Source organism: Streptomyces sp. NPDC005648 (assembly GCF_040605395.1).
In the GTDB taxonomy this organism is placed as follows: Bacteria; Actinomycetota; Actinomycetes; order Streptomycetales; family Streptomycetaceae; genus Streptomyces.
Genome location: NZ_JBEXCS010000046.1, coordinates 1 through 55,733, shown reverse-complemented (window position 1 = coordinate 55,733; position 55,733 = coordinate 1). Strand labels below are relative to the sequence as shown.

The window sequence follows — 55,733 nt, the reverse complement described above, 5'->3', positions numbered from 1 at the left end:
GAGCAGCCCTGCGGGTCTGCGTCTCCTGGCGAGCAGCGGCCTTCCTGTCCTGGCGCTCGGCCTTCACAGCGGCACGGGTCTCGGCACGCTGGATTCCGGCGACGATCAGGTGGCCGAAGGTGTAGCGGGCGGCGTGGGTCGCAGCGTCTGCGACCGAGACCACAGCCCCATCGTCACGACGCACCTCATGGCCAGCCGCACCCGCCTTGATCAGGAACGACTTCAGCTTGGCGTCGTGCCCCTGGGCGAACAGCTTCCTGGCCGTAGCGCCGCAACCCGTGGTGAGTTCCTCGTCGTACTCCAGGTCACCGGCACCGTCCTCGCGGAGATTTACCAGCACGCTGTATCGGCTGCACTCGCAGTGGTTTGCCTCAGCGGTGTTGTTCTCGCCCATTTCCGACCTCCGGATTTTCCCTTTTTGCGTTCTAGGAAAATTAAATCATCCGGATTGCATTCGACACAATTATTCGAATGGGGTCGAGTTTGAGCTGACTTCACCTTTACCGCACACGCTCCAGCCACTGCCGGGCGGCTTTGACCAAATACCCTTGATTATTACAACGATCTATTTAGCCTTGTGTACCCTACACCCGGTGCAGAATACAAGGGGCCGACAAATACAAGAAAGCAAACCGGAAGTGGCGCCGGTTCAGTCCCGGGTGAGAAGTTCCGTCGGCCCGGAAATGACTTGCGTTTCCGGAAAAAGAGATCGCGCGCACGTGAGAGATGCTTGCGTTCTAGGAAAGTCGTTGGTGCGGGCACACCGAACGCCCAGGACCGAACCGCACGTAGGCGCAGTTGAAGCACAGCACCCGGTAGCAGGCGGGCCAGCCCTCCTGTCTGAGCCACCGGTGCAGGTTGGCGCCGGACCTGGCCAGGTGACCGTGGGCGCACGCGCGGCTGAAGCACAGGAACGTCGGCTCGGTCTCGCCGCAGCAACCGCACTCGCCGCCGTACCCGGCCAGCGCTTCCGCCTTGAGCTTGCACGTGTTCCGCTGCTTCGCACCGGTCGGCTCCTTGACCGGTCCTCGGTGGGGACACGAGCCCTCGTGCAGGCGTCGGCTCTCGTTGCAGGACGTGCACAACGTCTCGAAGCCTGGCGGGTATCCCTGCTCCCGCAGCCACCGGAACAGGGGCTGGCCGCCGCTGGGCCCTTGTGGTTCTCGCCCGAGGCGAGAGACCACGCGACCAACCGTCAGGAACTCGGCGGTGGTCTCACCGCAGCACGCACACGCCCCGCACGTGTACGCCTGAACAGCCCCCGCCCTCAGGTCGGTCCGGTACTGCCTGCCATACGCCTCGACCCAGTTCGCATTGACCGCGCGCCACCAGGCGTTGTTCGCAGCTGCCCTCTCGGGGTTGGCCGCCAGGTGGGCCCTGGACCGTGCGATGACCTTTTCGCGGTTCTCGGCGTACGACCTGGCGCTTCGCTCCCTCGCGCACTCCTTGCAGTCGCCCCTGGTGGTGACGTTCTCGGGCGTCTTGAGGTGGCCGCGCTTGCACGACTTCACGACGGGGCTTCCTCCACGAGGACGGCCCCAGCCGACGACCCCGGCTTGAGGTCATCGGCTGGGGCGAGGGGGTCAGGTTGTCGAGCCGGCCAGCAGCCGACGTTCACGACGGACCGCCGCCTTGACTGAGCCCGGCTTGGCTGCCGGAAGTTGCTCGATGATCCGAGCGACTGCCTCTCGGTTACTGGCGCCGGACGCCATGAGCCCCCTGGCCAGTCCCGCGAGAGTGGGCGCGCTCTCGTCCCTCTGAGGACCCCTCTCGCCTCGGGCTGGCGGTGCGTCGGTGCTCTCACTCTCGGATGAGACGCTCTCGCTCTCCTGCAACAACGAGAGGGCGAGAGCCCCCGCCTGACGCGGGGTGAGAGCCAGTCGTGCCGCGATGACGAGAGCCACCGCGCCGATGCGCAGCGCGTGAGCGTCCGGGGAATCCAGGCTCTCGGTCCGCCTGCACTCCGGGCAGTTGGCGAGATAGAACGCCTCTCTGGGAGCGGGCACCACGGCGCCGCTGTCCAGCCTGCCGAGACGGTTGTTACACCCGCCGCACACCAGTCCCCGAGACAGGCCGTGCGTGTGGCAGTGGTCGACGACCAGGGCGGTGCTCCGGCAGGAGCACAGGGCGCACGTGTCATCTCGCCCTGTGGCCGCACCCCTGACGTAGCGGTAGGGGATGCTCACGATGCCTTCTCCTTCTGTCGGCGTAGCGCGGAGCGAGTGCTGCGGATGCTGCCGGGGGTGGCTGTCACGCCGACCTGGGAGAGAGCCGCAGCGAGAGTGCTGGCGGTCTGGCCGGGGATGATCACGTCGGCTCTCGCCACGGCCTCTCGCAGGGAGAGACTCGCCCACTCGGGTGGCTCGCTCGCCAGCAGGACAGACACGGTGGTCTCCGTGCTGGCGGTTGGGACGAGAGGCGTTACAGGCGCCACCTTCGCGGGCTTCCTGGGTCTCTCGGCCGGAGGCGCGGGCTCTTCGCTCTGAGGGGCGAGAGCGGATGGCGCCTCCTCGTCCGCCTGTCCGGACAGGTAGCTGTGTACCTGACGAGCGAGCGCACCGAAGGCGAGCAACGCGGCGACCGGCGGCACAGCGGCGACCACGTAATCCAGCGCCTGAGCGTCAGCCCCGACCCCGGCGACGTTGAGGGCGATCGAGCCGCCCGAGCCAACGCCCACGAGCCCCACCGCCCACCAGTCGACCTGGTGGACGAGCGACGCCCGCAGCATGAGCAGCTCGCCAGCGATCACGAACGCGTCCAGGCAGCCTGGCCACATCCACTGGCGGACCGGCGAGCCCCCCAGGCCGTGCTCGCCTGCGACCCAGGCCAGGTGCTCGTACGACAGCGTGAACGCACCCACCGTGATGGCGAGCGTCACCACCCCGGCGGCACCCAGGATGAGCTGTTCTGCTCTGTTCATGCGGCCAGGGCCTCCAGCCGCTTGCGCTGGTTCTCTCGGCTGCGGGCCGCCCGGTTCGTGTAGCAACCGTTCGCCACGCACCTGCGGACGTTCTCCGCCGGGGTCTCCCACTTGAGGTTCACCGGGCGGTTGTCGTCCGGGTCGCAGTTCAGGTGCGAAGCCACGAGGCCGTCGGGCCGTGGCCCGCGGAAGGCCCGCAGTACAGCCTCGTGCACCTTCATGAGCCGCGCATGGCCCTCGTCGGTCGTCACCCGTACGGTGGCGTAGCGCGCGCCGAACGGGCGCAGGACGCTCGGCCCCAGCCGGACGCGGCCAAGGCTGCTGGCTTCCTCCAGGAACCCCGGAATCTGCTTCCATTCCTCAGTCGCGCTCATTCTCCGGGGCCTCCTCTCGCGCCAGTTTGGCTTCAATGTCGTTCAGCCGGTCCCGCACCTCGACAAGGTCGGAAAGCGGCAGGGCAGGGGTTTCTTCGGTGGTGGTGGTCATGGTGGCGGTCCTTTTCGGCTCGTCAGTCGGCGTCGTGAAGGAGGTCGTCCACAAGCAGCCCGAGGGCTCCAGCCAGAGCCGCCGCCTTGGTGAGTGACGGGCTGACGTGTCCGTTTTCGAACTGACTGATCTTGGCTTGCGGGACTCCCGACCTGGTGGCGAGCGCGAACTGAGTGAGACCAGCCTCCGCGCGGGCCTTCTTCAGATTTTCCGGGCTGAATATCTTCACCGGCACACTTCCTGTCTAATTCCGTCTTCGGAATTCTCAGAAAAACATGCCGATAAAATTGTGCGCAATTAGCGCCTCAATGCGGGGAGCCAGACTCAAATACAGACCAGCCGCAACCCCGGAATTAAGGCTGCGGCTGGTCTTTGGTCAGTTGAGCTGGGTGATGCCGACCGGAGCCCCCGGCGCGAAGCCGTAGTCAACCCGCGCGACGCTCGCGAGCGTGCCGCCGTCCATGTCGGTCAGGGTGATGTTCGAGAGGTAGAGCAGGGCCGTCGCCCCGGGCGTACTGCCCTCAGTCGGGGCTAGGGCGGCGTAGGCAGCTCCCGAGGGCGCCTGAAAGTTGTTGATCTGCTGCGTCCACGTGGCCGCTGTGAGCGACACGGTGTTGCCGGAGGTCGAGATGAGAGTCTGGTTGGCGTCGAACCAGCTGACGCTGAGGGAGACGTCCGACCAGCCTGTTGCCGAGTAGAGCCAGCCCTGCGCCTGGTACCAGCTGCCGGGGGTGACGCGGATCAGCTCGGACTGGGCGTAGACGATGGCCGACGTGCCATTCGGGGTGATCAGACCGGACTCCGTGAAGCCGCCGTGGGTCTGCGCGCTGGACTGCGTCAGGGTGCAGTTCGTAGCGGTCCACGGTGAAGTGCCGCTGACGAACGTGGAGTTGGAGTTCTGCGCTTCGTTGGGGAAGGCGATGCCCTGCACATAGCCGAGAAGCTCGCCCCGGTAGTCCCACAGGAAGGTGGAGACCGCTGCCGCAAGGTTGTCGCTGCCAGGGTCTTCCCAGGTGTGCAGCGGCTGCTGGCCTCCGACGGTCTGGTCGTGGACCGACATCAGGAGCGACCTGGAGGAGTCGGCGGACCAAGCGCCGGACGAGCCCACGGCACGAGACTGGAAGTTGGTGGCGAGGCCGCCGACGCCAGCGCCGAACTCAAGGAAATCGACAGTCGGCACCTGGGTCGGGTGCTGATGCAGCACCACGTGGTAGATCGCCCCGTTGGTGAGACCGGTAGCCGGGACCGGCACCGAGACCAGTGAGACCGGCACCATGGCGTAGACGTAGCAGCGGCTGTTCAGGATGTCGGTTACGGCGATGGCCCCGTTGCCCAGCTCGTCGAAGCTGAAGCCAGCGGCGAAGTAGGTGTTGGCGATGTTGGGATCGTTCGTGACCCGCCAGGCGCTCGCAGGCCCGAACTCAGCGGAGACCGGAAGAACCTGGATGGTGGACGTCTGGTCGGAGCTGGCGTCGGTGCCGCTGACCACAACCACGAAGTCGCCGACCACGAGGGCCTGAGAGTTGCTGGCGTAGACCGGCACAGGCAGGGTCGGACCCACGTACCAGGGACCGAGCGAACCGTCACCGGCGATCTTGGCGAAGTAGGTCGTACCGCTGACTGTGACGGAGGCATTGATGCCACCGGTCACGATGAGCCAGCCGTTGACCGCTGCGGCGAACATGTTGCCGCGTGCGACCGGTAGCGGTGTTGCCGAGGACCAAGTGTTGACGGAGCCGTTCGAGACCTTCGTGAAGTAGACGCTGCTGAGGGCCGTGGCCGACGAGGAGTCGGTGAACCCGCCGATGACGTACATCGTGCCGTCGTAGGAAGCGGTCGCAGGCTGGACCACGGTGCCCGGCAACGACGTCTGGTTGCTCCAGGTGCCGACGGTACCGGTGTTCGGGTCCCAGCTCGCGCAGTAGACGGCGTTCAGCGCCGTGCCGCTGCTGAGCTTCGTGGACCCTCCGGCCGAGACGATGGTGTCGGAGGTGGCCAGCGCTCCCCCGGTGACGACACCCTGCGGAAGCGGTGGGCCAGCCTTCGGGAGGCCAAGGGCCGAGCCGTCGAACTGGCAGATGGCCACGTTACTGACGGCCGTGTCCACGCTGTTGGCATCACCACCGAGCAGGACGGTGAAGCTGCCCGAGGTCACCGTCGAGGGGGCGGTCGCATTGGCTGTCGGCGAGCCTGCCGGGACCAGCCACCCTGAAGCGGTGGAGCCGGTGAACTGCAGACTGGCGAACTGGGGTGAGGCCAGTTGGCCACCGACTCCGAGGTTCTGGAGCCACGCAGCGGGTACGACAGTTCTTGCCAGCGGGCTGGACAGGTCTGGGGCACCCGCAGCGTCGGGACACAGGCTGACCGTAAGGTCTGAGCCGGCACCCTGAACCTGGACCGGAACGGTGACCCTGCCAACCGTCGTACCGGACAGAACGAAAGGCTGGTCGTAGTCGCTGAGGCTGGCGCTGTCGGTCCAGCTGAACGTTGTGCCGTTCGGGGTCAGCACCTGTGCACCCGGATAGACGCAGATCATCTCCGGCGTGCCCAGGAACTGGTTCATCTGGGCGGCGTGGTTGGTGGTGTCGAGATCGCCGGGGAAGCCGTTGCGCGCGGCCTGCCGCGAGGGGTTGAAGGTCACTGGGGCCCCAGTTCCAGGAGCGCCTCAAGTTCGTCCACAGCTGTGGGCAACTCGTCTGCCTGCATGGCGAGTTGGATGCGCTGGCGCAGGGCCTGGGCCTGGATGAGGTCGGTCCGGCGGTTGGCCAGCTTCGCCTTGAGCGTGTCGATGACCTGCCGACCAGCCTGGAGGGTTGCCTTGACCGCTCGGGCCTCGGTGGCTGCCTGGTAGGCGGCAACCTGGCGGTCGAGGTCACCGCGGAAGGTGACGGAGTCAGGTCCGCTGCCGATGATGGCGCGTATGTTCGCGGTCGCTGCGTTGTACTGGCCAGCGGTCGTGGCCAGGTGGCGTTCAGCCTCGGTCAGCTGCTTCTCGAACTCCCGGACGTCGTGCTCGGCGCCCAGGACCCAGCTGTCGGCCTGGGCCAGGTGGTCAGCAAGGGTGGTGGTCATCAGGGTCTCCTGAAGTTTGGCCGGCACTGACTGATACGCGTCAGGCGATGCGTTCCACATGGCCGCCGAGCAGGCTGATCGTGTTCGAGCTGCTGGCCGTGCCCCAGGTGACGCCGACCGTGAGGGCCTTGGTGGCGTTCGACGCGACGGTCGTGGAGGCGCTGGGTGTGTTGACGTAGGTCGAGGTGGCGTCCGTCGTGGTGGACGTGGCCAGTTCGAGCCGCAGAGCCCCGAAAGCGCTGGTCGTCGAACGGAACGTGACCTCGGCGTCGTACCAGAACGGCGCGCTGGTCAGCGTGGCCGTGGTGATGGCGGGGATCGTGGCCAGGGCCACTCCAGCAGTGCCGCCCCAGTACAGGACGAACTGAAGCGTGGGAGTGCCGGTTGTGGAGTAGACGCCGTATCCGGTCAGTCGGTAGACCGTACCCGCGGCAACATCGTTCGCCGGGAAAGTGAAGCTGGTAAGCGCAGTCGGGCTCGTGGTGTTGGCCACCGTGATCGTGGACGTCTGAGCCTGGACCACGCCGCCCAGCACCTGAGCGAGACCCTGGCTGTTGGCCTGCGCCAGCTGGCCGCCGGTGCTGTAGAACGCGAGGCCCCCGCTGATCGTGGTGCTCGGCGCGGTGCTGGCGTTCACCAGGCCGACGACCCCGACTCCACCACCGAATGCCTTCGTGTTACCGATCTGGACATTGGCGGCAGCGGCATGCTGCTCCAAGATCAGCGCGTTGATCCCGTTCAGCACATCCTTGATGTGCAAGTCATTCGTGGAGTCGTTCACCATCTGAACGCCCCACTCGTCCACGGCATTCGTGCTGAGAATGACGCTTCCGAAGTTGCTCGTCGTGCCCCGGCTGACGCGGATCGAGGTAGTTCCGGGACCAAAAGTCTGAACGCCGTTGGTAGCGAAGAGGCTCGTCGTTCCAGTCGCATAGTTGGTAGCTGTAACCGTGGACGGGTTCATCACGGTTACGGTGCACCCACTGTCTACCTGCACGGACGCCGTGGCACCGCCCACGGGGCTGGACTCCCGGCACGTCTGCACGAGACCGAGCGTCGTGCCCGAGGTGAACCAGTAGGCGATAGACGGGTTCGCCCGGGAGTAGCAGTCGTAGAGAGCTATCTGTGTGCCACCGTGAGCAACGTAACTGTACCCGTTGTACGTTGCGTTGTTGGTGAGCGAGCTTTCACAACCACAACCGACGAGAGCGACATTTCCGCCTCCCTGGACCCAGTAGCCAGTTCCGTTGGAGTCGGCGGCGCACCCGGTCAGCGCGCAGTACGTCATGGTGTCGAAGTAGTAGCCCGCATCTGTAACACCAGCCGCGTAGCAGGCGTTCATGTCGACCGAAGTTCCACCGAGGAAGTGGAAGCCATGCTGGCCGTGATTCTGCGAGCGGACGTTACTGAACACCGTGGCAATAGGTGTATTGACATAAATGCCGTCCACACCGAACTGTTGCACCATGACATTGTTGAACTGGCACTGCGCCACGGCAGAACCAGTCGTGTCCAGGTAAATGCCGGTGCCTGTCCCCACCCCCGAGCCAGGCCCGGTGAGTTGAAGATCAGCGAAACTCATCCGACGGGCGGTCAGGGCATACACACCGTGGGCGGTGGTTGACGTCTGATGCAGGATCGAGGACTGGGCTCCCTGCCCACGGAGGGAAATGTCTGACGTGATGGTCAGTGCAGACGTCAGGTTGTACGTACCTGAGGGGAAGAAGATGGTGCCGCCGCCGGAGGGCAATGAATTGATCGCTGCCTGGATGGCAGTGGTGTCATCGTTGACGCCATCGCCGACCGCGCCGTAGTCCTGCGGCGTTTTGAATCCGACGAGAAATGGCATGGCTGATCTGGTCCCTGTGGCTGGTGGTGGAGGTGACTGCTCAGCGGCCCGGGGCGGGAAGCACGGGCACGAAGGTGGCGCCAGGGTTGGCCGGACGCAGCGGGTGACCGGGCTTGGGCAGGAACATCGAGCTGGCCTTCGCCTCGACTTCACGGTCACGCTGAGCGAGAGCCGCACGGGCGAACTCACGGTCGAGGCCCAGGTTCAGAGCCGCGTTCCGGACGAAGAGGGCCACGAGGTCACGGTCAGAGTCGGTCAGCTGGTCGCCCATCAGCAGGCGGCGGACGCCGTCGAGGGCGAGCGTCCAGGCTGAAGCGGGTGCGGCAGGCGGGTTGTCGACCAGCTGGCCAGCGAGCCGGAGGCGTTCTTCGGCCTTCTCGGCGGCCTGCCTCGCGGCCGACAGCTGCTGTTCGACGGAGCGGAGATGGGCGGTGGCACCCTCAGCGGCAGCCTGGGCGCGGGCTGCCACGTCGGAGGCGGCACGGGCCCGGACGAGAAGGTCGGTCTGGGTGGCCGGGTCGGCGTGGTCGCGGGCTGCTCGGCGTTCGGCGTCAGCGGCCAGGCGGGAGTTGTCAGCGGCTGCCCGGGAACGGTCGTCGGCTGAACGCTCGGCCTGGACCGCCGCAGCTACGGCCGCGACAAGGCGGGTGATCTCGGCGTTGGCGTCAGCGAGGGGTGGCTCAAGCTCAGCGGCACCTGCCCTGAGCGTGGCGGCGAACTCAAGACGGTCGGCCTGGTCGAGGAGCTTGGACGCCTCACCCTGGAGGCGGATGGCCTCGGCACGGAACTTGAGGGCTTCCATGTCGTCCGACTGCAAGAGTGCGACGAGCTGGGCGCGGAGGGCCTCGGGAAGGTGGTCGAGAGGGGCGACGGCGGTCATGGGCGGGCTCCGGTCGGGGCGGTGTGGAACGTTGGCCGGCTGGGGTCGACGCTGAAGTGGCCGGGTCCCGCGCCGTGGCGCAGGTCGAGGTGCTGGACGTCGGCGGAACCCGGGTTGGCGCGCACCGAGCTGGCCAGGCCACCGGCCTGAGGGTCCGGCTGGGCGGTGTGCAGGGCGGTCAGGGCCACCGGCCGCTGAGCCACGGGGGCGCCGTGTGTGGTGAGCGAGTGGGTGATGGGACCTTCTCCGACCACCGGTCGGGGGCCGCTCGACTTGTGGGCTTCGCGGGCCTGCTGGGTGACGAGTCCGAACACGGTCAGCCCCGCGCCTTCTTGAGGAAGGGGCCGTAGGTCGCCTTGAAGGCCAGCTCACGTTCGACAGGGTCAGCCGCGTACTGGTCGAAGACCGTGAAGGGCTCGGGGGCACGGGACTTCATGGTCGCGGCGGGGAGCGCGGCACCACAGTCGGTGCAGTAGTTGTGTCCGGGCTTTCCACGACCACAACCCAGAGGGCAGGTCAGGAGGGCTCGGCGGGCTGCCTTCTGGATGGCGGCAGCCCGGTTCTTGAAAGACTTCGACTTGGTCACACAACCTCGAATCGAGTGGGTATGTCTGTTGCATGCTCATTGCTCAAATGTCGGCGGTGTCACCGAACAGAGCGGCGATCGGGACATCGAATGCCCCGGCGAGGCGCTGAAGGTTGGCGATTCTGGGTTGCCGAAGACCTCGCTCCCACCGGTAGACGGCCAATTCGGCGACGTCGATGGCTCGGGCTAGCTGGCGCTGCGTCATTCGGCGTTCTGTCCGCAGCCGCTTTATTTCTTGACCGATCACATCGGAATCCTCCTAGGAGGTATCCAAACAGGCAGACGGGACTTGCCATAATTCCCCACGGACTGGCGCTCGTCAGGGCGCAGCTCAACGCAAATAGGCCCGCCCCTCGAAAGGGACGGGCCTTGGTTTGGTGAGGAGTGGCTCAGACCTGCGGCGGCGCCTGGTAACGGCTGGCGATGGCTGCGAGGAGGACGTCACGCAGCCGTTCGACGTCGACCTGCTGCTTGGGCGTGAAAACGCAGTAGTTGGGCGACTTGACGGCGTCCCTGTTGCCCCGGACCGGGTGGTTGTTGGTGTCGCCGACGATGACCACCCCCAGCCACCCGTTGGTCAGGTAGGGGCGCGGTGCCTTGAAATGGACCTCGCTGATCTGCGCGACGTTGATGCGGCGCTGGCCGGGAAATCCGGTGAATGCTGAGTGTTCGATCGTCAGCCACTGGCCGTCGAATGTGAACGTAGACTTTGCCGGTCCTCGCCCAGCTCTTACTTGAATTGGTTGCGGCGGTGTGCTCATGTCCTTCCCTCCCGAACGGACGCAATCTCCATTGCGCCGGAGGCAAGAAAAGCATGTCTGCATAAGCCGCTGCAATCGTTGGCCCCACGCTCACCAACCGGCCACAGCGCCACACTAGAACCACGCGCCACACTGGACACCCAGTAGGGCGGTGGGTTCGAAGGTGGGTCAGCCTTCCGATCTTGACCTCAACTGTCCCGACTCTCATCCGCGCGCAACATCTTGGTCAAGCAGATGTGATCAAGTGACAACGCCGCTAAGGTCACGCCATGGAATCTTTGCATGAACTGGTTAGCCGCCTCTCACAGTCGGCCTACCGAATCCATGAAGTCCTGTCAAGTAAACAGGTCAAACTTTCCCCAGCGGTCGCGGAGGACCTTCGAGCGTCACTCGGCGAGATTGAGCTTCGCCTTAACAAGTATCGTGCGCAACTGGAAGAGCGATATTTCCACGTGGATTTTTCCCCCTACCAGGTCGAAAGGGCAGTAGACCCGTATCACGCCGAACGCGTAGTACCACTGAGGGGCGGCGGATTCCTTGCATTCGCCGAGACGGTGAGTGGACTGCAACTACCCCAGTCCGGTGGCGACGAAACTGGTACCGCCAGCGAGGTAATTCCGGTTTCGGTGTACATCGGATCCGATGACGAGACCGAGATCTCGGCGGTCCTGGAAGGCGTCCAGGAACTGGTTCAAGCCATGGGCTATAAAGAGGTCGGAAAGCCCGAAGTTCGACGAGGTTCCATCTTCAGAAGGTCCCGTGCGGTCGCCCAGACGGGGATAGATGAAGTGAAGAGCCGACTCATAAAAATAGAGCGGGGGCTTGAACTGGCCCAGCTCGAACTTCGTCAAGCCGAGGTGAACAACAAAGAGAGCCAAGCCGTCTCAAACTTGCTCACTGCGCTCGAAGGGACTGAGCGGGTCTGCATCCAGGTGGGGTCCGTTTTCCTGGTCAAGTACGTGGTCGATGGGCGCCAGATCGTGCTGGTCCGCAACCTGACGCAGCTCGAAATGCACGCCTTGACCAGGTACCCCGAGATTCAGACCCGTCCCGAGGAAGCATTGCAGGCGCTCGCTACTGCCATTGCCTCGATGCCGTCGCCAGACGGAGACGACGACTCGGCGCTACCGCAAGGCACTGACTGAGCACCTGACACTGACGGCCGGTGGCTCACGCCTCCTCGGGCTCTTCCGGGACCTGCGGGTACGTGGTGGGCCACCGGGGGCCGTACGCCTTCCTGCGGGGCTTCCGTGGGGTCTTCGTGGGCTTCTCCGGGGGCCTGGGCAGGGGCTGGGGCTCGGGGGCCGCCTGCTTCCGCCGGATGGACGGGTGGGTCTTCCCTGCGGCCAGCCGCCGGGCCTCCCACACCCTCGCACGCTTGGACTCCTTGAACACCTCGGCCATGCGGGTGCTGGTGGGTTCGATCCAGTAGCCCCTGTCGTGCCAGTTGGGGCGCGCGTAGCAGTGCGCCTCGTAGTAGCTCAGGACGTTCGGAGGCCCGACCAGCCTGTGGTGGTGCCAGGCGAGGCAGTGCTTGCACCACACGGCCACCTCCATCGCGTTCAGCGTGGTGAAGCCGTACAGCAGGGGCACGCCCCCGATCGACCTCTCGTCGTTCACTGCGCTCACGTCTCCTCAAGGTGAGTTGGGTCAGGTGCCGGCGCACGGTCACCGGGTCGGGGTGGGCGCCTGGTCGCGCAGTGTCGTGACGCCCTCCTTGGTCGGGGGACGTCGGGCGTCTCGTGAATCAGCCGGGCGTAAGGCACGTCCAGGGCTCTGGCCAGCTTCCCGATTGCTTCGAGGGGCGGTTTCCGCTGGCCGGTCTCCCACAACCAGATGGTGTTGCTGGACTTGTCCACACGGCGGGCAAGCTGTGTGGGCGTGAGGGCGCTGGCCAGCCTCAGCCGTTGGGCCGTCTCGTGGTCGAATTGCAAGGTCACTGGCGTCCCGTTCGTTTCTTCTGCCGGAAGTGCGCCCCCAGAAGAACACTCGGCTTGGGCTTGCCGTAATTGGTGTTTTCGAGCAGAGGCTTAGGGAGCTGTCACACCTGTCATACCTGGCTGTCACACCTATGTCATACCTGGTCTTACTTGCGCTCCGCGATAGCCTGGCCGGTCAGGAAAACGTGCGTCATACCTGTCATACCTGTCATACTTCTTGTAGGCGTCTTGCACACGGGAGAGCCCGGAAGTCCTCATGCAGTAATTCGTGCAGTGTTAGTACGCGCAGCGGAAAGCACAATGTGCAAGAAGTATGACAGGTATGACAGGTGTGACGACGCGGTTTACTCTCTATGGCTCTGACAGGCCACGCTTTTCCGACTCGCAAGCTGTCACACCTATGACAGCCAGGTATGACTGGGCCCCCTCCAGGTCATTGGAGGGGGCCCAGGTTGTTCATCTCTGCGGAATTACTCCGACTTAGCGCCCTTGAACCCGAGACCGTCGTAGCAGTTGATACGTCGCCCCTTTATGGTGAGACGCCTTTTCTTGATCTTGCCTCGGTTGGTCGCCATGATCTGGCTGCCCATGGTGTCGATGCTGCCAGCCCTGTAGCCCCGGTTGGTGCACCACGCCTTGTACTCGGCGAACAGGTCCTCAATGACCACGTGCTTGCCGGGCCCGAGTTCGCACCGGTCACGGATGAACGACTTGATCTGGGCGGTCACCGTGTCCAGCTCGTCCCGGGTGTCCTCAGACGACCCAGGCTCGACGAATCGGCCTCGAACATTGAGGCGCTCCAGTCCGTCGAGCGACCAGCGCAGGATGGCCGGGATCTCCTTGAGGAGACGGCCGGAGAGACCAAGGTCCTCGCGGTTCAGAAACGACTCGGTGAACGACAGGACGATGAACCGGCTGGCCAGGGCCCCCGACGGGTCCGAGAGCTGGGGGACCTCGTTGGACAGCAGCATCAGCCGGGTGGCCAGGCGCCCGTTGTAGGGGCTGCGGTACTTACGATTGATCGTCATGGCGTCTTCGCCGACGATGTTCAAGATCTTCTCCACGACCATCTCCCGGTCACGGGAGGGGGCTCGGCCGTCACCGATTATGGTCAGCGACTTGCCGACGATCTCCTGAAGCCCGAACTCACTGGTGAAGGACGACATCCCAACGCCCAGGACGTTGCGCTGGCCCAGGAGAGCCGACAGAACGGTGGCGATGGTTCCCTTGCCGGACCGGGGCGGTCCGATCAGCATCAGGGCCTTCTGGAGGTCGGTCTGACCTGACAGGACGTACCCGAACCACTCTTGCAGAGCTTCCACAGCCTGCTGGTCCTGAGGCCACACGCTGGCCAGGAACCTCAGCCACTCGACCGGCGGGGTGTCCGTCTCGGCGTAGTCGTACGGCAGCGAGGTGGTGTTGAAGTAGGAGGCGCTCGCCGGGTACAGCTTGCGGGTCTCGATGTCCAGAAGACCGTTCTGGAACGCGACCATACGGCAGGCCTCCCTGCCGTCGAGCCACGAGTTGGTCTCGGTGTCGGCGCTGAGAAGGGTGATGTTCTTCAGGGCACTGACAACGTCGTTGATTTTTGCTGAATTAGGATCCCAGTCGAGGACCTGGTCATCATCATCCCTTTCCCCCCGCTTCACGAACTTGGCGTCTTCGAGGCGGTCCTGAAGCTTCTTCTTGACGGTCTGGGTCTCGACCTCACGCCAGTCGGATCCTCCCCATTCCATCCACTGGCCACGCCACGCGCGGAGGGTGGTGTCAGAGCCGACAGACCACAAGTCCCCGGCGCACACCCTGGCCACTTTGACGGGCTTTCCGGGTTCGGGTACGAACCCTTCAGTGGGGATCGCGGGCTGGCGGGAGGTCTGAACCTGCTGCACTGATACCGCCTTCTTCTTGTTCGCGTTGGCCGCCAGCACGTTCTGGTAGCCCTCCCACTCCGGAATCCGCGCCTCGTAAGCCGAATTCACGGTCTTCATGAACTGTTCCGGGTCATGCTTGAAATAGGGGTTCTCGCTCTTGGCGTCTTCTCCCGTTACCCACTCGACCACCTCGTCGAGGGTTATGGGAGTACGAGCCTTACCCCAGGCCACATCGTTGACCCACGGGTTGTCCGACCGGCAGGGGTCGTCGGCGGGAAGTTCCAGGCGGTGATTTAGCCACTCGCCGGGCTGGGCCTTGGGGGAATACAGGCCGGGCCGGTATTCACTTCCCGCCACCTTGAAATTCCGGTTCTTGATCGAGATGTCGTCCTGCCACGTCTGCGGGAGAAACGGGAAATCCGTCACAGAAGGCGGGGCGCACTCGGCCACCAAGAGGTCGTACCAGGCGTACTGGAACAGCTCTCCGGTGCCGTCCTTGAACTCCGGTACAACCGAGGGCCAGGCCACTGCGTAGCGGTGGTGGTGCTGAATGATGTCGATGTCCCCGCCGGACTTCCCACGACCAATCCAGTCCTCAGGGACGCGGTAGAACCTGATGCCGCTCGGGTTGGCCGGGTCGCGGCGAGTTGACCTGAAGGTGTCCGGGAGCGAGCCGTTTCGCGCGATCAGTTCGGCCAAGTGCTCGGCCCCACGCTTGGCGCCGTAGTGGTCGACGTCGATTCCAACGACACCCCGGGGCATCCGGAGGCCTATGTTGGCGTTGGGGCCGAAACTGCTGGAGTCGTGCGGGTTGATGCTCAGCCAGCGCTTGAATTCCTTATCTCCGGCCACCTGGTCGTATTTCCCAGTGAACCTGAAAGGCGGGTCACACTTCTTCTCCCGAGGCAGCGCCAGCACCGGCCAGCCGAGCGACTGATATTGATGGTGGGCGTACGCGAACGGATGCGTAACTGGTTCTAGAAATGCGCCAGATTGCTGGCCAGCCAAGGCCTGTGCTTTCATGGAAATGAGCCTCCAAGCTCGTGTTTTCATGTTGCTGGTAGCTCAGCGGGTTGTTCCCCGCGTCGTGGTAGGTGGTTTGGTTTCGAACCCCCGGGGTGGTGCCCGGGGGTTCACCCATTTCCGGGCTCGGGCTGCTTGGGCGCACGGGAGCCGAAGAGCAGAATGAGGAGCCGCCGGTGTTCGGCGTCACGGCCCTCGGCTATTTCCCAGCTGGCGTCTACGGGCTCGGGGGCTTCGAGCTGGGGGGCGTCGACGCTCACTCCGAGACCTCGAACAGGTCGTCGACCGAGCAGCCAAGGACGGTGGCCGTGAGCATGGCGGCCTGGGTGTTGGGGGCGCGCACGCCGTACTCCCAGCGCCGGACGGTCGAGACGTGGCAGCGGACGGCGCTGGCCAAGTCATCGCGACTCAGGCCGCGTTCGGAGCGGATTCGACGCAACGCGTCCTTGGAGAACTTCAGGGCAGGCACCGGGACTCCACAGTCTGGAGAGCTGCCCCAGGTGGGGGCTGAACGGTGGCCTTGGCCCTGGCTGCTACCTGATTCGCCCGACTCGACAGCCACGCCGCCGGGCACGAATCCAGTGGAACATCGGCTGCCGACTTGCCACAAGCCCTGCTCAGAGCATGCGTGCACCGCAAGCTAACGGAGTGTGACAAACCGCTGGTGAGGCCCCTCGGCGCCCTCCGCGGCTGTCACGGGGAGTGTCACGCAGACCCACGAGAGGTGAATGCCGGCCGGAGCGGAGGAGCTGACCCACCAGTGTGCGGACGCCCACGGGCAGCGGTGGTGTCGTCCCGGTCCTCCGTAGGATCTCCGGCGGCCTCTCGTGCCCCGTCGGGGGTCCGCCCGCACCCGCCAGCACGAGGCCCCCAGAAGCCCACCAACGGGGCCTGGGTCCAGTATAGTTAGGGACATCCCCTCGTTTCTGTGGGGAACTTTAACCATTCGGCGTTAGCGGAGCCTGGACCCGACGTTCCAGGTTATGGGCAATTATGCCCAGAGTCTGCTTAGCGCACGACTGCAGGAGCACACGGCTACGCAGCGGTCCTGGCCAGGTCGAACCCCATGAGCCCCAAACGTCGGTGGGCCTCAGCAAGACCACACGTATGTCACGTGGTGGTCGGGCTGAGGTCTGACACCCGGTCCGATCACCGGAAAGGTAACTCGGGCCGTGAATCTCTCTCTCGGTGTCAGGGTATTGATCGTCTTCGCCTGCGCCTCTTTCTCCGTCAACATCGGCATGGCAGCCGCCTGGCTGAGCCACACCCCCGGCTCACCCGCTGGTGAGGCTGTCCTGTACGGCGGGGGCTCTTTCGGGGGCACTCTCGCCCTGTGCCTGGCGGTGCTGAAGGCTCTCAAGGTGCTGTGAACGTGCGGAAGCCCCGGGGCGGCAAACTCCGGGGCTTCGCGGTCAGTTGGTGGGCTCGCCGGGCTCGATCCCCCTGGGCTGGTCGCCCGGAAGCAGACGGTTGAGCATCGTGTCGGGGTCAGGTTGGATTTTTAGCGCCTTCAAGGCCGCTGTCGAGTTCAGGCGGTCCCTGAGGTCCTTGTCGTCGACCCGGTCGATGAGCGTCGTGGCCACTTCGATCTGACGATCCACGTCGATCATGTCTTCGTTGCGCTTGGCCGCATCGTTCAAGTCGTCCATGGCACGCTTCGCATATCGGTGCAGCGCACCACCGCCCAGGCTGGCGACCAGCCCTGAGGCACCCGTCACGTAACCCTGGGGGCTGCCTGTGCGGACCAGCGCCAGGACGACGCCGACGAGCATCGCTACAAGACCAGCCGCCACGGCAACGACGCTGAAGGAAAGCATCCACTGGGCGTGCTTCAGCTTGAGCTTCAGAACGTCGAAGTGAAACTCTTGCCGTCGCTCGGCGAGGCTCGGCTTCTGGTCGGCAGGCTCCGGAGTAACAGCGACGCCAGGTCCGTGCGAGATGAAGACGTTGTTGACCTCGCCCGCCGCCTGGACCACCTGCTGGTCCGTGTGAGCGGCGCCGCCAATGTCAATGAGTCTCTTGAGCGTCTCCTGCCCAACTTGCTCCAACGCGTACGAAGTGCCCGACGTTTTAAGCCACTTCGACAACAGAAGAGCACGCGCAAAAGCGTCTTTCTCGGCCGGTCTAACCTCGGGGTGGTCGTCCCCGTCGTCTGTAGTAGTCACCATGACCGACCCCCGATCGCACCATCTGACACGCCGCCAACTTCATTCAGAGTAGCGCTGGGTGACGACAACGGCCCAAGCTCGACCTCAACGGGGGTTGAGGGCACGCCTGGCCGAGTTGATGACGTTGTGGGCGTCGGAGCCGTAGACGGCGGACTCGCGCAGGGTGTCGAAGACGCGGAGGTAGGTGTCAACGCTGTCCGAGTCGTCGACCCACAGCTCGGCGTGCCAGTTCTCCACGATCACCTGACGGTCGTCGTAGATCCAGAAAGCGGTGGCCGGAGGGATCTTCAGAGACGCTGAGAGGGGGATGATACCCAGCTCGACCGTGTCCAGGCCGATGGCTCCCGAGAGGCGGTCCAGCTGGGCGCCCAGGACGGAGGGCGGGCAGATGAGGGCGCGCAGGGCGGCCTCCCACAGGATGAGGTGGAACTGCTTGGAGGAGTCGTACAGGGCTTCCTGCCGCTTGATGCGGGAGCGGACGGCCTCCTCAGTGTCGCGCGGTGACCGCTGAAGTTCGGCGTACCGGGTGAAGATCGACCGGGCGTAGTCCGGCGTCTGGAGGATGCCGAAGATGATGGAGGACTCCCAGCCCCGGAACACCGAGGCGTCCGAGTGGGCGGTCAGGTGGGTGTCCTGCACGGGCTTGTGCCCGGAGGCCAGCTGTCTGCGCCACGAGCGGATGTGGGACTCGAACCCTCGCAGCCTGGCCAGCAGTTCATCGAAGGCGTCGGGCTGGCCGGTGGCGTCGGCCCAGTTGCGCAGGTCGTCGGGGGTGGGGGTTTGCCTGCCGTTCTCCAGCCTGCTGACCTTGGATTTGTTCCACCCGTACCGCTGGGCGAGCTGCTGACCCGTGAGCCGGCCACCTGGAGCCGAGAGGCGAAGTTCGCGGAGCCGCACGCCGAGCGCCTCGCGCGCCTGCTGGTAGTCCGTGCTCACCGGTCAGCAACCTGCCTTACTCCTTCGCGGTCAGCTGCGCCGCGACCTGTTCGTACGGGACGGCGTGGTGCATCGCCGCGTCTCGCGCCTGGGCGTACCGCAGCACCTCGGCGGGCTCGGTGATCAGCTCGACGCTGACCAGGTTGTCGGCCTCGTCGAAGTTCAGGAGTGCGACCAGGCGGGAGTCGAACAGCCAGAAGTCCTCATCGGGCAGGCCGAGCGGTTCGGCGTCCGCCCGCCACAGGTTCAGGATGTGCTCGCCCACGCCGCTGTTGCGCCTGGCGTTGTCGAGCAGATAGAGCTGGCCTGGAGTCGGCGGGTTGTCGATGATGCGGACGCGCTCGAACCGCTTGCCCAGCGCGGTCTGTTCGCGACGTTCTGCGCACCACTCGGCGTCGACTCCGTCCCAGTCGACGGCCTCACCCCGGGCGAACTGGGCGTAGGTGTCGGTGGCTTCGTCGGACGCGTACCGCCGTCGCGTCTCCAGCCGCCAGGCCACGTGCTTGAACTGGGTGAACAGCCGGTCGAACTCGTCCAGTCCGATGATGTCCGGCACGCGGGTGACCTCCTTCGGGCCGAAGTCGACAAGCAGTTCGCGCGGGACGACGATCGGTACTTCGCCCTCGTTCAGGTGCCGCAGCTGGCCGATGTCCGCAGGGTCGGTGAGCGCCGGGCCGTGCACCACGATCTCACCCGAGTCGAGGTCCTCGTGTACGGCAGGGCATCCGTTGACGCCACTGCCCGTGCCGTTGAAGCGCAGTCGACGCGCCATGATCAGTTCCTTTCGTCAGAGGACTGATCTCCAAAGCTTGAACGAGGTCCGTGCACTCCGTGTGCCGTCCCGCCGGTCTAATTCTGCAACCTTCCGCAACTCGGTCTGGACGTCAAGCAACTTCGCGCAACTCGCCTCGCGCTGGCCAATCCGCCCTCCCTAGCGTCCTGTTCATGGCCACGAACACAGCCGACTGGCGCAACGCACCCGACACCGACCCGCACCAGGCAGTCGAGACTCTGCGGGCGGCACTGGACCGGGCCGGGATCGTCCTTCCGTCCCTGGGCGCCGACTTCGCCAACCCGGACCTGAAGCTTGTCGAGCTGGGACGTGTGCGCGCGGACGTGGCCGTACGTCTGGCACGGGCCCTCCAACGAGGGGAGCACGGGTGATGGAGCATCAGAAGGACGCCCTCGTTGTGGACACCGCGCGAAACCGGCTCGGTTACGTCATGGGGCACGAGGGGCCCTACCTCCAACTGCGGCCGGTGACCGGCGGGCGCGAATGGGACGCCGAGCCGGCCAACGTCCGCGACGCCACCGAGGACGAGCGTCTCGCGGCCATGCGGGAACGCACCCGGGCCCTCAACACGGCCAGCAGCAACGGCTACTTCACATGAGCGCGCAAGCCGACGACACCTCGACCATGTCCGCGGAATGCGCGCTGGCCCAGCAGCCGGGTTACTCGAAGCTCCACTCCGACTGCCGCCAGACCAAGGACGTACCGCTCCCCCACGGCCGGGGCATCTTGCTCGTCCCCCGCTGCACCTGCCCCCACCATCGCTACAGCTCCCCCAGGTGACGCCCCCTCACCAACCGCCCCCGACCAGCCCCTGAGCCTCACCCCAACTCGACCGGGGTGGGGCTCAGTTGCGTCCTCTCACGCACTTCCCCGCCATCCGCTAAGCTGGTTGGCGGGGCAGGCCTGGCTGCCCCGGAGATTGACTGTCCAGGATTCTGTCGGATTGGGCTGGCTGAACACGGTGCGTTGCGACGGCTGTGTTCTGTTGACGTGAGCTACGTACATTGCCGACGGATAGATACTGACTTGCAGACATGAGTTGATGAGGGCCGACGAACGGGCCCACCCGAGAACATTTGCGCACACGTCCGCGCGGGTGTCTCGGTCCGAACCGCAGGGTTCGGATCGAGGCTGCCTGCGCACCCGATCCGACCCACTACAGGGAAGGTCAGGATCGGTGGACGGTACTGCCATCGCCATCATCATTCTCGCCATCGCTGGCGTGGTCACCTTGTTGATCTACGTCTTGAAGGGCGTGCTCGATCAACTCCCCGACCTCTTCGAGTCCGCACGTCGGGCGCGTGAGGCATGGGAACGGCTGACCAAGAAGAACGACGAAACTCCGCAGCCGGACGAGACCGAGGAGCAGCCGCCCCCCACGGCCGCCACCGGGGACGACGAGGAGCCGCCCGCTGCCGCGTAGACGCCGTGAGGTCTCCCGCCTCAAGGGGCGGGAGACCTTGTCACAGAGCGTCGATCACGAGCCGAAGGAACGCGTTCAGCCAGGCACTTGATGGCACGTCGTGCATGTCGATCAGGTCAGGCGTCTTCCGGATGTGGCGGTGCAGGGCGTCGTGCCCCTGCGGCTTGAAGTCCAGCAGCTTGCGCAGATAGTCCTTGTCGGTCCTGGTCCACGCCTGAAGTGGCTGGCTAGCCACCTGCTCGAAGGTCTTCTGTCCGAATACGGGGGCCACGTGGTCGAGGATTGCCCTCAGTAGCCCGTGGCAAGCGTAGGGGTTCTCCGCTGCGAAGTTGCTGTTCAGTTCACGCACGAGCCGGATCAGCTTCGTGAGGTCCCACTGCGCCGTGCTCTGCTTGTCCTCCAGTTCCTTGATCAGTGACTCCTTGACGTACACCTGAGCCACAGCCGCAGATGGTTCCAAGGGCAGCGTCGCCGCCGGAGCCTCGAAAATAGAGGCAGCGCCAGACGAGCCGATGTGGATGCCGCCGTTACCGAACGAACGCTCCGGTTCCATCAGCTCGGAAACTCGCTGGACGTACGACCTGATGTCCCGAAGGTCTACATCTTTGTAGCGCGCGATCTCCCGGCTCAGCCGTCGTTGCCACCACGACCAGTCGTGCCCCCCCTTGAGAAACGCGCCCCAGGTGGGAGGCTCGTGACTCAGGATGTCGGGCAGCTTGGCCATGAACTGGTCGCTGATCGAGGGCAACGCTTTCCGGATATCGTCGGGCGTGTAGGTCGCTGTCGTGATCTCGTCCGGCGAGAGCGGCAGGTTGCGCTGGATTTCAACCAGCTTTCGCAGAACGAGCAAGAAGGGCTGTCCCATAACCGGCAGCAGCTCGGGAACGTGGTGCACCGCCCCAATGGTCAGGCCGGGCCTGCTTTCGTCCGACGGGCCGCCGTCCCACCAGGCCAGCCTGTAGCCCTTGCTGAACAGGAAGTCACCCACCTGAGGCAGAGACCCCAGCAGTTGGTCGGCATCCAGGTCCGAACGATTCAGCGTCGCCCGGACAAAATGCCACACCGGCCACCGCCCGGACCTCAGGTACTCGGTGGCCATGGTGCGGAGCAGAAGAAGGTGCTCATCGCTAAGTGGGGCGAGCAGGTCGGTCACTGGTCATCCGATCACAAGTGCCATGAAGGTGACGAACATCGTACTGACGGCGACTGACAGTCGGCCCCGGCTTTTCGCGTGGGCCCACCGGGCTCTGGCGGGGCCTCGGAGGGGCTGAGAGCTGGCCTGTGGCACGAGGGGGCGCCCCAGGTACGAGAGCGCCCCGGACGGCCGTGGAGGGCGTCCGGGGCGCAGCTCACGAGGAGTGACTAGGTGGCCAGCAGCAGGCGGAAGGGGATCGACGAAGAAGCGGTACCCACGGGAAGAGGTGTGGGTACTCCCATCGTGTGACGTCCGAGCCGCTGCGCCGCCCGCGCGGTCACCAGCGACCCACTGCGATGGGCCGCCTCGACCACGACGGTTCCCCTGGTCAGCGCGGCGATCACCCTGTTCCGCACGACGAATCTGCTCGGCGAGGGACGCTCACCGGGTGGCAACTCCCCCACGACCAGACCCTGTTCCGCGATCCTGTTGATCAACTCGGTGTGTCCGCGCGGGTAGGCCTGGTCCACCCCGCAGGCGAGCACCGCGACGGTGGCACCTCCCGCACCGAGCGCCCCCCGGTGCGCGGCGCCGTCGACCCCGTACGCTCCTCCTGACACCACGACCCATCCGTGCTCGGCGAGCGCGGCGCCCAGGGTCGCGGCCATGTGCGCCCCGTACTCGGTACAGGCCCGGGCCCCGACCACGGCGACGGACCGCAGCGCCCACATCCGCAGACTGGGCCGCCCGCGCACCCAGAGCCCCAGGGGCCGGCCGTCACCGAGGTCGTCGAGCTGACCGGGCCATTCGGGGTCGCCCGGCACCACGAACCGCATACCGGCCTCCCGGGCCACCTCGAGATCGCGCTCGGCGTCGGCCTCCTCGGCCCGCGCCAGCACCCCGGCCCACTTCTTGTCGGTCACCCCGACGAGCTGGGGACCCCCGGCCCGCAGCACCCGCGCCACCTCGACCGCCCCCATCTCCCGCACCCACCGGCCACCGGCCTCGTCACCCGGTTCGAGGACACGGCTGAGGAAGACCCGGGCCGGCAGCTCGTGCCGCGAATCGCCCTCGGCGCTCATGTCAGCGCCCCGATCGCCATGGGCACACCCCGCGGCACTCCGGTACGCAGTTGCAGGGCCAGGGCGACGTCCGTGGCGTCGGGCCGGTCGTGTCCGACCAGGTCGGCGACGGTCCAGGCGACACGCAGCACACGGTCGAGTCCGCGCGCGGTCAGCACGCCCCGCTCCAGGCTGCGCTCGGCCTCGTCCATAGCGCCGCTCACCGGGTGCCAGCGGCTGCGCAGCTCCCGGCCCGGTACCTCGCTGTTGCTCCGCCACGGGGTGCCGGCGAGCCGCGCCGCCGCGCGCTCCCTGGCCGCCTGTACCCGGTCGGCGACCGTCACCGTCGACTCGCCCCGTGCCCCGCGCCGGGTCAGCTCGCTTCGGGTGACGCGGTCCACCTCGACCCGCAGGTCGACCCGGTCGAGCAGGGGCCCCGACAGCCGTGCCTGGTAACGGCGGATCGCCGAGGGCGGACACTCGCAGAAGTCGTCGGTCTGCGAGAAACGGCCGCATGGGCAGGGATTGGCCGCCAGCACCATCAGGAACCTCGCCGGGAAGCGCACCACCCCCGCGCTGCGGGCGATCACGACATGTCCGGCCTCCAGCGGCTGCCGCAGCGCGTCCAGGGCATGGCTGCTGAATTCCGGAGTCTCGTCCAGGAACAGAACGCCGCGATGCGACAGGGACACGGCTCCGGGTCGGGCGATGCCCGGTCCACCGCCGACCAGCGCCTGCATGGTCGCCGAATGGTGGGGCGCGCAGTACGGCGGGACGTCGATCAGGGGCTTGCCCGGGGGCAGCAGTCCCGCCACCGAGTGGACCGCCGTGACCTCCAGCGACTCCTCCCGGGTGAGCCGGGGCAGGATGGCGGGCAGCCGCTCGGCGAGCATCGTCTTGCCGGCGCCGGGCGGGCCTTCGAGGAACAGGTGGTGGCCGCCCGCCGCGGAGACCTCGACGGCCGTCCTCGCGGAGATCTGACCCACCACGTCCGCGAGGTCGTGGCCCTGGTCGTGCTGTGCGGCGCCCATGCTGTGCATGCCCGTGGCAGCGCCCGTGCCGGGCACCCGCAGCCCTGCGAGGAGCGGATCCGGGCGGCCCGGTTCCACCGGTTCCTCGTCGGGCACCGGCTCGTCCGCCAGGACGGCGATCAGCTGCCGCAGGCTCCGCACCCCGAGCACCGACACCCCGGGCACCAGCGCTGCTTCGGCGGCGGCGCACTCGGGTACGACCACCTGCTCATAGCCGGCGTCCGCGGCGGCCAGCACGGCCGGCAGGATGCCGCGGACCGGCCGCACCCGGCCGTCCAGCCCCAGCTCGCCGATCATCACGATGTCGGCGAGGACGCGTGGATCGATGCGCTCTGAGGCACCGAGCACCGCACAGGCGACGGCGAGATCGAACCCGCTGCCGGCCTTCGGCACGGATGCGGGGCTGAGTCCGACCGTGAGCTTCTTCTGCGGCCACTCACCGCCCGAGTTGACGACCGCGGCCCGCACCCGGTCCCGGCTCTCGGACAGGCTCTTGTCGGGCAGGCCCACCAGGGTGAACGCGGCGACTCCCGGTTCCAGGTCGGCCTGGACCTCGACGACGACGCCTTCGACCCCGACCAGCGCCACCGCGCACGTACGAGCGAATCCCATTCAGGCCACCCCCCGCGCGTGCTCCACGCGAGCGGCTCCGCGCCCGGGCAGGACGACACCGACCAGGTCGATGCGGACGCCTCCCGGCGGCGCCCCTCCGTGCGCGTGGATCCAGTGCTCCGCCAGGCCGCGCAGCCGCTGGGCCTTCTCGGGCGTGACGGCGGCCATGGGGTGCTGGAAGGAGCCCGCGCGCCGGGTCTTCACCTCGCAGACGACGAGCACCTCGCCGTCCCGCGCCACAATGTCGATCTCCCCCGCCCGGCCACAGCGCCAGTTGCGCTCCAGGACCGTCATCCCGGCCTCCGTCAGCCGGCGGACGGCGAGATCCTCTCCGTACTTGCCGAGTGCGTTTCGTGCGTTCATGTCGGCACCACCTCCGGCGCCAACCGTCACGCATCCGCCCCGACCGAGTGGATCTTGGTGGACTACTCACCGGTTGTGGAGAACTCCGTCACCCACACGAGCGAACCAGGGCCGTCCTCAGCTGCCCGTGAGCTGCCCGCCGGCCGCCCATCAGCTGCCAGGCAGCTCCAGATCACTCTTGTTCAGCTCCTCGATGTTCACGTCCTTGAACGTCAACACCCGCACCTGCTTCACGAACCGCGCCGGCCGATACATGTCCCAGACCCAGGCGTCCGCCATGGACACCTCGAAGAACACCTCGCCCTGGACCGAGTGCACCTGCATCTCGTAGTCGTTGGTCAGGTAGAAGCGCCGCTCGGTCTCGATCACGTATTTGAACAGACCGACGACATCGCGGTACTCCCGGTAGAGCTTCAGCTCCATCTCGGTCTCGTACTTCTCGAGGTCCTCGGCGCTCATGGCATGTTCCCCTTCAGCCGTGCGATCCCACCATTGTGCGCCAGTCCCGTGTGCCCCCCGTCGATTTCCGGGTCGCCTGACGATCGGCGCTAGACGATTTCCGGGTCGAGGGTCACGGGTCCGGCAGGGGGACCTTCGTCGAGCAGCCTGCGCAGCAGCTCGGCGAGTCTGGTCGGATACACCGTCTCATGTGCCCGGGTCAGTTCCGCACACGTCCACCAGCGCGCTCCGGCGACACTCCGCCGCTCCAGCTCCGTGAGGGCCGTCGCCCGCGTGGCGGTCTGGGTCGTACGGGCCAGGTAGTACCACTCGTCCTGGTCCCAGCGACGTCCCGCGAACGGGAACGAACACATCCGCCGCCACAGCACCGGCCCGAGCTCCACGTCGGTGATCCCGGTCTCCTCGGCGAGTTCCCTCAGCGCGGCCTCTTCACGACTCTCCTCGCCCTCCAGACCGCCGCCGGGCGTGAACCACCAGTCGTCGGCCGGATCGTCCGGCTCATGGCCGTGCAGCAGGAGGATGCGGTCGTCGGGGTCCAGCAGGATCACCCGGGCCACCTTGCGCAGGCCGCCCGAGTACGACTCCTCGTACGCGTCCGTCGCCTCAGCGGGCACCCACGGGCTCCGTCCGGGTCCGGGCACGCCGACGGCCGCCCAGCCGCTTGGCGACGGGACCGTACGCACCGCCCCCGAGGACCAGGACCGCCCCCACGACGATCAGCGCGACGATCGGACGCAGCGGGCCCGGGGTGGAGAGCGCGCCCAGGGCCTCGAAGCCCGTGGGGCGCGCCAGCATGCCCTTCATGGGCCAGACGACCGCGTCCACGCGCGCCGTCACGGCGGAGCGGGCGACCGTGCCCTGGGCCGCGTCACTGAGGTGCGCGGAGGAGTCCAGCGAGCCCTCGCGCTCGTCGCCGAGCAGGAACAGCCGGCCCTTGGGGACCTTCACGGTCGGGATGTTCTTGTCCTCGACGACGCTGCCCTTGAGGTAGCCCTCGTCGATCTGCTTGCCGTTGACGGTCAGCTTGCCGTCGGTGCAGCAGGAGACGGTGTCGCCGCCGATCGCCACCACGCGCTTGACCACGGAGGCGTTGGTCACCCAGCTCTTGTCCTTGAAGACGACGACATCGCCCCGGCGTATCTCACTGCCGTCGACGCGCTGCGCGAGCACCCGGTCACCGGCGTCGATCGTCGGCGTCATCGAGGTGGTCGGAACGGTGTACGGCCGGTAGAGCACCGCTCCCCAGCCGAATCCGCCGAGGAACAGCACGATGCCCAGTGCGACCGCGATCCCGGACAGTCGCTGTCCGGTCCTGGTCCCCACCGGGCCCGTGCTCTTGCCGCCGCCGCGCGGGGCCGTACGCGTAGTGCTCTCGCCACCCATGGATCCGCACCCTACCCGGCGGTACCTGACCCGGTCAGCCCCTGAGGGGCCCACCATGGTCACAACTGCACCAGGGCTTCACCAAGGAACGCGCCCTCAGTGGGTCTCGGCCGCCTCGGCCTTCCTGCGGCTGCGGCGCCACAGCGCCACCGGGACCACGCCGGTGAGGGCGAGCGCGTTCGGCGCGGCCGTCAGGGCGGCGGACGCCGAGGACTTGTCGTTGATGCCCGGCTGGTCGAAGGTGTCCGGGATCGGGAGGGTGTCCCAGCGGTTGATCGGCCAGGCGATGACGATGGCGCGGCCCACGACGTCCTTCACCGGGACCATGCCGTGGTGCCTGTCACTCTGGTTGTAGCGGGAGTCGCGCGAGTTCTGGCGGTGGTCGCCCATGACCCAGATGTAGCCCTTGGGAACCTTCACCGTGAACTGGCCGCCCTGGTCGTCCACGCTGCAGGGCGTGTTGCCGGCGTAGACGAACGAGGTGTCGTTGAGCGCCTTGCCGTTGACCTTCAGGGGGCCGGTGCCCTTGCAGGACACCGTGTCGCCGCCGACGCCGATGACGCGCTTGATCAGGTCCTTCTCCTCGGCGGACGGCATCAGGCCGATCCAGCTGAGGACCTTCTGCACCGGGTTCGGGTTGGCGGTCGGCTCACCGGCCAGCCAGTTGTCCGGGTCGTGGAAGACGACGACCTCGCCGCGCTCCGGCTTGGACCCGAACCAGGGGGTGAGCTTGTCGACCAGGACGCGGTCACCCTGCTGGAGGGTGTTCTGCATCGAGTCCGACGGGATGGAGAACGCCTGCACCAGGAACGTCTTGATCAGCAGCGCGAGGACGAGCGCGATGCCGATGAGGATGGGCAGCTCCTTCCAGAAGGAGCGCTGCTTGCGCGCCGCGCCGGGGGCCTCACCTCCCGGCCCCTGCCCGTCCGCTCTGGTCTGCGCATCGGGCGCGGTGTCGTCTCCCGCGCCGGAGTCACTCCCGGAGGTCACGGCGCTGTCCGCGGCCGGGACAGCTGCTTCCGCGGGTTGTCCGCGGTGCTCCTCGCCGTCGTGTCCGGACCGTGCGCCAACCGCCACATCCCCCACGCCAACTCCTTACTCTGTGCCGCCGCCTGCCCCATACGCGGCGCAGGCCCACCACTCCCATAACGAGCGGGAGTTCCGCAGGGCTCGGGAGCTGGATCGCTGTGTTCGGATCGTCGGGAGCAACCCTATGCGACAGCTGCTCGGCCGCGGTCGTCCCCGACACGGAGTTGGAAACGGAGGAGAAAGTTTTAGGTTCCTTCAAGGAGGTCCAGTGGCCGAACGGCCATGCGATGACCATCGCCCGGCCCACCACGGAGGTCTCGGCGACCGTGCCGCCGTAGCTGGTGTTCATATGGGCGCGGGAGTCCGCGGAGTTGCCCCGGTGGTCGCCCATCACCCACAACCGCCCCTTGGGGACGGTGATGTCGAACTCCTGGGTGGAGGGGGCGTTCCCGGGATACAGGTAGTCGCCCTCGGTCAGGGGCACGCCGTTGACAGTCACCCGCCCCTGGGTGTCACAGCATTTGACGTGGTCGCCGCCGACGCCGATGACCCGCTTGATGAGGTCCTTGTCGTTGGCGGAGGGCAGCAGGCCGATGAAGGTGAGCCCCTCCTTGACCTGCTTGACCACGATGGGGTCGCTCTTCGTGGTCGTGGTCTGCTCGCCCGCGAGCCAGCCGCCGGGGTCCTTGAAGACGACGACGTCGCCGCGCTTGGGCTTGGAGCCGAACCACGGCGTGAACTTGTCGACCAGGACGCGGTCGCCGATCCGGATGGTCTGCTCCATGGAGCCGGACGGGATCACGAACGCCTGGACGAGGAAGGTCTTGAGGACCAGCGCTATGAGGACGGCGACACCGACCAGAAGGGGTATCTCCTTGACCGCTCCGCGCCGGCGCCGTCGCTTGACCTTGCGCTGCAGCTTGCGCCGCTCGGCGCGGGTGCGACCGCCCGAGGGGGCGCTTCCGCCGGTGCGGCGGGAGCCGGTGGGCAGGAGGTGTTCGGTGCCGAAGGTGGTGCTGGGGGTGGCCCCACGCGGTTTGCCGCGGTTACCCATGCGCACCGCCGGCGGCGGGCACGCGCGCGTAGGCGCCGGGGCGGTGCAGACGCGTCCAGTGAGCGGCGGGCCAGACGATCCAGTCGGCGCGGCCGATGACGTCGGAGACGGGGATCATGCCGCCGCCGGGCGAGCCCAGATGGTCACGGGAATCGCTGGAGTCGCTGCGGTGGTCGCCGAGGACGAAGAGGGTGCCGTCGGGCACGACGACACGAAAGGGCACCGCCGACGGGGTGTCCCCGGAGTGCAGGAACGACGTCTCGTCGACCGACCGGCCGTTCACCTCGATCCTCCCCTCCTTGTCGCAGCAGACCACTCGGTCCCCACCTACTCCCACGACGCGCTTGATGTAGTCCGCGTTCCCGAAATACCCAGTTCCGTCGAACACCACAACATCGCCGCGCCGCGGCTCGGCACCGAAACGGTACGCCAACTTATTTACGAGAACCCGGTCCCCGATCCTCAATCCGTTTTCCATGGATCCGCTGGGAATCTGGAAGGGTTGCACCACGAAAGCGTTCAGGATCAGCAAAAACACCAGGCAGACCAGCAGGAGCAGCGAGATCCGGCCACCGGGCAGCCAGTCCGTGATCCGCCGCACCAACGCGAAACGCGACCGTCCCTCCACAGCCTCTGGTTCAGGGCCGGAAGAGCGGTCGCGCTCCGTGTGCTGTGCTTCGGTGTCCATCGGGGCCAGATGTTATCCGGCCCCGCTCAGAACACGTGCGCGAGCTCAGCTGTCGCGCTTCTCCTTGATCTTCGCGGCCTTACCGCGCAGCTCGCGCAGGTAGTAGAGCTTGGCGCGACGCACGTCACCACGGGTGACGAGCTCGATCTTCTCGACGATCGGGGTGTGCACCGGGAAGGTGCGCTCGACGCCGACGGAGAAGGAGACCTTGCGGACCGTGAAGGTCTCGCGGACACCGGCGCCCTGGCGGCGGATGACCACGCCCTTGAACTGCTGCACACGAGAGCGGTTGCCCTCGATGACGCGGACGTGGACGTTGACGGTGTCACCCGGGCGGAAGGCCGGGACGTCGCTGCGCAGCGACGCGCTGTCGACGGAGTCGAGCAGGTGAGACATTTCGTCTGCTTTCTTCGCTGATGCCACAGGTCATCAACGGCAACTAGGTGTTCTTCGAGGATGCTGTCCGGGTCGGGCGGGCGTCGTGTCCCCCTGTGGCAGGGGCGCGCGCCGGACGACGCACAACAGCGGTCTATTCTTCCACGCCCTCCGGCCTGCGCCAAAATCGGCCGTACGGCTCCCCCTCCGGATCGGGCGCCCAGCCCAGGATGGAGAGCGTCTCGCGGTCCTTCTTGTCGAAGGCCTTCGGGTCGCAGCGCTCGATGAGGTCGGGCCGGTTGGCCGTCGTACGGCGCAGGGCCTCGTCCCGCCTCCAGCGGGCGATCCTGCCGTGATGGCCGCTGAGCAGCACGTCCGGGATGGTTCGTCCGCGCCACTCGGGGGGCTTGGTGTAGACGGGGCCCTCCAGGAGGTTGGCCATGGCGCCGGGCGCGAAGGAGTCGTCCCGGTGCGACTCGGCGTTCCCCAGGACGCCGGGCAGCAGTCGGGCGACGGCCTCCGTGATGACCAGCACGGCCGCCTCGCCGCCGGCGAGGACGTAGTCGCCGATGGACACCTCGTAGACGGGCATACGGGTGCCGTACTCGTCGATGACCCGGCGGTCGATGCCCTCGTAGCGCGCGGGCGTGAAGATCAGCCAGGGGCGCTCGGAGAGCTCCACGGCGAGTTCCTGGGTGAAGGGACGGCCGCTGGGGGTGGGGACGATCAGCGCGGGCACGCGCGAGCCGGTCTCGTAGCCGTCGGCGAGCGCGGAGTCCAGGGCCTCGCCCCAGGGGTCGGTCTTCATGACCATGCCGGGGCCGCCGCCGTAGGGGGTGTCGTCGACCGTGTTGTGGCGGTCGTACGTCCAGGCGCGCAGATCGTGCACATGGACGTCGAGCTGCCCACGCGCGCGTGCCTTGCCGACGAGGGAGACGTTCAGCGGGTCGAGGTACTCGGGGAAGATCGTGACGACGTCGAGGCGCATCTTCTACGACTCTTCCCGCGTCGAGGCGGTCTCGTCGTCGATCAGCCCGGGCGGCGGGTCGATGACCGCCCGCTGCTCCTCCAGGTCGATCTCCGTGACGATCTCCTCGACGAAGGGGACGAGGACCTCGGTGCCGTCGGGACGCTCGACGACGAACAGGTCCTGGGAGGGCAGATGCGAGATCTCGGTGATCCTGCCCACCTCGACGCCGTCCTTGGTCACCACGTCCAGGTCGATCAGCTGGTGGTCGTAGTACTCGTCCTCGTCCTCCGGCAGCACCTCGGGGTCGACCTCGGCGATCAGGAGGGTGTTGCGGAGGGCCTCGGCGGCGTTGCGGTCCCCCACGCCCACGAAGCGGAGGAGGAGACGTCCGCTGTGGACGCGGCCGGTCTCGATGGTGAGCGGGCCCGTGGCGGCGGGGTCCGTGAGCAGGACCGCGCCGGGCGCGAGTCTGAGCTCGGGCTCGTCGGTGCGGACCTCGACGGTGACCTCGCCCTTGATGCCATGGGCACGGCCGATGCGAGCGACTACCAGCTGCACTGTGCTTGTTCTCCTGTGGTACGACCGGTACGACTACGGGCCGGGGACGGCCCAGTGGCCCTCCCCGGCCCGAGCCGGTGCTGCGTTTGACGTCAGCGGACGTGATCCACGTCGACCAGGTCGACGCGGACACCACGGCCGCCGATGGCGCCCACGACGGTGCGCAGGGCGCGCGCGGTGCGGCCGTTGCGGCCGATCACCTTGCCGAGGTCGTCGGGGTGGACCCGGACCTCGAGAACGCGCCCGCGGCGCAGGTTGCGCGAGGCGACCTGCACATCGTCAGGGTTGTCGACGATGCCCTTCACGAGGTGCTCGAGAGCCTCCTCGAGCATGCTCAGGCCTCGGCCGACTCGGACTCGGCGGCAGCCTCGTCCTTCTTCTCCGCCTTCTTCTTCTGGGTGATCGCCTCACCCTTGCCCTCGTCGTCGCCGCCCAGGGCCTCGAAGGAGGGACGCGCCTTCTTCGGCTCGGCCACGAGCAGCGGAGCCGGGGCGGGCTCGCCCTTGAACTTCTGCCAGTCGCCGGTCTTCTTCAGGATGGCGAGGACGGGCTCGGTCGGCTGCGCGCCGACACCCAGCCAGTACGCGACACGGTCGGCGTCCACCTCGATGACCGACGGGTGGTAGGTCGGGTGGTACTTGCCGATCTCCTCGATCGCACGGCCGTCACGGCGGGTGCGGGAGTCGGCGACGACGATGCGGTAGTGAGGCGAACGGATCTTGCCCAGACGCTTCAGCTTGATCTTGACTGCCACGGGAGTGGATTCTCCTGGTTTTGACGTGGTTGGGCACGGCGAGATTGCCGCGTGGGGTTGCGGTACCCGAGTGCCCGATGGACGCGTCAGCCGGAGGAGAGAGGGGTCCTGTGCGGCTGTCGAGTACAGCCAGCCATTCTGCCACATCCTGCGCTCGCCACGGACCGAGGCCGGACGGGGGCACGCCTGAGGGGCACCCGGCGCTCAAGGCGAACCTCCGGGTGCACACCTCGGCCCGCGTGCGCGACGGACCGGCAGCCACGAGATGCCGGTGGGCCACGCCGCGACTACGCCGCCCCGACCACCTCGGGGATGCGGAACGGCTTGCCGCAGCCGCCGCACACGATCGGGGCCTGGGCCAGGACCGACGGGACGACCCGGACATTACGCCCGCAGTCGCACACGGCCTTCACCCGGACCCCGCCGCCGGAGGAGCCGTGGCGGGCGGCCGGCCCGCGGAAGCTCTTCGGGGTGTCGGCGGCGGTCGCCACCGTGTGGGCCTTCAGGGCGCGCTGGAGGCGCTCGATGGTCGGACGGTACCGGCGCTTGGCCTCGGGGTTGAGCGTGACCAGCGAGAAACCGCTGCTGGGATGCGGTTCCTCGGGGTGGTCCAGGCCCAGCTCCTCGGCGATCGCGAGGAATCTGCGGTTGTGGTACCGGCCGGCACGGGATGTGTCGCGTACGCCGCGGGCGGCGGCGATGCCGTGGACTGCCTCATGGAGCAGTCGCTCGAAGGAGAGCTCGTGACCGCACGCGGACGACGACTCTCCGATCAGGGACTCTGGCGCGGCAAGGTCCGGCAGCTCGGGGTGGTACCGCTGAATGTCGGCCCACGCCTCTGCCAGCTCTGCGGCGAGAACAGGTGGTGTCTGTGTCGTGCTCACGTAATGACAACGAGCGGGGGTGCCGCTGTGTTCCTATTCCGGGGCATCCCAAATAATTTGCACGTACCCGTCAGTTGCCGCTGATGCGTGGAGACGAGGGCCAGTGCGCTGATCTGCGGATAAGCCTCACAGCTCCTACCAAGCCGGTACGTAGCCGAACGTACGACCCGGCGTGTAGACGATGTCCACGCGCCGGTGCGGCTGTGATCCGCGGATGCGCAAGGGGCGTTTCGGTCGCTCTCGCGGCGGAAGGGCCCCGCCTCGGTAAGCGCCGGCGACGGCTGCGACGTTACCGGTCGCTCCGGCACCCCCGGGCACCGGCCCGTCGGCGGGAAGCAGACACCGTACGGCCGTCGCGCGCTCGCCGTGATGTTACGGGTCCAGGTTGCCGGGATGTGAAATCTCGCCACTCCCGCCGCCGAGCCGCAAGCAGGGCCCTGTTACCCCTGGACGAGCGGTCGAGTGCGGAGTTACCTGGCATACGGGGGCAGTGCGAGCGCACGTCACGGGGGCCACGGAATCGGGCACAGCTGTATCTCTCGGCGGATTGGGGCGCTTTACATGACACCTACGCTCGTGCGGCAGCACCTACCTCACGCGGGCGGTGCGCCCCGTGCGGATCTGTGTGCACGCGCGCGTGACTGGTCCGAGATCCAGGAGCGGATGCTGGTGCCGCTCTACGAGGCCGTCTACGAGCGACTCGAAGTGGGCGCCGGCACACGGTTGCTGGGTCTCGGCTGCGGCAGCGGGCTCGCCCTTGTGATGGCGGCGTCGAGAGGCGCGGCCGTCACCGGTGTCGACCACTCCTCCCCCGAGCGGCTCGCCCTCGCGCGGGAGCGGCTGCTCCCGGACGCGGGAGGCGCACGCGCGCGCGAGGACACCCGGATCGTGGACGGTTCGGCCGGCTCGGCCGAGGACCTGGCGGCCTCGGGCGGCGCGGAGACGCCCGCGTACACCCTGGTGACGGCTTTCGAGCCGATCGGGTGTCTGGCGGGCGACTCGGAGGGGCTCGGCGGGCTGCTGAGGGCAGCGACACCGCTCGCCGAGCGCGGGGCGCCCGTGGTGCTCGCCGGCTGGGGTCCGCCGGAGCGCTGCGCCACGTCGTCCGTGCTGCGGGTGGCCACCAGGCTGGCGGATCCGCTGCGCAGCACGGCGAGTTGGCGCCCCGCCCTGCGCGACGACCTGGAGGAGGTCGCCCAGCGGGCCGGCCTGAAGCCGGACGGCTCCGGGCGGGTCGCCTGTCCCTTCGGGTACGCCGACACGGACAGCGCGCTCCGGGGGCTGCTGTCGACGGGCCTGTTCGACGCGGCCATCACGGCGACCGACCAGACGCAGGTCGACAAGGAGCTGACGGAAGCGCTGCACCCCTATGTGCGCGCGGACGGCACGGTGTGGATGCCGAACGTCTTCCGGTACCTCATCGCGCGCGTGCCCTGAAGCGCCGTGCCCTGGAGCGCGCGAGCGCCCTGAGCGCCCCCGTCACACCTCCGCCTCCTTCCGCAGGCGGGTGATCCCGGCGATCCGGTACGCGTCCGTCTCCTCCAGGGTCTCCCTCTCCAGCAGCGCCTCGGCGAGGGCGTCCAACTGGCCGCGGTGGTCGCGCAGCTTGCGGCACGCCTCCTCGTAGCACTCGTCGACGATCCGGCGCATCTCCCCGTCGATGACGTCGAGGGTCTGCGGGGCGGCGGCGAGGCCGTAGGCCTGCTGGGCGTCGTTCGGGAGGGCGGAGAGGCGGCCGACGCGCTCGCTCATGCCCCAGCGCGCGACCATCCCGCGCGCGATGTTGGTGACCTGCTCCAGGTCGTTCTCCGCGCCGGTCGTGATCACCCCGTAGACGACCTGTTCGGCGGCCATGCCGCCGAGCGCGCCGATGATCCGGCCGCGCAGGTACTCCTCGGTGTAGGCGTACTTGTCGGACTCCGGCGTCGAGAGGGTGACGCCGAGGGCGCGGCCGCGCGGCACGATGGTGATCTTGCGGACGGGGTCGGCGCCGGGCTGGAGCATGCCGAGCAGGGCGTGGCCGCTCTCGTGATAGGCCGTGCGGCGGCGCTCCTCGGCGGGCATCACCAGGGGCCGTTCCGCACCCAGCTGGACCTTCTCCAGCGCCTCCGAGAGGTCGGACTGGGTCACCCTGCGCTGCCCCCGCTTGACGGCGAGGAGGGCGGCCTCGTTGGCGAGGTTGGCCAGTTCGGCGCCGGTCATGCCCGGGGTGGTGCGGGCGACCTGGGCCAGGTCGACCCCCTCGGCGAGCGGGATCTCCCGGGTGTGGATCTGCAGGATCGCCTCGCGGCCGCCGCGGTCCGGGGGCGAGACCATGACCACCCGGTCGAAGCGGCCGGGGCGGGTCAGGGCCGGGTCGAGGACGTCGGCGCGGTTGGTGGCGGCGATGACGATGACGCCCTCGGAGCCGGAGAAGCCGTCCATCTCGGTGAGGATCTGGTTGAGCGTCTGCTCGCGCTCGTCGTGGCCGCCCATGGCGGAACCGCCGCCGCGGGCCCGGCCGATGGTGTCGATCTCGTCGATGAAGATGATCGACGGCGCCACCTTGCGGGCCTCCGCGAACAGTTCCCGCACCCGTGAGGCACCCACACCGACGATCATCTCGATGAACTCGGAGGCGGAGGCCGAGAAGAACGGCACCCCGGCCTCCCCCGCCACCGCCCGCGCGAGCAGCGTCTTCCCGGTGCCGGGCGGGCCCGCGAGCAGCACGCCCCTCGGCATCTTGGCGCCCATCCGGCGATAGGCGTCCGGGTTCTTCAGGAAGTCGACGACGTCGTTGAGCTCGCCCGCGACCTCGTCGATGCCGGCGACGTCCTGGAAGGTGGTGCGCTTCTTGCCCGGCTCCAGCTCCACCGGCTTGGGTGGCGCCTTGCGGCCGAGCATGCCGCCCGCGCCACCCATCCCCGCGCTCATCCGCCGGGCGATGAAGACCCACACCGCGATCAGCAGCAGCATGGGGGCCAGCGAGATCAGCAGATTGGCCAGAAAACTACGGTGCTGGACGACCGGCTCCGCCGTGACCGTGACGTCGTGCGCGGTCAGGTCGTCCCAGATCTTGTCGCTCGCGAAGGTCGGCCGCTCGGTGTTGAACTTGGTGTACTTGCCACCGCCGTCCGGGTTGCTCTGCTCCTTCCTGAGCTGGCCCTGGATCGCGTTGCCCTTGGCGTAGATCTTGCTGACGTTGCCCGCGCCGACCTGCTTGCTGAACTCGGTGTACGAGATGGTCGGCTCGTTGCCCTCGTTGAAGAAGGAAAGGATCAGGTTCGCGATCAGGAACACGACCAGCGCGGTCAGGATCAGGCTCCACCAGCCGCCGCGCATCCGCCGCCCGCCCGACGGCGGCTTCTGCGGCTCCTCGGGTGTGCCCTCGGTACGCCAGGGCTGGTCGGGCGACTTGCGTGGCGGGGCGGGGTTGGTCATATCGGGACGTTACGACAACGACCAACCCCCGGCACGTCCAGCGGAGCAGGGCGCCCGACGCGGGCTCAGCCCATGAACTTCTTGAACTCGTCCGGCAGCTCGAAGTCCTGCGGGGCCTGCTGGCCGGGCACGCCGAACGCGTTGCCGCCCTGCTGGGCGGCGGCGCGGCGGGCGGCCTCCTCCTGCTCCTGCTGCTTGCGCTTCATCGGGTTGCCGGAGCGCTGCTTGCCCTTGGCCTGCTTCTGCTGCTTGCGCTGACGGCCGGGGCCGCCGCCCATGCCCGGCATCCCGGGCATCCCCGGCATGCCGCCGCCCTGGGCCATGCGGGACATCATCTTGCGGGCCTCGAAGAACCGCTCGACCAGGTTCTTGACGGCGCTGACCTCGACACCGGAACCGCGTGCGATACGGGCGCGGCGGGAGCCGTTGATGATGGTCGGGTCCTGGCGCTCGCCCGGGGTCATCGACTTGATGATGGCGGCGGTGCGGTCGACGTCCCGCTCGTCCAGGTTGTTGATCTGGTCCTTGATCTGGCCCATGCCGGGCAGCATGCCGAGCAGCTTGGAGATGCTGCCCATCTTCCTGACCTGCTCCATCTGGGCCAGGAAGTCGTCCAGGGTGAAGTCCTGGCCCTTCTTGGACGCCAGCTTGGAGGCCATCTTCTGGGCCTCTTCCTGGCTGAACGTCTTCTCCGCCTGCTCGATCAGGGTGAGCAGGTCACCCATGTCGAGGATGCGGGAGGCCATCCGGTCCGGGTGGAAGGCGTCGAAGTCCTCGAGCTTCTCACCGTTCGACGCGAACATGATCGGCTTGCCGGTGACCTGGCGGATCGACAGGGCAGCACCGCCGCGGGCGTCGCCGTCGAGCTTGGAGAGCACCACGCCGTCGAAGCCGACGCCGTCACGGAAGGCCTCGGCCGTGGTGACGGCGTCCTGGCCGATCATCGCGTCGACGACGAAGAGGATCTCGTCCGGGCTGACGGCGTCGCGGATGTCCGCGGCCTGCTTCATCAGCTCCTGGTCGATGCCGAGCCGGCCGGCGGTGTCCACGATCACGATGTCGTGGACCTTGGACTTCGCGAAGTCGATGGAGTCCTTGGCTACCTTGACCGGGTCACCCACGCCGTTGCCCGGCTCGGGTGCGTAGACGGCGACCCCGGCGCGCTCGGCGACGACGCTCAGCTGGTTCACGGCGTTCGGGCGCTGGAGGTCGGCGGCGACCAGCAGCGGCGAGTGGCCCTGCTCCTTCAGCCAGTGGCCGAGCTTGCCCGCGAGGGTGGTCTTACCGGCACCCTGCAGACCCGCCAGCATGATCACGGTGGGCGGCTGCTTGGCGAAGCGCAGACGGCGGGTCTCGCCGCCCAGGATCGTGACGAGCTCCTCGTTCACGATCTTCAGGACCTGCTGGGCGGGGTTGAGCGCCCGGGAGACCTCGGCGCCCATGGCGCGGTCCTTGACGTTCTTGATGAACGTCCGGACCACCGGCAGGGCGACGTCCGCCTCCAGGAGCGCGATGCGGATCTCGCGCGCGGTGGCGTCGATGTCCGCCTCGCTCAGACGCCCCTTGCCGCGCAGATTCTTGAAGGTCGCTGACAGGCGATCGGAGAGAGTGTCGAACACGGCGGCGTCGGTCCTCGGAGTCGGGAGCAGGGTGAGCGTCTTCCAGGGTATCTGGCTCGGCGAGACAATCGTCCCCGCCCGTGCATACAGGCCGGGCGAGGGGCCGACCCGGCGTCAGCCGCGCAGCGTCTCTTCCAGCTTCCGCGCCACGGAGGCCGCCTCCTCACCCGGCAGGGGCGCTCCCTCGGGCCCGGTCACATAGAAGGCGTCCACGGCGTTGGCGCCCAGCGTCGACACATGCATGCTGCGCACCCGCACCTTGGCGTCGTCCAGCGCCCGCCCGATCCGGTGCAGCAGGCCGGGGGCGTCCTGGGCGCGCACCTCGATGACCGTGGCGTGCCGGGAGGCGGCCGGCGCGACCGTCACTCTGGGCGGCGGGGCCACCACACCCCTGCGGCGCGGATAGGCGGCGTCGCGCTCGGCCAGGCGCCCCGCGATGTCCAGGGAGCCGTCCAGGGCCCGTACGAGGTCGGCGCGCAGCCGGGCGGCCTGCGGCAGGGAGCCGTACTCGGCGGCGACCCGCCAGTCCAGCAGCAGGACCGAGCCCTCCACGCCGTCCGGCAGGTCCAGGGCGCGCAGCTCGGCGGTGCGGACGGTCAGCCGGTGCACCGCCAGCACACCGGCGACGGCGGGCAGCACACCCGGCTGGTCCGGTACGGCGATCAGCAGCTCGACACCCAGCGGTTCCGGGTCGCCGGAGGGCTGGTCCTCGGTCGGCGGTTCGGTCTGGGCGCGCAGGGAGAGCACCGGGCTGCCGGTGGCGACCGCCTCGATGGCGAGCCGCTCCTGCTCGGCGGTGGGCGCGGCGGGCTCCGGCTCGGCCGAGCCGTTCCCGGCGAGCACGGCGGCGACGCGCTTGACCAGGTCGGCGACGAGCGAGCCCCGCCAGGACGACCAGGCGGCCGGACCGGTGGCGAGGGCGTCCGCCTCGGTCAGCGCGTGCAGCAGCTCCAGCGTGCCCTGCGAGCCGACCGCCTCGGCGACCGCGTGCACGGTGGCCGGGTCCTCCAGGTCGCGCCGGGTGGCGGTGTCGATCAGCAGCAGGTGGTGCCGTACGAGAGTCGCGAGTACGGCGACGTCGTCCCGGTCGAAGCCGATGCGCGCGGCGACGTCCTTGGCGATGATCTCGCCGGCCACCGAGTGGTCGCCGGGCCAGCCCTTGCCGATGTCGTGCAGCAGGGCGGCGACGAGCAGCAGGTCGGGGCGGTGGACACGGCGGGTGAACTCCGAGGCGCGGACGGCCGTTTCGATCAGGTGCCGGTCGACGGTCCAGATGTGCACGGCGTTGCGCTGCGGGCGGCAGCGCACCCGCTCCCAGTCGGGCAGCAGCCGGGTGATGAGCCCCTCGGCCTCCAGGGCCTCCCAGACCTCGATGGTCGGGTGGCCCGAGCCGAGCAGGGTGACCAGCTGTTCGCGCGCCTCGGCGGGCCAGGGCGTGGGCAGGGGGCGCGCGATGGCCGCCATGCGCCGTACGGCGTGCAGGGAGAGCGGGAGGCCGGCCTGTGCGGCGGCGGCCGCGGCGCGCAACGGCAGCACGGGGTCGCGCTCGGGGCGCGCGGCGCGGGCGAGCACCACCTCGCCGTCCTGTTCCACCACGCCCTCGGCGAGCGGGGAGCGCTCGGCGACCGGCTTGCCGCCGCCCAGCATGGCGCGCAGCCTCGGTCGCACGGCGCGCGAGCGCAGCACGCGCCCCACCTCGCGCCAAGTGACGTCACTGGCGTACGAAATGACGCGCGCGGCCTCGTAGACCTGGCGCAGGAGGGTGTCGGCGTCGAGCAGTCCGAGTTCGGCGGCGACCTGGTCCTGCTCCTGGAGCGCGAGCCGGTCGGTCGCGCGCCCGGTGGTGAGGTGGAGCGCGTCGCGGACGTCGAGGAGCCGGCGCCGGGCGTCGTCGAGGCCCTCGCGCGGGGCGTCGGCCAGCCAGGAGGCGGCGACGGCGCGCAGGGTGGTGGCGTCGCGCAGCCCGCCGCGCGCCTCCTTCAGATCCGGTTCCAGCAGGTACTGCAGCTCGCCCTGGCGCTCGGCGCGCTCGGCGCACAGTTCCTGCAGTTCGGGCAGGCGCTTGGGCGCCTGGTTGCGCCAGTCGGCGAGGACGGCGGTGCGCAGACCGGCGGTGAGACCGAGGTCGCCGGCGATGTGGCGGGCGTCCAGGAGACCGAGTTGGACTTTCAGATCCTCCCCGGCGGTCCTGCGGGCCTCCGCCGGGGTGCGCACCGAGTGGTCCAGAGAGAGACCGAGGTCCCAGACGGGGTACCAGAGACGGTCGGCGAGCGCGGCGACCGCCTTGCTGTCGCTGCCGTCATGGAGGAGCAGCAGGTCCAGATCGCTGCGCGGGGACAGCTCGCCGCGCCCGTAGCCGCCGACGGCGACCAGGGAGACCCCGCGCAGCCCCTCGGCTCCGGCGGCGAAGAGCCCCGTCAGCCAGTCGTCCGTCAGCGCGGACAGGGCCGCACGGCGCGGCGGCCCGGACCGCTCCCCCTCGGTGAGGAGGCGCAGCCGGGCCGCCGCGTAGCCGCTGGGTCCCGAGTCTTCTGCTTCGTTGTGAACGTCCGTACTCGACACCCAGGAGCTCCTGTTCTTTTTCTGTCAGAGCGCGTCGGGGCCGCGCTCGCCGGTCCGCACCCGGACCGCCGTCTCGACCGGGATCGACCAGACCTTGCCGTCACCGATCTTGCCGGTGCGGGCCGCCTTGACGACGACCTCGATCAGCTGCTCGGCGTCGTCGTCCTCGGCCAGTACCTCGATACGGATCTTGGGCACCAGGTCGACGGTGTACTCGGCACCGCGGTAGACCTCGGTGTGGCCCCGCTGACGACCGTAACCACTCGCCTCGGTGACCGTCAGGCCGTGGACCCCGAAGGCCTGGAGGGCTTCCTTGATCTCGTCGAGCCGGTGCGGCTTCACGACGGCGGTGATGAGCTTCATGCGTCCACCTTCTTGCTCTCCGTGGCGGCCAGGACCGAGGTGGCGGATCCGGCGATGCCACCGCCCGCGCCGCTGAAGTCGTATGCGGTCTCGGCGTGCTCTGCCTGGTCGATACCGGCGACCTCCTCGTCCTCGGTGACCCGCATGCCGATGGTCTTGTCGAGGAGGAAGGCGAGGACCGCGGAGGCGATCAGCGAGTAGGCGAGGACCGCGCCGACACCGGCGAACTGCTTCCACAGCTGGGTGAAGGAGTGGTCGCCGTAGAAGACACCGGTCGCGGTGGACTGGCCCTTGCCGGTGGCGAAGAAGCCGATGAGCAGGGAGCCGATGATGCCGCCGACCATGTGGACGCCGACGACGTCGAGCGAGTCGTCGTAGCCGAACTTGAACTTCAGGCCGACCGCGGCGGCGCAGGCGACACCGGCGATGGCACCGACGGCGATCGCGCCGAGCGGGGAGACCGCACCACCGGACGGGGTGATCGCGACCAGACCCGCGACCGCGCCGGAGGCGGCGCCCAGCGTGGTGAACGCGCCGTGGCGGATCTTCTCGTAGGCGAGCCAGGCGAGCATGGCGGCGGCGGTGGCGACCTGGGTGTTGACGAACATCAGCGCGCCGACGCCGTCATCGTTGCCGAGCCAGGAGCCCGCGTTGAAGCCGAACCAGCCGAACCACAGCAGACCGGCACCGAGCATCACCAGCGGGAGGCTGTGCGGGCGCATCGGGTCCTTCTTGAAGCCGACGCGCTTGCCGATGACCAGGATGACGCCGAGGGCGCCGGCACCGGCGTTGATGTGGACCGCGGTACCACCGGCGAAGTCGATCACACCGAGCTTGAAGGCCCAGCCGTCGGAGCCCCAGACCCAGTGGGCGACCGGGACGTAGACGACCGTCAGCCACAGGGCGACGAAGAGCGACCACGCCGAGAACTTGACGCGGTCCGCGAGGGCGCCGCTTATCAGGGCCGGCGTGATGATCGCGAACATCATCTGGAAGACCATGAACACGAAGATCGGGATGGTGTAACCGGGCCAGAGCTCGGTGAGGCCGACCTTGTGGAGTCCGAACCAGTCGGTGTCCCAGCCGATCAGGCTGTTGTTCGTGCCGAAGGCGAGGGAGAAACCGTAGAGCACCCACAGAATGGTGACGATGCCGATGCTGATGAAGCTCATCATCAGCATGTTCAGAGTGCTCTTGACCCGGACCATGCCTCCGTAGAAGAAGGCGAGACCCGGCGTCATGATCAGCACCAGGGCGGATGCGATCAGCATGAAGCCTGTATTGGCGGAGGACAGCTTGGGTGCCTCCGCGGCAAGCGTGATGGCGGCTGATGCCATCGGCGTCTCCTCGTCGGTTGTACGGCCCCGTGCGGGTCGGAGCGTGTGAGCGGTCCGGTCAAAAGGGGTGGGCCGGTTATGCGCCATGAGATTGGCGTAGCGCGGTTTCGGTGGAAGCCCCTGGTTGTTTCACCGGAGTGACGAAGACGCCCTGTGTGTTACGCGTCGATGAACTGCCGGATGTCCGGCCGCGCGATCGTTATCGTGGCGCAACCTTCGTAGAAGGAAGAAACCGGCCACGGACAGCCTTCCGATGACCTGGCACGGGGGAGCCGAGTCGGGCAGTTCGGGAGGGCCGGCCGTGGCCGGGGCACAAGGGATTCAGACCGCCTCGGCGGTCTCCGGCAGCTCGATCGCGAGCTTCTCGGTGAGGTCCACGACCGCGGCGAGATCCCCGAAGTCGCGTACAGCCGTGTCGACGGTCTTTCGGATACGAGTGTTCACGCGCTCGGAGCGGACCTTCTTGGCGACCTGCATGGCCCGCTCGGCCAGCACCGCGCTCCGCTCGGGCTCACGCCGCAGCAGGTGCACGGTGGCCAGCCCGATCAGATTGAGTGCGTACGACCGCTGGTGCTCGGTGTCCTCGGCGAACAGGTCGACGGCCCGCTGCATCACGGGCTCGGCCAGCGAGGCGTACGTCGGGCTGCGGCCCGCGACATAGGCGAGGTCGCGGAAGGAGTGGCTGTTCTCCCCGTGCAGCTCGGCCTCGGAGAAGAAGCGGATCCAGTCGGGCTCCGGGTCGTCCCACTCCTCGATGTCGGCATAGGTGTCCTCGGCCATCCGCACCGCCCGCTTGCACTTGCCGGGCTGGCCCATGTTGGCGTAGGCACGGGCCTCCATCGCATACAGCATCGACTGGGTGCGCGGGCTCGCGCAGTCCCGGCTGCCGTACTGCGCGAGGTGGATCAGCTCCAGGGCGTCGTCGGGCCGGCCGAGGTGGATCATCTGGCGGCTCATGCTGGACAGCACGTACGAGCCGAGGGGCCGGTCGCCGGCCTCCTTGGCGGCGTGCAGGGCGAGCACGAAGTACTTCTGGGCGGTGGGCTGCAGCCCGACGTCGTACGACATCCAGCCCGCGAGCTCGGCCAGCTCGGCGGCGACCTTGAACAGCTTGCGGGTGGTGGCCTCGGGCTGGGGTTCCTGGAGCAGGTCGGTCACCTCGTGCAGCTGGCCCACGACCGCCTTGCGGCGCAGACCGCCGCCGCACTGGGCGTCCCACTGGCGGAACATCACCGTGGTGGACTCCAGGAGCTCCAGCTCGGGCCGGGACAGACGGCCGCCGCGGCGGCTCGCGGGGGTCGGCTCGGGCTCCGGCTGCGCGGCTCCGGGGCCGGGCACCAGCCAGCGCTGCATCGGCTCGATGAGGGACGGGCCCGCGGACAGGACCAGCGAGGTCCCGAGGAAGCCGCGCCGCGCCAGCATCAGGTCGCTGCGCGAGAACTCGCTGAGCAGCGCCACCGTCTGCGGGCCCGTCCAGGGCAGGTCGACGCCGGTCGCGGAAGGTGACTGGCGTGCCGCGCGCAGGCCGAGGTCCTCGACGGAGACCACCAGGCCGAAGCGCTCGGAGAACAGCTCGGACAGGATCCTGGGGATGGGCTCGCGAGGGTTCTCGCCGTCCAGCCAGCGGCGCACCCGGGAGGTGTCCGTGGAGATGTGATTGGCGCCCAACTGGCGTGCCCTGCGGTTGACTTGGCGGGCGAGTTCGCCCTTCGACCAGCCGCTGCGGACGAACCACGACGTGAGCAGCTCGTTCGGGCGCTTGTCCGTGCCGGCCGCTGCCGCCCCGCTTCCGCCGTTGCCGCTCACTGGAACGCCCCCATCCCTGAGACCACTTGTCGCTGAGTGCGCCAAGCCCTATCAGAATGCCGGTAAATAGGTCTCCCCGTCCGGTAGTTCTCACCCTTCGAACGGAAAGCCGGGTTGCCTCCGGCATACCCACGAGTGCATGTGCCCCCAGGACTCGTGCACTCAAAGTAATCCTACGATCACGGGTCCAGCCATGGCGATCCCGGAAACGCCACCATTCGCCACCCCTTCGAATGAACTCACGGCGGCTTCCACACGATTCACTTGACATAGGACGGCCGGGAGTAGGCGGAGCGATGCACTCAGGGGCGCGCGCCGTCGAGTTCACCACCCGGGGCACTTCGGAGCGCCGCCTGAACCGAGCGGATCCGGTGATCCCGGAACACACAGGGTCACGTTCCGCATTCGTGTCGTAACCACCGACGCGTCGGACACGTTGGAGGGGGCATGGGGTTCACGATCGGTGGCATCCGGGAGATGCGCTCCGGCGCGCGCAGGCGCGGCCGCTCCTCGGAGTGCACCGCCGTCGCCGAGTTCACCGGCCTGTGGGGCTGGGACGTCGTGGCGGGCGCGCGGGCCGCCGGGGGCGCGTGTTCCTGCGGTGACCGTGACTGCCCCGCGCCGGGGGCGCATCCGCTGGACTTCGCGCCGCAGGTCCGGGCGGGCGCAACCCTCGACGAAGTGACCAAGACCTGGGGCGAGTTCCCCGGCGCGTCGGTGATGCTCGCGGTCGGCGGCGCGTTCGACGTCATCGAGGTGGCCGAACCGGCCGGCCGCAACGCGCTGGTCCGTCTGGAGCGCATGGGCCTGCCCCTAGGCCCGGTCACCGCCACCCCCGAGGGCCGCGCCCAGTTCCTCGTCGCCCCCGGCGCCGCCGCCGAGCTGCCCGACCTCCTCTACCGCATGGGCTGGGACGACCCGACCGCCCTCGACCTGCGCGCCCTCGGCCCCGGCACCCACATCACGGCTCCGCCCTCCGACCGCGCCGGCCTCGGCCCGGTGCGCTGGCTGCGCCCACCGTCCCTGGACACGGCGACGAGGCCGCCGGCGGCCCGGCTGCTGCTGGGGACGCTGGCCTATGTGGCGCACCGCTCCCGGGCGTAGCCGTACACAGCGAAGCGCCCGCTCCCGACTGCACCTCGGGGGCGGGCGCTTCCCACAAGTTCCCGGCGGGTGCATCCCCCCACCGGCCTGCCAGAGCCGGTTCCGGCCCTAGGGGGTGTTTCGAAAGTCCCGCACAGCACCCACGGCGCCCGGCACGCACTCTCGCCGCACCGGTCGAAACCCCGAGTACGTCCAGTACGAGGGCTTTCGTCCGGCACGCCGAGAGCACGCACCGGACACCGCGGGCACCGCACAGGACTTTCGAAACACCCCCTAGTCGCCGATAAGGGCGTCAACGAACGCCTCCGGCTCGAACGGCGCGAGGTCGTCCGCGCCCTCGCCCAGGCCGACCAGCTTGACCGGCACGCCCAGCTCACGCTGGACCGCGACCACGATGCCGCCCTTGGCCGTGCCGTCCAGCTTGGTGAGGACGATGCCGGTGATGTCGACGACCTCGGCGAACACCCGGGCCTGGACGAGACCGTTCTGCCCGGTGGTGGCGTCGAGGACGAGCAGGATCTCGTCCAGCGGGGCCTGCTTCTCCACGACCCGCTTCACCTTGCCGAGCTCGTCCATGAGCCCGGTCTTGGTGTGCAGCCGCCCGGCGGTGTCGATGAGGACCACGTCGGACCCCATCTCCTTGCCCTCCTTCACCGCGTCGAAGGCGACGGAGGCGGGGTCGCCGCCCTCGGGCCCGCGCACGGTGTGGGCGCCGACCCGCTCGCCCCAGGTCTGCAGCTGGTCGGCGGCGGCGGCGCGGAAGGTGTCGGCGGCACCCAGGACGACCGAGCGGCCGTCGGCGACCAGGACCCGGGCGAGCTTGCCGGTGGTGGTGGTCTTGCCGGTGCCGTTGACGCCGACGACCATCACGATGCCCGGCTTGCTGGTCTCGGGCTCGGTCCGCACGGTGCGGTCGAAATCGGTGCCGACCAGCTTGAGCAGTTCCTCGCGCAGCAGGCCGCGCAGCTCCTCGGGGGTCCGGGTGCCGAGCACCTTGACCCGCTCGCGCAGGCCGTCGACCAGCTCCTGGGTGGGGGCCACACCGACGTCGGCGGTGAGCAGGATGTCCTCGATCTCCTCCCAGGTGTCCTCGTCGAGGTGCTCGCGCGACAGCAGCGTGAGCAGCCCCTTGCCGAGGGCGTTCTGGGAGCGGGAGAGGCGGGCACGGAGGCGGACGAGCCGGCCGGCGGTCGGCTCGGGGACCTCGATCGGGGGAGCCTCGAGATCGGGGACGGCGGGCGGCTCCTCGACGGCGACCGGCGCCGAGCCGTCCGGAAGATCCACCTCCTCTATCGTCCGGCGCGGTTCGTCGCGCGGCGTCTCGGCCTCGTCGCCGACATGCGGCTCGGCCGGCGGGGCGGTGATGTCGGGCGCGGCGGGGGGCGGCGGGGGCAGCGACTTCTTGCGCCGGCTGCCGACGACGAGCCCACCGAGCGCGCCGAGCACGACCACGGCGATGACTACAGCAAGGATGACGGTTTCCATAACGCGTCCAGTATCAGTCATGGAGTCCTGCGACACCCCTCTGGATGTCTGACACACCGTCAGCTAACGTCCCCCTCCACACCCGCCCGGTGAAGGGGGCCCCATGCCCGTCACGGTCGTACGTTTCAACCTCGTCGAACCCGGCGCCACCCCCGCCTCGCTCGGCGAGCGCTACCGAGCGGCCGTGGAGATGGCCGTCTACGCCGACGAGCACGGCGTCACCACCGTCCAGACCGAGGAGCACCACGGCGTCGGCAACAACTGGCTGCCGTCGCCGTTCGCCTTCGCGGGCGCGGTGTTCGGGGCGACCCGCCGGATCGCGGTGACCGTGTCCGCGGTCATCGGCCCGCTGCACGACCCCCTCCGTCTGGCCGAGGACATCGCCGTGCTCGACCTGCTCAGCGGCGGGCGGCTGGTGACGGTCGCCGGGATCGGGTACCGGCCCGAGGAGTACGCCCAGTTCGGGGTCGAGTGGAAGCGCCGGGGCCGGCTGCAGGACGAGCTCCTGGAGACCGTCCTCAAGGCCTGGACCGGCGAGGAGTTCACCTACCGGGGGCGTACGGTACGGGTCACCCCGCGCCCCTTCACCGACCCGCACCCCCTGCTCCTGGTCGGCGGCTCCTCCAGGGCCGCCGCCCGCCGGGCCGCCCGCCTTGGCCTGCCGTTCTTCCCCAGCGCGCATCTGCCGGAGCTGGAGGCCTACTACAAGGAGCGGCTCGTCGAGTACGGCACCGAGGGCTGGACCATGATGCCGACCGCCGAGACCCCGCTGCTGCACATCGCCGAGGACCCGGACCGGGCGTGGGCGCGGCACGGGGAGCACTTCCTGCACGAGGCCCGGACGTACGCCTCCTGGCAGTCCGGGGACATCACGTCGGCGGTGAAGTCGGCGGCCACCACCGTGGACGAGCTGCGCGCCGAGGGCGTCTACCGGATCCTGACCCCGGACCAGTGCGTGGAGCAGGGCCTCGACAACCTCGTACTGCATCCGCTGGCCGGTGGGATGCCGGTGGCGGAGGGATGGCGGAGCCTGCGGCTGTTCTGCGAGGACGTGCTGCCCCGGCTCGGGGGGTGAGCCGGGGCAGCACGTCCTGCGGATACGGGGAGAAGGGCAGCGGGGACTTGGCCCGTCTCCCCGGTCTCGGGGGCGTCAGCCCATCTCCTCCAGCGCCTTGCCCTTCGTCTCCTTGACGAACCTGAGGACGAACGGCACGGAGAGCGCGGCGAAGACCGTGTAGATCACGTAGGTCGCGGAGAGGTTCCAGTCGGACAGGGACGGGAAGCTCGCGGTGATGGCCCAGTTGGCGATCCACTGCGCGGAGGCGGCCACGCCCAGGGCGGCGGCGCGGATCCTGTTCGGGAACATCTCACCGAGCATGACCCAGACGACCACCCCCCAGGACAGGGCGAAGAAGAGGACGAAGACATGGGCGGCCACCAGGGCGGTCCAGCCCTGCGCGGCCGGCAGCCTGCCGTCCACCAGGTCGTAGGAGAAGGCCCAGGCCTCCAGCGCCAGGCCGACGACCATGCCGACCGAGCCGATCAGGGCCAGCGGCCTACGGCCGACGCGGTCCACGAAGATCATGGCGATCACGGTGCCGACGATGTTGATGATCGACGTCGTGAAGGAGTAGAAGAACGAGTCCGTCGGGTCGACGCCCACCGACTGCCACAGGGTCGAGGAGTAGTAGAACGCGACGTTGATGCCCACGAACTGCTGGAAGACCGACAGCCCGATACCGATCCAGACGATCGGCTTGAAGAAGAAGCCACCGCCGAGCAGGTCCTTGAAGGTGGACTTGTGCTCGCTCTTCATGGCGAGCTCGATCTCGTCGACGCGGGCGTCCAGGTCCCGGTGCTCCCCCTCGACCTCGGCGAGGATCTCCCGGGCGCGCTCACGCCTGCCGACGGAGATCAGGAAGCGGGGCGACTCGGGGATGGCGAAGGAGAGCAGGCCGTAGAGGACGGCCGGGATCACCATGACGCCGAGCATGACCTGCCAGGCCTCGAGACCCATCAGCGTGCCGCGCTGGTCACCGCCCGCCGCGTTCAGCAGGCCCCAGTTGACCAGCTGCGAGATGGCGATGCCGATGACGATCGCGGCCTGCTGGAAGGACCCGAGACGGCCGCGGTACGCCGGCGGGGCGACCTCGGCGATGTAGGCGGGGCCGATGACGGAGGCCATGCCGATGGCGAACCCGCCGACGACCCGCCAGAGGGCGAAGTCCCACAGCGCGAAGGGCAGCGCCGACCCGACGGCACTGACCGTGAACAGCGCGGCGGCGATCTGCATGACCCGGATGCGGCCGATGCGGTCGGCTATCCGGCCGGCGTAGGCGGCGCCGATGGCACAGCCGATCAGGGCGATGGCGATGACCTGGGCGAGGGCCGCGGAGCCGATGTCGTAGCGGCTGCGGATGGCCTCGACGGCGCCGTTGATCACGGAGCTGTCGTAGCCGAAGAGGAAACCGCCCATCGCGGCCGCCGCCGCGATGAAGATGACATGCCCGAGGTGATCGGGATGAGCCGAACCGGCTCCTGACTGCTGTGCCTGTGCTGTGCTGGTCACGCTCAACTCCTAAGGCCATCGGCAACGCTGCCTGAAGGCAAGAACAACGATCTCGACTCTATGTCTTCAAGTTTCGAAATCACCAGGCGCAGCGATGTGAGATAGCAGGCACGGATGAGGATGTTGGATTCAAGAGTTGAAGAAATGGAAACGGCGAGGGTCGCGTCGGCCGCCGAGCTAGCGGAGCCGCTGGCTGATCACCTTGGAGACACCGTCGCCCTGCATGGAGACGCCGTAGAGGGCGTCGGCGACCTCCATCGTCCGCTTCTGGTGCGTGATCACGATGAGCTGCGAGGCCTCCTGCAGCTCCTGCATGATCCGGATGAGCCGCTGGAGGTTGGTGTCGTCGAGGGCCGCCTCGACCTCGTCCATGACGTAGAAGGGACTCGGCCGGGCCTTGAAGATCGACACCAGCAACGCCACGGCGGTGAGTGACCGCTCGCCACCGGAGAGCAGGCTCAGCCGCTTGACCTTCTTGCCCGGCGGACGCGCCTCGACATCCACGCCCGTGGTGAGCATGTTGTCGGGGTCGGTCAGGATGAGCCGCCCCTCACCACCGGGGAACAGCCGACTGAAGACGCCCTCGAACTCGCGGGCGGTGTCCCAGTAGGCCTCGGTGAAGACCTGCTCGACGCGCTCGTCGACCTCCTTGACGACCTGGAGCAGATCGGCGCGGGTCTTCCGCAGGTCCTCCAGCTGCTCGCTGAGGAACTTGTGGCGCTCCTCCAGGGCGGCGAACTCCTCCAGGGCGAGCGGGTTGACCTTGCCGAGCTGCTGGTAGGCGCGCTCGGCGGCTTTGAGGCGCTTCTCCTGCTCGGCCCGGTGGAAGGTCCTGGGCTGGTTGCGCGGGTGCTCGGGGTCCTCGGGCAGCTCCTCGCCCTCGGCCGGCAGCGAGGGCGGTACGAGCTGGTGCGGGCCGTACTCCTCGACCAGGCCGGCCGGCTCGACGCCCAGCTCCTCCAGCGCCTTGGTCTCCAGCTGCTCGATCCGCATCCGCTTCTCGGCGCCGAGGACCTCCCCTCGGTGCACGGAGTCGGTGAGCTTGTCGAGTTCGGACTTGAGGTCGCGGCCGGTGGAGCGGGCCGCGGTGAGGTCCTGCTCCCGGCGGGCCTTGGCGGCCTCGGCGGCGGCACGCTCCTGCTCGGCCCGGGAGACCGAGACCTCGACGTGCGCGAGCAGCTGGCGGGCGCCGGAGGCCACGGCCTCCGCCACGGCCGCCTCGTGCCGCAGCCGCGCCCGCCGCTGCTCGGCACGCGCGCGTGCCTCGCGTTCCGCGCGGGCGGCACGGTCGAGGGAGTCGGCGCGGCCGGCCAGGCCCTTGACGCGTTCCTCGTGCGTACGGACCTGGAGGCGGGCCTCCATCTCGGTCTGGCGGGCGTTGGCGCCGTCGGCGGCCAGCCGGTCCCGTACGGAGGTGTCGGGCTCCTCCTCGACCGGCATCTCCTCGGCCACGGCGAGGCGTTCGGCGAGTTCCTCGACGTCCTGGAGGGCCTTGTCGAGGGCGTCCTGGGCGCGGGCCGCCGCCGCGACGGACCGCTCGGCCTCGCCCGCGGCTCCCCTGGCCTGCCCCGCGAGACGGCCGAGCTGCTGGGCCACGGCCGACTTCTCGCGGTCCGCCGCTCGGCGTCGCTCCCCCAGCTCCTCCACCAGGGCTGCGCATTGCCGGCGGCGCTCCTGTGCCGCGTGCTGGGACTCGGTGAGTTCCTCGCAGCGGACGGCCAGCTCTTCGAGTGCGGCGGCGGCCTCGTCCACGGAGGCCTGTACTTCGAGGAGGCTGGGGGCGCCCGCGGAGCCGCCGTGGGCGAAGTGGGAGCCGAGGAGGTCGCCTTCGGCGGTGACGGCGGTGAGGTGGGGCTGGGAGTAGACCAGTTCCTCGGCGTCTTCGAGGGTGGGGACGACGACGATGCCCTGGAGGAGGCGGCGGACCGCCGGCATCAGGTCGGAAGGTGCGCGGACGAGATCTGCCGCGTGCTGACGTGTGGCGTCCGCGGGGCCGTCGTGGCTGGTCGCGCCCCGCGGCGGAGCCGCAAATGGTTGCAGTCCCGCGTCCCTCAGGGGCGCCTCCTGCGACCCGGCGAGAAGCAGTGCCGCACGTCCTCCGTCCTGCTTGCGCAGCAGGCGGATCGCGTCCGCCGCAGCCGAGGGGGATGTCACGGCGATCGCGTCCGCCGCCGCTCCGAAAGCCGCCGCCAGTGGGACTTCGTAGCCCGGGGTGACGGTCAACAGCTCCGCTGCCGGGCCCAGCAGGCCGGAGAGACGATCCTTCGCTCCGAGCAGGGCGCCCGTGCCGTCCTTGCGGCGCAGGCCCAGGGCCAGGGCCTCGTGGCGGGCCTGGGTCGCCGCGCGTCTGCGTTCCGCCGTCGTCGCCGCCTCGCGGGCGGCGCTCAGCTGTGCCTCCGCCTCGGCCAGCGCGGCCTTGGCGGCCTCGTGCCGCTCGGCCAGTTCCGTGTCGCCGGCGTCGAGTTCGTCGACCTCGGCCTTCAGCGCCTCGTACTCCTCCTGGGCGACGACCGCGCGCTCCTGTGCCTCGTCCCTCGCCGCGGCCAGCCGGTCGATCTCGGCCTGGGCCGAGGCGGCGCGCGAGCGGGCCGCGTTGACCTGGCCGTTGAGGCGGGCCAGGCCCTCGCGGCGGTCGGCGATGGCGCGGGCCACGTCCTTGAGGCGGCGTTCCTCCTGGGTGAGGGCACGCTCCAGCTCGGCGCGGTGGGCGACCGTGTCCTCCAGGGCGTGCTCGGCCGCTTCCAGGGCCGCTTCGAGTTCGGCCTCCTGCTCACGGATGCGGTGGGCCTCGCGCTCCATGTCCTCGGGGTCACGGCCGCGCCGCTCCTCGGGCGGTGCGGAGGTCGCGCTCTTCACGCGCGCGTCGGCGAGCGAGATGGTGCCGCGGACGCGCTCGGCGAGCTGGGAGAGTTCGTACCAGGTCTGCTGGGCGCGCTGGAGGCGCGGGGTGAGGCGGCGGACCTCGTCCTCCAGGAGGGCCTCGCGCTGCTGGGCCTTCTTCAGCTCCTGCTCGACGGCTTCCTTGCGTTCCTTGAGCGCGGCCTCGTCGGCGATCTCGGTCTGCAGCGCCTGGCGCAGTCGTACGAGATCGTCGGCGAGCAGGCGCAGGCGGGCGTCGCGGAGGTCCGCCTGGATGACGGCGGCCCGCCTGGCCACGGCGGCCTGGCGGCCCAAGGGCTTGAGCTGGCGGCGGAGTTCGTCGGTGAGGTCCTGGACGCGCGCGAGGTTGGCCTGCATCGCGTCGAGCTTGCGCAGGGCCTTCTCCTTGCGCTTGCGGTGTTTGAGGACTCCGGCCGCCTCCTCGATGAAGGCGCGGCGGCCCATGGGGTCGGCGTGCAGCACGGAGTCGAGCTGGCCCTGGCCGACGATGACATGCATCTCACGGCCGATGCCGGAGTCGGAGAGAAGGTCCTGGATGTCCAGGAGGCGGCAGGTGTCGCCGTTGATCTGGTACTCGCTGCCGCCGTTGCGGAACATGATCCGCGTGATGGTGACCTCGGCGTACTCGATGGGCAGCGCCCCGTCGGAGTTGTCGATGGTCAGGGACACCTCGGCGCGGCCCAGCGGGGGGCGGCCGGTGGTGCCGGCGAAGATGACGTCCTCCATCTTGCCGCCGCGCAGCGACTTGGCGCCCTGCTCGCCCATGACCCAGCTGAGGGCGTCGACGACGTTGGACTTGCCCGAGCCGTTCGGTCCCACGACACACGTGATGCCCGGCTCGAACCGGAGCGTGGTCGCCGAGGCGAACGACTTGAACCCACGGAGGGTCAGGGCCTTGAGGTGCACGCCGCTGGACTCTACCTTCCGGGGGTGTCTCACTCCATGAACCCGCGGTTTCACCCTTGAACGTGCAGGGCACACCAAACGTTAAAGAGAGTGGAAGGGTGCCGGGGGAAAGAAAGAAGGGACGCCGAAGCGTCCCTTGCAAACTCTGACAACGTAAGCGGTTGACACGGGCGGCCCAACCACTGCTGTCGTTGTTCGAGCAGGCAGTGATCAGGTGAGCGCAGGCTCCGCCTGGTGTGCGTCGATGCTCTCCAGAAGCGAGTCGTGAGAAGCGGCAGCCGCGAGCGCGTCGTTCTCGGCCTGGATCCGTACGAGCTCGGATTCGAGGTCCTGTACGCGCTGCTGAAGCCGTCGCATCTCGGCAATGAGTCGCGGGTCGGAGCCGCCGACGTAACCGAGAAGCGCCTTTGCCATGATGGATGGTCCTCCACACTGAGTGACCGACCGAAGCGGTGTGGGTCGTGAGGGATTCGCACCCGCGATGCTTGGCACTGTTGAGTTTGTGCTGCCGTTCATCCATGCCAAACAGCTAAGGTGCGCGGGGTGCATTCAGCGTCTCACCAAAAAGTTTGACGGTCAACACGATCACGCCCCGTATTGGCGGGCAACCCGGGGGCAGACGGCCTGAAACCGGCGGTGCTGCGACTCCTGCGGGCCCCTCGGGGCGTGACGATCATTCTTGGGTGCGGAGCCTGCCAGAACTAGCGGTTCTTGGCAACCACCAGCGCATTTCTGCTCGGGGCAACTGCCGGTGGCACGTCCCTCCGCTTCCGCCTGGGCCGCTTTACAGAAAGACCTCAGCGGATGGCGAAGCCGTCGTAACCCCCACGAGGTGTGTCCCAGATCTCGGTGACACCCTCCACGCGCCCGGGCGTGTCGTCACCCAGAAGCCAGTCCAGAAGTCCCTCACAGCGCTCCCGCGGGCCCTCGGCGACCACCTGGACCCGTCCGTCGCCCAAATTGAGAGCAAAACCACTCAGGGAGCCGAGCTCCAGGGCCTTGGCCCGTGTGAACCAGCGGAAACCCACGCCCTGCACGCGTCCACGCACCCAGGCGACCAGTCGCACATCCTCGCTCATGGGTGCAACCTAACCGGCCAATGTCTCTCTGGACACTTCGTCCTCTGGCGCCATGCGGTACCGTCCCCTGCCAATGAATCTCATACGAAACTCACTCGAACGTGTGAGTTTCGTGACCATGGTCGACCGGGGGGACGTGTCGATCGCCATGACGAGGAAGGCCAGGACACATGGGACGCCACCGACGCTCCGCCGCCGGCCGCGCCGCCACGGGCCGCGCCACGGGGGTCACAGGAACGGACGGCTCGTACACGGGCAGCTACACCACCCAGTACGCCCCCCAGCAGAACTCGCACAGGTACGACTACAGCTATGACCCGCCGGAGGCGTTCGCCGGCGAGGAACCGAGCGGCCCGGGCGGCCCGGGCACCGCGCCCTATCTGCACTCCGCTCCGGAACCCGACGGGCACGCCGAGGCCTCCGCGCGCAGCGCCGCATATCTGTTCGCCACCGAGGAGGACTACGCCACGGTCTTCCCCGAGCACGGGCACGCCCGCGGCAGGGGCGGGCGGGGCGGCGGTTCACGCCGGCGCAAGAAGAGGGTCGTCACCCCGGTGAAGACCGGGCTGCTCGGTGTCTCGGCGGCCGTGGCGATCGGCACGGTGGCGGTCGCCACCGGTGCGGTGCCCGGCCTGCAGAACTACAAGCTCGGCGGTGGTGGCGGCGACGGCAAGGTGCAGGCCGCGAGCACGCCGACCAACTCGGCGAGCGAGCAGGGCGGCACCGCGGGCAGCGTCCAGGGCCGGGACGACGGCTCGTCGACGAGCCGGGACGCGGACCGCGCGTCCTCGCCCTCCCCCGCGCCGAGCGTGTCCGCCTCCACGGCGGTGCCGAGCGAGGCGCCGACGAAGAAGCCGAAGGCCACGCCCAGCAAGACGCCGGAGGCGACGCCCTCGCAGCAGGAGACCTCGGCGCCGCAGACCTCCGCGCCGGTGGCGGTCACCGCGCAGGCCGCCGCCGAGGCCGAGGTGCTGAAGCTGGTGAACGACGAGCGGACCAAGGTCGGCTGCAGCCCCGTCGCCGCGAACAGCACGCTGACGGAGCTGGCGGAGAACTTCAGCGCCGCCATGGCGGCGCAGGACTTCTTCGACCACACCGACCCGAGCGGGGCGACCCCGTGGGACCGGGCGGCGAAGCTCGGCATCACCAGCCTCGGCGGCGAGAACATCGCCCGGGGGCAGGCCGACGCGGCCGCGGTGATGGACGCCTGGATGAACAGCCCCGGCCACAAGGCCAACATCCTGAACTGCGACTTCAAGACCCTGGGGGTCGGGGTGCACTTCGGGTCGGGCGGCCCCTGGTGGACGCAGGACTTCGGCTACTAGGGCGTGTTGCGAAAGTCCCGTCGTCCGCCCGGAGGGCGGGCCGGGCGGCGTCATGGGGGTCCCCCCGCGCGAGGTTGTTCGAGCGTGGGGGAGCGTGCCCTCGGCGTGCCGGGCGGAAGCCCTCGTACTGGTTGTACGTGGGTTTTCGCCCGGTGCGGCGAGAGTGCGTGCCAGGCGTCGCCCGGCAGGCGGGACTTTCGCAACACGCCCTAGG

General features: G+C 68.5%; 58 protein-coding genes and 1 pseudogene (1 of these 59 running past the window's edge). 10 read left to right on the top strand and 49 right to left on the bottom strand.

From position 1 onward, the window contains the following. From ABZT17_RS25235 to ABZT17_RS25170, 14 genes are all read right to left on the bottom strand, one after another. Positions 1–394: the 5' portion of a hypothetical protein gene (locus ABZT17_RS25235; RefSeq protein ID WP_356351853.1), read on the bottom strand. It extends 146 nt beyond the left edge of the window; the window shows 394 of its 540 coding nt (coding positions 1–394); the start codon lies at positions 392–394; its stop codon lies off the left edge, out of view. Between the two features lie 343 nt (positions 395–737). Beyond that, complete coding sequence (locus ABZT17_RS25230; protein WP_356351852.1) at positions 738–1,511, bottom strand: hypothetical protein; 774 nt, start codon at positions 1,509–1,511, stop codon at positions 738–740. Positions 1,512–1,583: 72 nt separating this feature from the next. After that, a complete protein-coding gene (locus ABZT17_RS25225; RefSeq protein WP_356351851.1) occupies positions 1,584–2,186 on the bottom strand; it encodes an endonuclease domain-containing protein in 603 nt (200 codons plus the stop codon). Beyond that, a complete protein-coding gene (locus ABZT17_RS25220) occupies positions 2,183–2,920 on the bottom strand; it encodes a DUF2637 domain-containing protein (protein WP_356351850.1) in 738 nt (245 codons plus the stop codon). Before ABZT17_RS25220 ends, ABZT17_RS25225 begins: the two co-directional genes overlap by 4 nt. Continuing rightward, positions 2,917–3,294, bottom strand: a complete 378-nt coding sequence (locus ABZT17_RS25215) for an HNH endonuclease (RefSeq protein ID WP_356351849.1) — start codon at positions 3,292–3,294, stop codon at positions 2,917–2,919. Before ABZT17_RS25215 ends, ABZT17_RS25220 begins: the two co-directional genes overlap by 4 nt. Then, positions 3,281–3,406 (bottom strand): hypothetical protein, encoded by a 126-nt coding sequence (locus ABZT17_RS25210; protein ID WP_356351848.1) that lies wholly within the window; start codon positions 3,404–3,406, stop codon positions 3,281–3,283. The genes ABZT17_RS25215 and ABZT17_RS25210 overlap by 14 nt, the downstream gene beginning before the upstream one ends. Positions 3,407–3,428: 22 nt before the next feature. Further along, on the bottom strand, positions 3,429–3,635 hold the full coding sequence (locus ABZT17_RS25205) for a helix-turn-helix transcriptional regulator (RefSeq protein ID WP_356351847.1): 207 nt from the start codon (positions 3,633–3,635) through the stop codon (positions 3,429–3,431). Between the two features lie 147 nt (positions 3,636–3,782). Further along, positions 3,783–6,047 carry a hypothetical protein gene (locus tag ABZT17_RS25200; RefSeq protein ID WP_356351846.1) on the bottom strand — a complete coding sequence of 755 codons (2,265 nt, stop codon included), beginning with the start codon at positions 6,045–6,047 and terminating at the stop codon, positions 3,783–3,785. Continuing rightward, entirely contained in the window at positions 6,044–6,478 is a 435-nt protein-coding gene (locus ABZT17_RS25195; protein WP_356351845.1) for a hypothetical protein, read from the bottom strand. The genes ABZT17_RS25200 and ABZT17_RS25195 overlap by 4 nt, the downstream gene beginning before the upstream one ends. 40 nt (positions 6,479–6,518) lie before the next feature. Continuing rightward, positions 6,519–8,327: a glycosyl hydrolase family 28-related protein gene (locus tag ABZT17_RS25190; protein ID WP_356351844.1), complete on the bottom strand. Its 1,809-nt coding sequence runs from the start codon at positions 8,325–8,327 to the stop codon at positions 6,519–6,521. Between the two features lie 40 nt (positions 8,328–8,367). Next, positions 8,368–9,207, bottom strand: coding sequence for a hypothetical protein (locus tag ABZT17_RS25185; RefSeq protein WP_356351843.1), 840 nt, complete (start codon positions 9,205–9,207; stop codon positions 8,368–8,370). Next, positions 9,204–9,521, bottom strand: a complete 318-nt coding sequence (locus tag ABZT17_RS25180) for a hypothetical protein (RefSeq protein ID WP_356351842.1) — start codon at positions 9,519–9,521, stop codon at positions 9,204–9,206. The genes ABZT17_RS25185 and ABZT17_RS25180 overlap by 4 nt, the downstream gene beginning before the upstream one ends. A 315-nt stretch (positions 9,522–9,836) precedes the next feature. Then, complete coding sequence (locus ABZT17_RS25175; protein ID WP_356351841.1) at positions 9,837–10,040, bottom strand: helix-turn-helix transcriptional regulator; 204 nt, start codon at positions 10,038–10,040, stop codon at positions 9,837–9,839. Positions 10,041–10,182: 142 nt separating this feature from the next. After that, a complete protein-coding gene (locus tag ABZT17_RS25170; RefSeq protein ID WP_356351840.1) occupies positions 10,183–10,554 on the bottom strand; it encodes a DUF4429 domain-containing protein in 372 nt (123 codons plus the stop codon). A gap of 269 nt (positions 10,555–10,823) precedes the next feature. Between ABZT17_RS25170 and ABZT17_RS25165 the strand changes: the two genes are divergently transcribed. Then, positions 10,824–11,699, top strand: a complete 876-nt coding sequence (locus ABZT17_RS25165) for a hypothetical protein (protein WP_356351839.1) — start codon at positions 10,824–10,826, stop codon at positions 11,697–11,699. A gap of 25 nt (positions 11,700–11,724) precedes the next feature. Here the strand turns inward: ABZT17_RS25165 and ABZT17_RS25160 are convergent, their stop codons facing one another. The 5 genes from ABZT17_RS25160 to ABZT17_RS25140 form a co-directional block, all read right to left on the bottom strand. Further along, on the bottom strand, positions 11,725–12,183 hold the full coding sequence (locus ABZT17_RS25160; protein WP_356351838.1) for a hypothetical protein: 459 nt from the start codon (positions 12,181–12,183) through the stop codon (positions 11,725–11,727). Continuing rightward, positions 12,180–12,494 (bottom strand): helix-turn-helix transcriptional regulator, encoded by a 315-nt coding sequence (locus ABZT17_RS25155; protein ID WP_356351837.1) that lies wholly within the window; start codon positions 12,492–12,494, stop codon positions 12,180–12,182. Before ABZT17_RS25155 ends, ABZT17_RS25160 begins: the two co-directional genes overlap by 4 nt. 470 nt (positions 12,495–12,964) lie before the next feature. After that, complete coding sequence (locus tag ABZT17_RS25150; RefSeq protein ID WP_356351836.1) at positions 12,965–15,388, bottom strand: phage/plasmid primase, P4 family; 2,424 nt, start codon at positions 15,386–15,388, stop codon at positions 12,965–12,967. Positions 15,389–15,498: 110 nt separating this feature from the next. Further along, positions 15,499–15,648 carry a hypothetical protein gene (locus tag ABZT17_RS25145; RefSeq protein WP_356351835.1) on the bottom strand — a complete coding sequence of 50 codons (150 nt, stop codon included), beginning with the start codon at positions 15,646–15,648 and terminating at the stop codon, positions 15,499–15,501. Then, positions 15,645–15,857, bottom strand: coding sequence for a helix-turn-helix transcriptional regulator (locus tag ABZT17_RS25140; RefSeq protein ID WP_356351834.1), 213 nt, complete (start codon positions 15,855–15,857; stop codon positions 15,645–15,647). Before ABZT17_RS25140 ends, ABZT17_RS25145 begins: the two co-directional genes overlap by 4 nt. A gap of 703 nt (positions 15,858–16,560) precedes the next feature. Between ABZT17_RS25140 and ABZT17_RS25135 the strand changes: the two genes are divergently transcribed. Continuing rightward, positions 16,561–16,758: a hypothetical protein gene (locus ABZT17_RS25135; protein WP_356351833.1), complete on the top strand. Its 198-nt coding sequence runs from the start codon at positions 16,561–16,563 to the stop codon at positions 16,756–16,758. A gap of 42 nt (positions 16,759–16,800) precedes the next feature. Here the strand turns inward: ABZT17_RS25135 and ABZT17_RS25130 are convergent, their stop codons facing one another. The 3 genes from ABZT17_RS25130 to ABZT17_RS25120 all read right to left on the bottom strand — a co-directional run bounded on the left by ABZT17_RS25130 (position 16,801) and on the right by ABZT17_RS25120 (position 19,264). Then, positions 16,801–17,556, bottom strand: a complete 756-nt coding sequence (locus ABZT17_RS25130; RefSeq protein ID WP_356351832.1) for a hypothetical protein — start codon at positions 17,554–17,556, stop codon at positions 16,801–16,803. A gap of 84 nt (positions 17,557–17,640) precedes the next feature. Further along, positions 17,641–18,492 (bottom strand): helix-turn-helix transcriptional regulator, encoded by an 852-nt coding sequence (locus ABZT17_RS25125; protein WP_356351831.1) that lies wholly within the window; start codon positions 18,490–18,492, stop codon positions 17,641–17,643. A gap of 16 nt (positions 18,493–18,508) precedes the next feature. Continuing rightward, positions 18,509–19,264, bottom strand: coding sequence for a DUF6879 family protein (locus tag ABZT17_RS25120; RefSeq protein ID WP_356351830.1), 756 nt, complete (start codon positions 19,262–19,264; stop codon positions 18,509–18,511). A gap of 173 nt (positions 19,265–19,437) precedes the next feature. Between ABZT17_RS25120 and ABZT17_RS25115 the strand changes: the two genes are divergently transcribed. From ABZT17_RS25115 to ABZT17_RS25100, 4 genes are all read left to right on the top strand, one after another. Next, positions 19,438–19,656, top strand: a complete 219-nt coding sequence (locus tag ABZT17_RS25115) for a hypothetical protein (RefSeq protein WP_356351829.1) — start codon at positions 19,438–19,440, stop codon at positions 19,654–19,656. Continuing rightward, on the top strand, positions 19,656–19,883 hold the full coding sequence (locus ABZT17_RS25110) for a hypothetical protein (RefSeq protein ID WP_356351828.1): 228 nt from the start codon (positions 19,656–19,658) through the stop codon (positions 19,881–19,883). Before ABZT17_RS25115 ends, ABZT17_RS25110 begins: the two co-directional genes overlap by 1 nt. Then, entirely contained in the window at positions 19,880–20,065 is a 186-nt protein-coding gene (locus tag ABZT17_RS25105) for a hypothetical protein (RefSeq protein ID WP_356351827.1), read from the top strand. The genes ABZT17_RS25110 and ABZT17_RS25105 overlap by 4 nt, the downstream gene beginning before the upstream one ends. Positions 20,066–20,462: 397 nt before the next feature. Next, positions 20,463–20,708 (top strand): hypothetical protein, encoded by a 246-nt coding sequence (locus ABZT17_RS25100; RefSeq protein ID WP_356351826.1) that lies wholly within the window; start codon positions 20,463–20,465, stop codon positions 20,706–20,708. Positions 20,709–20,748: 40 nt separating this feature from the next. On the opposite strand, the gene ABZT17_RS25095 is transcribed toward ABZT17_RS25100, so the two are convergent. From ABZT17_RS25095 to ABZT17_RS25020, 16 genes and pseudogenes are all read right to left on the bottom strand, one after another. Then, positions 20,749–21,807, bottom strand: coding sequence for a hypothetical protein (locus ABZT17_RS25095; RefSeq protein ID WP_356351825.1), 1,059 nt, complete (start codon positions 21,805–21,807; stop codon positions 20,749–20,751). Positions 21,808–22,133: 326 nt separating this feature from the next. Then, positions 22,134–22,925 (bottom strand): annotated as a pseudogene (dprA, locus tag ABZT17_RS25090) (DNA-processing protein DprA); the annotation flags it as partial. After that, positions 22,922–24,547: a YifB family Mg chelatase-like AAA ATPase gene (locus ABZT17_RS25085; RefSeq protein WP_356351824.1), complete on the bottom strand. Its 1,626-nt coding sequence runs from the start codon at positions 24,545–24,547 to the stop codon at positions 22,922–22,924. The pseudogene dprA and the gene ABZT17_RS25085, both read right to left, overlap by 4 nt. Further along, positions 24,548–24,910 (bottom strand): YraN family protein, encoded by a 363-nt coding sequence (locus ABZT17_RS25080; RefSeq protein ID WP_356351823.1) that lies wholly within the window; start codon positions 24,908–24,910, stop codon positions 24,548–24,550. Between the two features lie 150 nt (positions 24,911–25,060). Continuing rightward, positions 25,061–25,369, bottom strand: coding sequence for a DUF2469 domain-containing protein (locus tag ABZT17_RS25075; protein WP_005311352.1), 309 nt, complete (start codon positions 25,367–25,369; stop codon positions 25,061–25,063). Positions 25,370–25,458: 89 nt separating this feature from the next. Then, positions 25,459–25,983, bottom strand: coding sequence for an NUDIX hydrolase (locus ABZT17_RS25070; RefSeq protein ID WP_356351822.1), 525 nt, complete (start codon positions 25,981–25,983; stop codon positions 25,459–25,461). Beyond that, positions 25,973–26,752: a signal peptidase I gene (lepB, locus tag ABZT17_RS25065; protein ID WP_356351821.1), complete on the bottom strand. Its 780-nt coding sequence runs from the start codon at positions 26,750–26,752 to the stop codon at positions 25,973–25,975. The genes ABZT17_RS25070 and lepB (ABZT17_RS25065) overlap by 11 nt, the downstream gene beginning before the upstream one ends. Positions 26,753–26,848: 96 nt before the next feature. Continuing rightward, positions 26,849–27,838 (bottom strand): signal peptidase I, encoded by a 990-nt coding sequence (gene lepB / locus ABZT17_RS25060; RefSeq protein ID WP_356351820.1) that lies wholly within the window; start codon positions 27,836–27,838, stop codon positions 26,849–26,851. Beyond that, positions 27,726–28,835 carry a signal peptidase I gene (gene lepB / locus ABZT17_RS25055; RefSeq protein ID WP_356351819.1) on the bottom strand — a complete coding sequence of 370 codons (1,110 nt, stop codon included), beginning with the start codon at positions 28,833–28,835 and terminating at the stop codon, positions 27,726–27,728. Before lepB (ABZT17_RS25055) ends, lepB (ABZT17_RS25060) begins: the two co-directional genes overlap by 113 nt. Then, positions 28,828–29,523: a signal peptidase I gene (gene lepB, locus ABZT17_RS25050; protein WP_356351818.1), complete on the bottom strand. Its 696-nt coding sequence runs from the start codon at positions 29,521–29,523 to the stop codon at positions 28,828–28,830. Before lepB (ABZT17_RS25050) ends, lepB (ABZT17_RS25055) begins: the two co-directional genes overlap by 8 nt. Before the next feature lie 45 nt (positions 29,524–29,568). Then, a complete protein-coding gene (rplS, locus tag ABZT17_RS25045; protein WP_030866123.1) occupies positions 29,569–29,919 on the bottom strand; it encodes a 50S ribosomal protein L19 in 351 nt (116 codons plus the stop codon). Positions 29,920–30,052: 133 nt separating this feature from the next. Further along, a complete protein-coding gene (gene trmD / locus ABZT17_RS25040) occupies positions 30,053–30,886 on the bottom strand; it encodes a tRNA (guanosine(37)-N1)-methyltransferase TrmD (protein WP_356351817.1) in 834 nt (277 codons plus the stop codon). Positions 30,887–30,889: 3 nt separating this feature from the next. Further along, positions 30,890–31,426 carry a ribosome maturation factor RimM gene (gene rimM / locus ABZT17_RS25035; RefSeq protein ID WP_356351816.1) on the bottom strand — a complete coding sequence of 179 codons (537 nt, stop codon included), beginning with the start codon at positions 31,424–31,426 and terminating at the stop codon, positions 30,890–30,892. Between the two features lie 92 nt (positions 31,427–31,518). Further along, complete coding sequence (locus tag ABZT17_RS25030; RefSeq protein WP_003973401.1) at positions 31,519–31,758, bottom strand: RNA-binding protein; 240 nt, start codon at positions 31,756–31,758, stop codon at positions 31,519–31,521. Between the two features lie 2 nt (positions 31,759–31,760). Further along, a complete protein-coding gene (rpsP, locus tag ABZT17_RS25025; RefSeq protein WP_194040130.1) occupies positions 31,761–32,180 on the bottom strand; it encodes a 30S ribosomal protein S16 in 420 nt (139 codons plus the stop codon). Positions 32,181–32,467: 287 nt separating this feature from the next. Beyond that, positions 32,468–33,064, bottom strand: a complete 597-nt coding sequence (locus ABZT17_RS25020; RefSeq protein WP_356351815.1) for a hypothetical protein — start codon at positions 33,062–33,064, stop codon at positions 32,468–32,470. Positions 33,065–33,625: 561 nt separating this feature from the next. Here ABZT17_RS25020 and ABZT17_RS25015 point away from each other — a divergent pair. Then, complete coding sequence (locus ABZT17_RS25015; protein WP_356351814.1) at positions 33,626–34,501, top strand: SAM-dependent methyltransferase; 876 nt, start codon at positions 33,626–33,628, stop codon at positions 34,499–34,501. Positions 34,502–34,543: 42 nt separating this feature from the next. On the opposite strand, the gene ftsH is transcribed toward ABZT17_RS25015, so the two are convergent. From ftsH to ABZT17_RS24985, 6 genes are all read right to left on the bottom strand, one after another. Continuing rightward, complete coding sequence (gene ftsH / locus ABZT17_RS25010) at positions 34,544–36,484, bottom strand: ATP-dependent zinc metalloprotease FtsH (RefSeq protein ID WP_356351813.1); 1,941 nt, start codon at positions 36,482–36,484, stop codon at positions 34,544–34,546. Between the two features lie 65 nt (positions 36,485–36,549). Next, positions 36,550–38,103, bottom strand: a complete 1,554-nt coding sequence (ffh, locus tag ABZT17_RS25005; RefSeq protein ID WP_356351812.1) for a signal recognition particle protein — start codon at positions 38,101–38,103, stop codon at positions 36,550–36,552. 114 nt (positions 38,104–38,217) lie between these two features. Beyond that, complete coding sequence (locus ABZT17_RS25000; RefSeq protein ID WP_356351811.1) at positions 38,218–40,665, bottom strand: [protein-PII] uridylyltransferase; 2,448 nt, start codon at positions 40,663–40,665, stop codon at positions 38,218–38,220. 24 nt (positions 40,666–40,689) lie between these two features. Continuing rightward, a complete protein-coding gene (locus tag ABZT17_RS24995) occupies positions 40,690–41,028 on the bottom strand; it encodes a P-II family nitrogen regulator (RefSeq protein WP_133046785.1) in 339 nt (112 codons plus the stop codon). Next, positions 41,025–42,365 carry an ammonium transporter gene (locus ABZT17_RS24990; protein WP_356351810.1) on the bottom strand — a complete coding sequence of 447 codons (1,341 nt, stop codon included), beginning with the start codon at positions 42,363–42,365 and terminating at the stop codon, positions 41,025–41,027. Before ABZT17_RS24990 ends, ABZT17_RS24995 begins: the two co-directional genes overlap by 4 nt. A gap of 321 nt (positions 42,366–42,686) precedes the next feature. Further along, on the bottom strand, positions 42,687–44,171 hold the full coding sequence (locus ABZT17_RS24985; protein ID WP_356351809.1) for a hypothetical protein: 1,485 nt from the start codon (positions 44,169–44,171) through the stop codon (positions 42,687–42,689). Between the two features lie 447 nt (positions 44,172–44,618). On the opposite strand from ABZT17_RS24985, the gene ABZT17_RS24980 reads away from it, so the two are divergent. Then, positions 44,619–45,275: a bifunctional DNA primase/polymerase gene (locus ABZT17_RS24980; RefSeq protein ID WP_356351808.1), complete on the top strand. Its 657-nt coding sequence runs from the start codon at positions 44,619–44,621 to the stop codon at positions 45,273–45,275. 273 nt (positions 45,276–45,548) lie between these two features. Here the strand turns inward: ABZT17_RS24980 and ftsY are convergent, their stop codons facing one another. After that, positions 45,549–46,760, bottom strand: coding sequence for a signal recognition particle-docking protein FtsY (ftsY, locus tag ABZT17_RS24975; RefSeq protein WP_356351807.1), 1,212 nt, complete (start codon positions 46,758–46,760; stop codon positions 45,549–45,551). 103 nt (positions 46,761–46,863) lie between these two features. Between ftsY and ABZT17_RS24970 the strand changes: the two genes are divergently transcribed. Further along, positions 46,864–47,835, top strand: a complete 972-nt coding sequence (locus ABZT17_RS24970) for an LLM class flavin-dependent oxidoreductase (protein WP_356351806.1) — start codon at positions 46,864–46,866, stop codon at positions 47,833–47,835. Positions 47,836–47,910: 75 nt separating this feature from the next. On the opposite strand, the gene ABZT17_RS24965 is transcribed toward ABZT17_RS24970, so the two are convergent. The 4 genes from ABZT17_RS24965 to ABZT17_RS24950 all read right to left on the bottom strand — a co-directional run bounded on the left by ABZT17_RS24965 (position 47,911) and on the right by ABZT17_RS24950 (position 54,194). After that, complete coding sequence (locus ABZT17_RS24965) at positions 47,911–49,329, bottom strand: sugar porter family MFS transporter (protein WP_356351805.1); 1,419 nt, start codon at positions 49,327–49,329, stop codon at positions 47,911–47,913. 177 nt (positions 49,330–49,506) lie between these two features. Beyond that, positions 49,507–53,115: a chromosome segregation protein SMC gene (gene smc, locus ABZT17_RS24960; protein WP_356351804.1), complete on the bottom strand. Its 3,609-nt coding sequence runs from the start codon at positions 53,113–53,115 to the stop codon at positions 49,507–49,509. A gap of 210 nt (positions 53,116–53,325) precedes the next feature. After that, a complete protein-coding gene (locus tag ABZT17_RS24955) occupies positions 53,326–53,529 on the bottom strand; it encodes a hypothetical protein (protein WP_037649730.1) in 204 nt (67 codons plus the stop codon). Positions 53,530–53,912: 383 nt separating this feature from the next. Then, entirely contained in the window at positions 53,913–54,194 is a 282-nt protein-coding gene (locus ABZT17_RS24950) for an acylphosphatase (protein ID WP_356351803.1), read from the bottom strand. A 170-nt stretch (positions 54,195–54,364) separates the two neighbouring features. Here ABZT17_RS24950 and ABZT17_RS24945 point away from each other — a divergent pair, with 170 nt between their 5' ends. Continuing rightward, complete coding sequence (locus ABZT17_RS24945; RefSeq protein ID WP_356351802.1) at positions 54,365–55,519, top strand: CAP domain-containing protein; 1,155 nt, start codon at positions 54,365–54,367, stop codon at positions 55,517–55,519. The last annotated feature ends 214 nt before the right edge of the window (positions 55,520–55,733 follow it).

Bases quoted from the DNA above. Each gene is read 5' to 3' on its own strand.
- ABZT17_RS25220 (WP_356351850.1), bottom strand. From the start codon at position 2,920: ATGAACAGAGCAGAACAGCTCATCCTGGGTGCCGCCGGGGTGGTGACG.
- ABZT17_RS25215 (WP_356351849.1), bottom strand. From the start codon at position 3,294: ATGAGCGCGACTGAGGAATGGAAGCAGATTCCGGGGTTCCTGGAGGAA.
- ABZT17_RS25210 (WP_356351848.1), bottom strand. From the start codon at position 3,406: ATGACCACCACCACCGAAGAAACCCCTGCCCTGCCGCTTTCCGACCTT.
- ABZT17_RS25195 (WP_356351845.1), bottom strand. From the start codon at position 6,478: ATGACCACCACCCTTGCTGACCACCTGGCCCAGGCCGACAGCTGGGTC.
- ABZT17_RS25190 (WP_356351844.1), bottom strand. From the start codon at position 8,327: ATGCCATTTCTCGTCGGATTCAAAACGCCGCAGGACTACGGCGCGGTC.
- ABZT17_RS25185 (WP_356351843.1), bottom strand. From the start codon at position 9,207: ATGACCGCCGTCGCCCCTCTCGACCACCTTCCCGAGGCCCTCCGCGCC.
- ABZT17_RS25170 (WP_356351840.1), bottom strand. From the start codon at position 10,554: ATGAGCACACCGCCGCAACCAATTCAAGTAAGAGCTGGGCGAGGACCG.
- ABZT17_RS25165 (WP_356351839.1), top strand. From the start codon at position 10,824: ATGGAATCTTTGCATGAACTGGTTAGCCGCCTCTCACAGTCGGCCTAC.
- ABZT17_RS25150 (WP_356351836.1), bottom strand. From the start codon at position 15,388: ATGAAAGCACAGGCCTTGGCTGGCCAGCAATCTGGCGCATTTCTAGAA.
- ABZT17_RS25130 (WP_356351832.1), bottom strand. From the start codon at position 17,556: ATGGTGACTACTACAGACGACGGGGACGACCACCCCGAGGTTAGACCG.
- ABZT17_RS25120 (WP_356351830.1), bottom strand. From the start codon at position 19,264: ATGGCGCGTCGACTGCGCTTCAACGGCACGGGCAGTGGCGTCAACGGA.
- ABZT17_RS25115 (WP_356351829.1), top strand. From the start codon at position 19,438: ATGGCCACGAACACAGCCGACTGGCGCAACGCACCCGACACCGACCCG.
- ABZT17_RS25110 (WP_356351828.1), top strand. From the start codon at position 19,656: ATGGAGCATCAGAAGGACGCCCTCGTTGTGGACACCGCGCGAAACCGG.
- ABZT17_RS25105 (WP_356351827.1), top strand. From the start codon at position 19,880: ATGAGCGCGCAAGCCGACGACACCTCGACCATGTCCGCGGAATGCGCG.
- ABZT17_RS25095 (WP_356351825.1), bottom strand. From the start codon at position 21,807: ATGGCCACCGAGTACCTGAGGTCCGGGCGGTGGCCGGTGTGGCATTTT.
- ABZT17_RS25085 (WP_356351824.1), bottom strand. From the start codon at position 24,547: ATGGGATTCGCTCGTACGTGCGCGGTGGCGCTGGTCGGGGTCGAAGGC.
- ABZT17_RS25080 (WP_356351823.1), bottom strand. From the start codon at position 24,910: ATGAACGCACGAAACGCACTCGGCAAGTACGGAGAGGATCTCGCCGTC.
- ABZT17_RS25075 (WP_005311352.1), bottom strand. From the start codon at position 25,369: ATGAGCGCCGAGGACCTCGAGAAGTACGAGACCGAGATGGAGCTGAAG.
- lepB (WP_356351821.1), bottom strand. From the start codon at position 26,752: ATGGGTGGCGAGAGCACTACGCGTACGGCCCCGCGCGGCGGCGGCAAG.
- lepB (WP_356351819.1), bottom strand. From the start codon at position 28,835: ATGGGTAACCGCGGCAAACCGCGTGGGGCCACCCCCAGCACCACCTTC.
- lepB (WP_356351818.1), bottom strand. From the start codon at position 29,523: ATGGACACCGAAGCACAGCACACGGAGCGCGACCGCTCTTCCGGCCCT.
- rplS (WP_030866123.1), bottom strand. From the start codon at position 29,919: ATGTCTCACCTGCTCGACTCCGTCGACAGCGCGTCGCTGCGCAGCGAC.
- trmD (WP_356351817.1), bottom strand. From the start codon at position 30,886: ATGCGCCTCGACGTCGTCACGATCTTCCCCGAGTACCTCGACCCGCTG.
- ABZT17_RS25030 (WP_003973401.1), bottom strand. From the start codon at position 31,758: ATGCTCGAGGAGGCTCTCGAGCACCTCGTGAAGGGCATCGTCGACAAC.
- ABZT17_RS25015 (WP_356351814.1), top strand. From the start codon at position 33,626: ATGACACCTACGCTCGTGCGGCAGCACCTACCTCACGCGGGCGGTGCG.
- ftsH (WP_356351813.1), bottom strand. From the start codon at position 36,484: ATGACCAACCCCGCCCCGCCACGCAAGTCGCCCGACCAGCCCTGGCGT.
- ABZT17_RS24995 (WP_133046785.1), bottom strand. From the start codon at position 41,028: ATGAAGCTCATCACCGCCGTCGTGAAGCCGCACCGGCTCGACGAGATC.
- ABZT17_RS24990 (WP_356351810.1), bottom strand. From the start codon at position 42,365: ATGGCATCAGCCGCCATCACGCTTGCCGCGGAGGCACCCAAGCTGTCC.
- ABZT17_RS24980 (WP_356351808.1), top strand. From the start codon at position 44,619: ATGGGGTTCACGATCGGTGGCATCCGGGAGATGCGCTCCGGCGCGCGC.
- ftsY (WP_356351807.1), bottom strand. From the start codon at position 46,760: ATGGAAACCGTCATCCTTGCTGTAGTCATCGCCGTGGTCGTGCTCGGC.
- ABZT17_RS24970 (WP_356351806.1), top strand. From the start codon at position 46,864: ATGCCCGTCACGGTCGTACGTTTCAACCTCGTCGAACCCGGCGCCACC.
- ABZT17_RS24955 (WP_037649730.1), bottom strand. From the start codon at position 53,529: ATGGCAAAGGCGCTTCTCGGTTACGTCGGCGGCTCCGACCCGCGACTC.
- ABZT17_RS24950 (WP_356351803.1), bottom strand. From the start codon at position 54,194: ATGAGCGAGGATGTGCGACTGGTCGCCTGGGTGCGTGGACGCGTGCAG.
- ABZT17_RS24945 (WP_356351802.1), top strand. From the start codon at position 54,365: ATGGGACGCCACCGACGCTCCGCCGCCGGCCGCGCCGCCACGGGCCGC.